At 41.4% G+C, this 57,671-nt stretch carries 52 protein-coding genes and 1 pseudogene (1 of these 53 only partly in view); 28 read left to right on the top strand and 25 right to left on the bottom strand.

What is annotated here, in order from left to right:
* Nucleotides 1-569: the 5' portion of a TAXI family TRAP transporter solute-binding subunit gene (locus ACMUMJ_RS05670; RefSeq protein WP_414677820.1), read on the bottom strand. It extends 415 nt beyond the left edge of the window; the window shows 569 of its 984 coding nt (coding positions 1-569); it begins with the start codon at nt 567-569; the stop codon falls past the left edge of the window.
* A 68-nt stretch (nt 570-637) separates the two neighbouring features.
* Nucleotides 638-1,333, bottom strand: coding sequence for a GntR family transcriptional regulator (locus ACMUMJ_RS05665; protein ID WP_414677819.1), 696 nt, complete (start codon nt 1,331-1,333; stop codon nt 638-640).
* 201 nt (nt 1,334-1,534) lie between these two features.
* On the opposite strand from ACMUMJ_RS05665, the gene ACMUMJ_RS05660 reads away from it, so the two are divergent.
* The 5 genes and pseudogenes from ACMUMJ_RS05660 to ACMUMJ_RS05640 form a co-directional block, all read left to right on the top strand.
* Nucleotides 1,535-2,392 (top strand): VOC family protein, encoded by an 858-nt coding sequence (locus ACMUMJ_RS05660; protein ID WP_414677818.1) that lies wholly within the window; start codon nt 1,535-1,537, stop codon nt 2,390-2,392.
* 21 nt (nt 2,393-2,413) lie between these two features.
* On the top strand, nt 2,414-3,721 hold the full coding sequence (locus ACMUMJ_RS05655; protein ID WP_414677817.1) for an NAD(P)/FAD-dependent oxidoreductase: 1,308 nt from the start codon (nt 2,414-2,416) through the stop codon (nt 3,719-3,721).
* 199 nt (nt 3,722-3,920) lie between these two features.
* Nucleotides 3,921-4,172: a substrate-binding domain-containing protein gene (locus tag ACMUMJ_RS05650; RefSeq protein WP_414677895.1), complete on the top strand. Its 252-nt coding sequence runs from the start codon at nt 3,921-3,923 to the stop codon at nt 4,170-4,172.
* Between the two features lie 459 nt (nt 4,173-4,631).
* A complete protein-coding gene (locus ACMUMJ_RS05645) occupies nt 4,632-6,284 on the top strand; it encodes a methyl-accepting chemotaxis protein (RefSeq protein ID WP_414677816.1) in 1,653 nt (550 codons plus the stop codon).
* Between the two features lie 231 nt (nt 6,285-6,515).
* Nucleotides 6,516-6,659: pseudogene (locus ACMUMJ_RS05640) on the top strand (DUF2164 family protein); the annotation flags it as partial.
* 34 nt (nt 6,660-6,693) lie between these two features.
* Here the strand turns inward: ACMUMJ_RS05640 and ACMUMJ_RS05635 are convergent.
* The 12 genes from ACMUMJ_RS05635 to ACMUMJ_RS05580 all read right to left on the bottom strand — a co-directional run bounded on the left by ACMUMJ_RS05635 (nt 6,694) and on the right by ACMUMJ_RS05580 (nt 17,467).
* Nucleotides 6,694-7,695 carry a substrate-binding domain-containing protein gene (locus tag ACMUMJ_RS05635; RefSeq protein ID WP_414677815.1) on the bottom strand — a complete coding sequence of 334 codons (1,002 nt, stop codon included), beginning with the start codon at nt 7,693-7,695 and terminating at the stop codon, nt 6,694-6,696.
* A gap of 171 nt (nt 7,696-7,866) precedes the next feature.
* Nucleotides 7,867-8,013 carry a hypothetical protein gene (locus ACMUMJ_RS05630; RefSeq protein ID WP_414677814.1) on the bottom strand — a complete coding sequence of 49 codons (147 nt, stop codon included), beginning with the start codon at nt 8,011-8,013 and terminating at the stop codon, nt 7,867-7,869.
* A gap of 208 nt (nt 8,014-8,221) precedes the next feature.
* On the bottom strand, nt 8,222-8,713 hold the full coding sequence (locus ACMUMJ_RS05625; protein WP_414677813.1) for a gluconokinase: 492 nt from the start codon (nt 8,711-8,713) through the stop codon (nt 8,222-8,224).
* A 73-nt stretch (nt 8,714-8,786) separates the two neighbouring features.
* Nucleotides 8,787-10,103: a TRAP transporter large permease gene (locus tag ACMUMJ_RS05620; protein ID WP_414677812.1), complete on the bottom strand. Its 1,317-nt coding sequence runs from the start codon at nt 10,101-10,103 to the stop codon at nt 8,787-8,789.
* Nucleotides 10,096-10,644, bottom strand: coding sequence for a TRAP transporter small permease subunit (locus ACMUMJ_RS05615; protein WP_414677811.1), 549 nt, complete (start codon nt 10,642-10,644; stop codon nt 10,096-10,098). Before ACMUMJ_RS05615 ends, ACMUMJ_RS05620 begins: the two co-directional genes overlap by 8 nt.
* Before the next feature lie 148 nt (nt 10,645-10,792).
* Nucleotides 10,793-11,806: a TRAP transporter substrate-binding protein gene (locus tag ACMUMJ_RS05610; RefSeq protein WP_414677810.1), complete on the bottom strand. Its 1,014-nt coding sequence runs from the start codon at nt 11,804-11,806 to the stop codon at nt 10,793-10,795.
* A 691-nt stretch (nt 11,807-12,497) separates the two neighbouring features.
* Complete coding sequence (locus ACMUMJ_RS05605) at nt 12,498-12,833, bottom strand: cupin domain-containing protein (RefSeq protein WP_414677809.1); 336 nt, start codon at nt 12,831-12,833, stop codon at nt 12,498-12,500.
* A gap of 171 nt (nt 12,834-13,004) precedes the next feature.
* Nucleotides 13,005-13,727 (bottom strand): siderophore-interacting protein, encoded by a 723-nt coding sequence (locus ACMUMJ_RS05600; protein WP_414677808.1) that lies wholly within the window; start codon nt 13,725-13,727, stop codon nt 13,005-13,007.
* Nucleotides 13,728-13,874: 147 nt separating this feature from the next.
* Nucleotides 13,875-14,636 (bottom strand): hydroxypyruvate isomerase family protein, encoded by a 762-nt coding sequence (locus ACMUMJ_RS05595; RefSeq protein ID WP_414677807.1) that lies wholly within the window; start codon nt 14,634-14,636, stop codon nt 13,875-13,877.
* Nucleotides 14,636-15,286 (bottom strand): 3-oxo-tetronate 4-phosphate decarboxylase, encoded by a 651-nt coding sequence (gene otnC, locus ACMUMJ_RS05590; protein ID WP_414677806.1) that lies wholly within the window; start codon nt 15,284-15,286, stop codon nt 14,636-14,638. The genes ACMUMJ_RS05595 and otnC overlap by 1 nt, the downstream gene beginning before the upstream one ends.
* 155 nt (nt 15,287-15,441) lie before the next feature.
* On the bottom strand, nt 15,442-16,476 hold the full coding sequence (gntR, locus tag ACMUMJ_RS05585; RefSeq protein WP_414677805.1) for an HTH-type transcriptional regulator GntR: 1,035 nt from the start codon (nt 16,474-16,476) through the stop codon (nt 15,442-15,444).
* A 58-nt stretch (nt 16,477-16,534) separates the two neighbouring features.
* Nucleotides 16,535-17,467, bottom strand: coding sequence for an SMP-30/gluconolactonase/LRE family protein (locus ACMUMJ_RS05580; RefSeq protein WP_414677804.1), 933 nt, complete (start codon nt 17,465-17,467; stop codon nt 16,535-16,537).
* Between the two features lie 213 nt (nt 17,468-17,680).
* Here ACMUMJ_RS05580 and ACMUMJ_RS05575 point away from each other — a divergent pair, with 213 nt between their 5' ends.
* Entirely contained in the window at nt 17,681-18,883 is a 1,203-nt protein-coding gene (locus tag ACMUMJ_RS05575) for a bifunctional alpha/beta hydrolase/OsmC family protein (RefSeq protein WP_414677803.1), read from the top strand.
* 347 nt (nt 18,884-19,230) lie between these two features.
* On the opposite strand, the gene ACMUMJ_RS05570 is transcribed toward ACMUMJ_RS05575, so the two are convergent.
* Complete coding sequence (locus tag ACMUMJ_RS05570; RefSeq protein ID WP_414677802.1) at nt 19,231-20,964, bottom strand: methyl-accepting chemotaxis protein; 1,734 nt, start codon at nt 20,962-20,964, stop codon at nt 19,231-19,233.
* A gap of 288 nt (nt 20,965-21,252) precedes the next feature.
* Here ACMUMJ_RS05570 and sbmA point away from each other — a divergent pair, with 288 nt between their 5' ends.
* The 5 genes from sbmA to ridA all read left to right on the top strand — a co-directional run bounded on the left by sbmA (nt 21,253) and on the right by ridA (nt 26,432).
* Entirely contained in the window at nt 21,253-22,539 is a 1,287-nt protein-coding gene (gene sbmA / locus ACMUMJ_RS05565; protein WP_414677801.1) for a peptide antibiotic transporter SbmA, read from the top strand.
* A 237-nt stretch (nt 22,540-22,776) separates the two neighbouring features.
* A complete protein-coding gene (gene gmk, locus ACMUMJ_RS05560; protein ID WP_414677800.1) occupies nt 22,777-23,400 on the top strand; it encodes a guanylate kinase in 624 nt (207 codons plus the stop codon).
* Nucleotides 23,401-23,456: 56 nt separating this feature from the next.
* Nucleotides 23,457-23,681, top strand: coding sequence for a DNA-directed RNA polymerase subunit omega (rpoZ, locus tag ACMUMJ_RS05555; protein WP_414677799.1), 225 nt, complete (start codon nt 23,457-23,459; stop codon nt 23,679-23,681).
* 59 nt (nt 23,682-23,740) lie between these two features.
* Nucleotides 23,741-25,855 carry a RelA/SpoT family protein gene (locus tag ACMUMJ_RS05550; protein ID WP_414677798.1) on the top strand — a complete coding sequence of 705 codons (2,115 nt, stop codon included), beginning with the start codon at nt 23,741-23,743 and terminating at the stop codon, nt 25,853-25,855.
* 190 nt (nt 25,856-26,045) lie between these two features.
* Entirely contained in the window at nt 26,046-26,432 is a 387-nt protein-coding gene (gene ridA / locus ACMUMJ_RS05545; RefSeq protein WP_414677797.1) for a deaminase RidA, read from the top strand.
* A 62-nt stretch (nt 26,433-26,494) separates the two neighbouring features.
* Here the strand turns inward: ridA and ACMUMJ_RS05540 are convergent, their stop codons facing one another.
* Nucleotides 26,495-27,352: an NAD-dependent epimerase/dehydratase family protein gene (locus tag ACMUMJ_RS05540; RefSeq protein WP_414677796.1), complete on the bottom strand. Its 858-nt coding sequence runs from the start codon at nt 27,350-27,352 to the stop codon at nt 26,495-26,497.
* Between the two features lie 98 nt (nt 27,353-27,450).
* Here ACMUMJ_RS05540 and ACMUMJ_RS05535 point away from each other — a divergent pair, with 98 nt between their 5' ends.
* Entirely contained in the window at nt 27,451-28,356 is a 906-nt protein-coding gene (locus tag ACMUMJ_RS05535) for a hydrogen peroxide-inducible genes activator (protein WP_414677795.1), read from the top strand.
* Between the two features lie 40 nt (nt 28,357-28,396).
* Nucleotides 28,397-30,475, top strand: a complete 2,079-nt coding sequence (gene recG / locus ACMUMJ_RS05530; protein ID WP_414677794.1) for an ATP-dependent DNA helicase RecG — start codon at nt 28,397-28,399, stop codon at nt 30,473-30,475.
* A 10-nt stretch (nt 30,476-30,485) separates the two neighbouring features.
* Here the strand turns inward: recG and ACMUMJ_RS05525 are convergent, their stop codons facing one another.
* The gene (locus ACMUMJ_RS05525; RefSeq protein WP_414677793.1) at nt 30,486-30,962 is read right to left on the bottom strand and encodes an Lrp/AsnC ligand binding domain-containing protein; all 477 of its coding nucleotides are present in this window, start codon (nt 30,960-30,962) and stop codon (nt 30,486-30,488) included.
* 563 nt (nt 30,963-31,525) lie between these two features.
* Between ACMUMJ_RS05525 and ACMUMJ_RS05520 the strand changes: the two genes are divergently transcribed.
* From ACMUMJ_RS05520 to phoR, 9 genes are all read left to right on the top strand, one after another.
* Nucleotides 31,526-32,548, top strand: coding sequence for an amino acid ABC transporter substrate-binding protein (locus ACMUMJ_RS05520; RefSeq protein ID WP_414677792.1), 1,023 nt, complete (start codon nt 31,526-31,528; stop codon nt 32,546-32,548).
* Between the two features lie 100 nt (nt 32,549-32,648).
* Complete coding sequence (locus tag ACMUMJ_RS05515; protein WP_414677791.1) at nt 32,649-33,824, top strand: amino acid ABC transporter permease; 1,176 nt, start codon at nt 32,649-32,651, stop codon at nt 33,822-33,824.
* 9 nt (nt 33,825-33,833) lie between these two features.
* A complete protein-coding gene (locus ACMUMJ_RS05510) occupies nt 33,834-34,937 on the top strand; it encodes an amino acid ABC transporter permease (protein ID WP_414677790.1) in 1,104 nt (367 codons plus the stop codon).
* 22 nt (nt 34,938-34,959) lie between these two features.
* Nucleotides 34,960-35,739 (top strand): amino acid ABC transporter ATP-binding protein, encoded by a 780-nt coding sequence (locus ACMUMJ_RS05505; RefSeq protein ID WP_414677789.1) that lies wholly within the window; start codon nt 34,960-34,962, stop codon nt 35,737-35,739.
* Between the two features lie 108 nt (nt 35,740-35,847).
* Entirely contained in the window at nt 35,848-37,113 is a 1,266-nt protein-coding gene (locus ACMUMJ_RS05500; RefSeq protein ID WP_414677788.1) for an HDOD domain-containing protein, read from the top strand.
* Between the two features lie 54 nt (nt 37,114-37,167).
* Nucleotides 37,168-37,722, top strand: coding sequence for a chorismate--pyruvate lyase family protein (locus tag ACMUMJ_RS05495; RefSeq protein ID WP_414677787.1), 555 nt, complete (start codon nt 37,168-37,170; stop codon nt 37,720-37,722).
* Complete coding sequence (gene ubiA, locus ACMUMJ_RS05490; RefSeq protein WP_414677786.1) at nt 37,719-38,573, top strand: 4-hydroxybenzoate octaprenyltransferase; 855 nt, start codon at nt 37,719-37,721, stop codon at nt 38,571-38,573. Before ACMUMJ_RS05495 ends, ubiA begins: the two co-directional genes overlap by 4 nt.
* 84 nt (nt 38,574-38,657) lie before the next feature.
* Nucleotides 38,658-39,356, top strand: coding sequence for a phosphate regulon transcriptional regulator PhoB (gene phoB / locus ACMUMJ_RS05485; protein WP_414677785.1), 699 nt, complete (start codon nt 38,658-38,660; stop codon nt 39,354-39,356).
* 3 nt (nt 39,357-39,359) lie between these two features.
* A complete protein-coding gene (gene phoR / locus ACMUMJ_RS05480; RefSeq protein WP_414677784.1) occupies nt 39,360-40,664 on the top strand; it encodes a phosphate regulon sensor histidine kinase PhoR in 1,305 nt (434 codons plus the stop codon).
* Nucleotides 40,665-40,690: 26 nt separating this feature from the next.
* Here phoR and ACMUMJ_RS05475 read toward each other — a convergent pair whose 3' ends face one another.
* Nucleotides 40,691-41,608, bottom strand: a complete 918-nt coding sequence (locus tag ACMUMJ_RS05475; RefSeq protein ID WP_414677783.1) for a response regulator — start codon at nt 41,606-41,608, stop codon at nt 40,691-40,693.
* Nucleotide 41,609: 1 nt separating this feature from the next.
* Complete coding sequence (cysZ, locus tag ACMUMJ_RS05470) at nt 41,610-42,383, bottom strand: sulfate transporter CysZ (RefSeq protein WP_414677782.1); 774 nt, start codon at nt 42,381-42,383, stop codon at nt 41,610-41,612.
* Nucleotides 42,384-42,706: 323 nt separating this feature from the next.
* Here cysZ and ACMUMJ_RS05465 point away from each other — a divergent pair, with 323 nt between their 5' ends.
* The 6 genes from ACMUMJ_RS05465 to ACMUMJ_RS05440 all read left to right on the top strand — a co-directional run bounded on the left by ACMUMJ_RS05465 (nt 42,707) and on the right by ACMUMJ_RS05440 (nt 50,319).
* Nucleotides 42,707-44,317 carry an ABC transporter substrate-binding protein gene (locus ACMUMJ_RS05465; RefSeq protein ID WP_414677781.1) on the top strand — a complete coding sequence of 537 codons (1,611 nt, stop codon included), beginning with the start codon at nt 42,707-42,709 and terminating at the stop codon, nt 44,315-44,317.
* 130 nt (nt 44,318-44,447) lie between these two features.
* Complete coding sequence (oppB, locus tag ACMUMJ_RS05460; protein WP_414677780.1) at nt 44,448-45,368, top strand: oligopeptide ABC transporter permease OppB; 921 nt, start codon at nt 44,448-44,450, stop codon at nt 45,366-45,368.
* Nucleotides 45,369-45,379: 11 nt separating this feature from the next.
* The gene (gene oppC, locus ACMUMJ_RS05455; RefSeq protein WP_414677779.1) at nt 45,380-46,303 is read left to right on the top strand and encodes an oligopeptide ABC transporter permease OppC; all 924 of its coding nucleotides are present in this window, start codon (nt 45,380-45,382) and stop codon (nt 46,301-46,303) included.
* A gap of 9 nt (nt 46,304-46,312) precedes the next feature.
* Nucleotides 46,313-47,302 carry an ABC transporter ATP-binding protein gene (locus tag ACMUMJ_RS05450; RefSeq protein WP_414677778.1) on the top strand — a complete coding sequence of 330 codons (990 nt, stop codon included), beginning with the start codon at nt 46,313-46,315 and terminating at the stop codon, nt 47,300-47,302.
* Complete coding sequence (oppF, locus tag ACMUMJ_RS05445) at nt 47,302-48,300, top strand: murein tripeptide/oligopeptide ABC transporter ATP binding protein OppF (RefSeq protein ID WP_414677777.1); 999 nt, start codon at nt 47,302-47,304, stop codon at nt 48,298-48,300. Before ACMUMJ_RS05450 ends, oppF begins: the two co-directional genes overlap by 1 nt.
* A 219-nt stretch (nt 48,301-48,519) precedes the next feature.
* Nucleotides 48,520-50,319 (top strand): sensor histidine kinase, encoded by a 1,800-nt coding sequence (locus tag ACMUMJ_RS05440; RefSeq protein WP_414677776.1) that lies wholly within the window; start codon nt 48,520-48,522, stop codon nt 50,317-50,319.
* Nucleotides 50,320-50,343: 24 nt separating this feature from the next.
* Here the strand turns inward: ACMUMJ_RS05440 and msrC are convergent, their stop codons facing one another.
* The 6 genes from msrC to ACMUMJ_RS05410 all read right to left on the bottom strand — a co-directional run bounded on the left by msrC (nt 50,344) and on the right by ACMUMJ_RS05410 (nt 57,646).
* Nucleotides 50,344-50,853 carry a free L-methionine (R)-S-oxide reductase MsrC gene (msrC, locus tag ACMUMJ_RS05435; protein ID WP_414677775.1) on the bottom strand — a complete coding sequence of 170 codons (510 nt, stop codon included), beginning with the start codon at nt 50,851-50,853 and terminating at the stop codon, nt 50,344-50,346.
* A gap of 158 nt (nt 50,854-51,011) precedes the next feature.
* Complete coding sequence (gene phoU, locus ACMUMJ_RS05430) at nt 51,012-51,719, bottom strand: phosphate signaling complex protein PhoU (protein WP_414677774.1); 708 nt, start codon at nt 51,717-51,719, stop codon at nt 51,012-51,014.
* A gap of 23 nt (nt 51,720-51,742) precedes the next feature.
* Nucleotides 51,743-52,573: a phosphate ABC transporter ATP-binding protein PstB gene (gene pstB / locus ACMUMJ_RS05425; RefSeq protein ID WP_414677773.1), complete on the bottom strand. Its 831-nt coding sequence runs from the start codon at nt 52,571-52,573 to the stop codon at nt 51,743-51,745.
* Nucleotides 52,574-52,593: 20 nt separating this feature from the next.
* Nucleotides 52,594-54,309 (bottom strand): phosphate ABC transporter permease PstA, encoded by a 1,716-nt coding sequence (gene pstA / locus ACMUMJ_RS05420; protein ID WP_414677772.1) that lies wholly within the window; start codon nt 54,307-54,309, stop codon nt 52,594-52,596.
* Entirely contained in the window at nt 54,309-56,567 is a 2,259-nt protein-coding gene (locus ACMUMJ_RS05415) for an ABC transporter permease subunit (protein WP_414677771.1), read from the bottom strand. The genes pstA and ACMUMJ_RS05415 overlap by 1 nt, the downstream gene beginning before the upstream one ends.
* A gap of 110 nt (nt 56,568-56,677) precedes the next feature.
* Nucleotides 56,678-57,646 (bottom strand): PstS family phosphate ABC transporter substrate-binding protein, encoded by a 969-nt coding sequence (locus ACMUMJ_RS05410; RefSeq protein ID WP_414677894.1) that lies wholly within the window; start codon nt 57,644-57,646, stop codon nt 56,678-56,680.
* Nucleotides 57,647-57,671: the final 25 nt, after the last annotated feature.

The raw sequence follows: 57,671 nt of genomic DNA, 5'->3' as shown, positions 1-57,671 counted from the left end.
CACAACGCGGCGGCTTGTTCTCTTGAATTTAACTTCGTGGTTTGAGCAAAAAACGTATCTTTATCAAGATCGTATTCATCAAAAGCAAGATTGAAGCTTGCCTCTTGCCCCGACCCAACGTTCCCAACATTCACGATGTGACCTTCCAAGTCTTTAAAAGATTTAGCACCAATCTCTTTACGCGCAACCATTTGAGCAACGTCTAAATGCAGTGAGAAGAGAAAACGTAGATCCTTATTCACTCCTTCTTTTTCAAATTTATTCGTTCCATTGTATGAGTGAAATTGCCAATCCGCTTGAGAAATGGCAACGTCTAGATCACCACTCATAATTGAACGCAGATTGGCAACAGAACCTCCCGTACTCTCAACACTACAGCGAATATTATGATTATTTACTTTGCGGCTTTTATTCAATACATTACAAATAAAGCCACCTGTCGGGTAATACCCACCACCAATACCAGCGGTTCCAATATTAATAAATTGCTTTTCAGCTGCATTAGCAACACCCATTGATGCTGCGCATATAGCCGTTGTTATAAATAGGGAGGATAAGGTCTTTTTCATTTTTATTACCTTTTGCGATTTTAGTGAACGCTCTATCAAATAGAGCAAATTAATCCCCCCTCGTAACACTAACTACTAGAGAGGATGGATAATGACTGCCGTCTAAAATGAGCCGCGACTTCTTTTTTCGTTCGTTCAATATGCTTTCGTAGTAAATCAACCCCTTTATCTACGTCCCCTGCTTCACATGCTTTTAAAATATCTACATGCTCTGAGTGCGGTCTATCAAACCCTGAAGCCATCGTCACTTTTAGCCTCATGAAAGAGCCAGTTCTATCTACTACTGAATGGATCATTGAAATTAGATTCATCAAGCCACAAGGTGCATAAATGCAATCATGGAAGCGACGATTTAAATCACTCCACACCTCAATGCCTTCCACTTCTTCGTATTCTTTTAAAATTTCACGTGCTAGCTCGATGTCTAAATCCGTCATCTGAGGAATAGACAGCTCAAGCGCTCTGGACTCAAGCGCTATGCGAATCTCTAACATTTCTAGAATTTCAGCTTCGGTATGCTCTGTAACAAACACCCCTCGCCTAGGTCGAAATTCTACTAATCCATCTGATTCCAATTTTCGAAATACTTCTCGAACCGGAATTTTGCTTACACCAAATTGTTCAGCAATGTCGTCTTGTCTTAAAGGCGCTCCACCAGCCAATGCGCCATCTAAGATCAATTTACGGAGCGTGTGATAAATATCGTTATTTACTTCTTTTTTTATTGGCTTCTTTATTTTTTGAGCATCATTTTCATTTGCCATCGTTACTCTCCATTGGTTGATCAAAATGAAAATAATATCCTAACTGACACATAACCAATAACACCTTAAATGATGAAAACATAAAAAACAATAATCGTATACTATTTAATATATTAGTATACAAATATTATTGACCGTATCTTTTATGTTCTATAATATTTTTATAAACTCCCCCCTCAACTCAAAAATGGTTTACACGCTATGTACAACGGAATACTTTCTATCGATCACACTTTCGTCGCTGTTGCAGATATGGACGAGTCTCGAAAAACCTATGAAAAATTGGGATTTACTGTTCCTCCTCGTGGTAGTCACATTGAATGGGGAACAGGAAATTGGTGCATAATGTTTGAAAATGATTACTTAGAACTACGCGGTATCATTGACCCAGAACGCTTTACCGTAAGCTTGGATGAAGCGTTAGAAGAGTACGGAGAAGGCCTTGCTGGTGTGGCGTTTGGTACAAATAGCGCACAAGGTAATTATGATGAAATGATCAGTAATGGCATTACACCAAAGCCATTACGCAGCCTAACCAGAAATTTTGAACTTGCAGAAGGCTGGGTACAGCCGAAGTTTTCCCTTTGTTTCCCTCAAGAAAAAGATATTACGGGCCTAATGCATGTCGTATGTTGCCAGCACTTAACGCCTGAATTAACACGTAAGCCAGAATTCTTGGTACATGATAACGCCACCATCAGCGTTATTTCTATGACAGGCCGAATCGGTGATGCCGATGCCGTTGAAGCGGCTCAAAGAAAGCTCCTAGGAAATGACGCGGTTAACCGCATTGGTAATTCCATTAGACTGACGTTACCAAGTGGGCAATATCTTGATTTATTGTCTACTGTTGAATATGACGCAATTTATGGCGAAGACAGTAAGGTCCTTGCAGACAAAGACACCTATTTAGGTGTTACTAGAGTAAAAGTATCAGACCTGCAACAAACCTGTTCCACTCTTGAAAAAAATCAAGTCCCATTTAAAAAAATCAATGACACTCTTATCCGTGTTCATGCCGACTTTGCATGCGGAGTTATCATGGAATTCACTGAATAACAATAAGCAGAGGTAGAAAACATGGAACTCCCGTTCGATCAGTCAAACCGATCTGCTGCATTGCCCCAATCATTGTGGGCAGCAACGGCGGAACCCGCGCCAGAAACACAACCACTCCTAGAAGATCAACAGGTTGATGTTGCGATTATAGGCGCAGGTTTTACTGGTTTGTCAGCGGCACTGCACCTTGCAGAACATGGCACATCTGTCGCTTGCCTTGATGCAACGGAGATCGGATGGGGGGCTTCAGGCAGAAATAACGGGCAGGTCATTCCAGGATTAAAACATGACCCAGATAAAGTCATGAGTATGCTCGGCCAAAAAGCCGCAGACCCTCTTATAAAATTCAGTGGGGACGCGCCATCATTAGTCTTTTCTCTAATAAAAAAGCATCAAATACAATGCGATGCCGTTCAAAAAGGCTGGATCCAACCAGCACCTTCTCCTTCTTCCGTGAAAGAGATTGAATCCAGAGTCAAACAATGGAAAAAGTACAATGCTCCAGTCGATATGATTGACTCCAACCAGTTAGAAAAAAGATTGGGAACGTCTTGGTATCAATCTGCATGGATTGATCATAGAGGAGGCTCTTTAAACCCTTTGTCTTATGCTCGGGGTCTAGCAAATGCAGCAATAAAGGCAGGAGCATCTGTTTATACGAAGTCTCCTGTTTTACGTACTCAAAAAGTTGGCTCTAAATGGCATATTATTACATCATCGGGGGCAGTTCAGGCGTCTAAATTGCTTATATGTACGAATGCGTATACGGGAAATTTAGATGCAAAAGTAAGCCATTCCATCATTCCCGTACGAACAGCACAACTTGCCAGCGCACCGTTATCATCAGATCAATGGAAAGCCATTCTTCCAAACGGGGAAGCCGCTTCAGACGCATCAAAGCTCTTAACATCATTTCGAATAACGTCTGATAAAAGATTAATCATGGGCGGCGCCTATGCAACTGGGGGAGACGAAAATACAGAAATGTTTGCTCGGCTCAAATCATCCGCTCAGAACCGCTTTCCACATTTAAGCCGTATTAATTGGGATTTTAATTGGAGTGGCTATCTCGCAATTACGCCTCCACATTTACCGCAAATTTTTGATTTAGGGGGTGGATGCTATAGCCCTATCGGTTGTAATGGACGTGGAATAGCGATGACAACAGCCACAGGAAAAGCATTGGCTGAACACCTTCTAGATGAATCAAAGAAAGAATGCATTATTCCCATTGTCACACCCAAACCGTTTTTCTTTCACGCCTTTAGGCACATTGGAATTGCCACCAATGTGGCTATATGCTCTTTACAAGATAAATTAAAGCGATAATTAATATAGGTTACCTCTACTTAAAAAATAAACTTCCCAAACACATATTATGCAGGCTCAAAAATGAAAGTTCTTGTTATCAACCCATTTGCTACCGACGCTTATGACCAAACTGTGTTTAATATATGTAAAACCTCAAGATGGTAAATCTGATGCATTTGCCAAAATGCGTCAGCTCAATATGAGATAACCGTATTCTATAATAAGCATTGTTTCATTTCTAAGTAGCCATCTTGACCTTTCATCCAACGACATCATTGTCTACAACAAAGAGTTTACCCATTCCACCGTAGCCGCTTACATCGCCTCCAATATGGCGGACGCGAGTTTTGGTGTTAAACAAGTCGCCCATCAATTTGGCTTACGTTTTATCTCTATTTGTACCGAAGACTACGTCTTTGTTTACCATCAGACAAACCTCAATAAAGCCTCGATTGCCGAGTTAATCTGAATCAGACACGCCCCCACCTTCAGGCTCATAGAAGAAGATTCATGTTGAAAACATCGTCGCTGAAACATTCAAATCAATAACGTAATGGAGCCACACCAATCCATTTAACCTATTGATATGTAAATCAATTATATGATGGCTTATATGCTTTCGTGTCAACTTCTTTTCCTGCTGTCACCTTTCAATAAGCGTGTGATTATAACCGCGATTGAGTTCAATTTTTATTAGGGCCTATAGTCGAAGAGTAAACTTATATTGGCCTCAAGATGAAATATGATGCATAAAAGAAAGTATGAAATGTAAGTTTTTGTAATTTTTTTTATCTGAGAGGGTTTACGGTGAGATACATTTAACAGCATAATTAGGGCCATGTTGCATTGATGATTAAATCCGCTGGCATAAATGCCAAACAATCAAATATAACAAGCAACCATATATACGTAACCTACAGGATGGCACATGCCTAAATTAAACTTAAAGTATAAATTAACTTCATTGTCAGCCATGTCTGTATTGGCTATTACTTTATTAGCTATTTTCATCGTTATTAAATTATCTAATTTAATAACGCAATTTGAATCTTTTCAATCCACCTCTGTTAATGCTGAAAAATATACAATTATGATCAACAGGGATTTAAACTACACATCTCGTTTAACTCGCAGCATTATGTTGGGTGATGATTTCGATAGTAATTTTAAAAAATTAGAAAGTCGTATCATCGACATAAAACAAACCTTTAATGATCTAGAAAGCACAATTAGTCAATTACCTGATGAAAGCGAGCCATTAAAGAAAGCTGTCAAAATAAGCTATCAGGATACCGTCTCTTTTATAGAAGATGGGCGCAAACGTATGCTGAACTTACAACCCAACCACGGAAGTGCTCAAGTTAGAGCAGAAGCTTGGCAAGCATATAAAACAGAGGCTTCTCCCGTTGCGAATGCCGCCAGAAAAAGCTTCCAAGAACTTCAAAAGTTATTAAGTGAGCAAATCAAAAAAAACAACCTTGGATTACAACAAGCAATTAAAGATACGAACCAATTGGAAATTATCATTTCACTAGTTGTTCTGGGCTGCATTTCTTTAGGGATATATAATACTTTTTTAATCAAGAGTTCAATGTCTCGACTAGGGAAGCTACGATCGGCGATGAGGAGAATTGGCCAAAGCGCTGACTTAACTAGTCGAGTAAAAGTAGAAAACACAGATGAAATCGGCCAAACGGCTGAAATATTCAACGAAATGTTAGAGCAGTTTCAAGACAGTATTGAACACGTAGCCACCTCCATATCAAAATTAAGCCAATCATCAGAAGAGTTATCGGTTGTCGCACAAGAAGGAATCCAATCACAATCATTACAAGGGAAAGAAATAACCGACGTGGTTTCGTCTATGCATAAAATGATAGAGAGTGTCGACAATGTATGTAACAGCGCAAAAGAAGCGTCACACTCGGCTGTAGGCGCACATGATGTATCACAAGATGGTATAAAACTTACAAGAAATGCCGTACAACTTATGGAAAAATTAGCCAATCAAACCCAACACACAAGCTCAGTAGTTAAACAATTAAATGAATCTTGTAACAATATTTCTCAGGTACTGAGTGTAATTGAATCTATTTCTGAACAGACCAATTTACTTGCTTTAAATGCCGCAATTGAAGCAGCCAGAGCGGGGGAACAAGGTAGAGGTTTTGCCGTCGTAGCAGATGAAGTACGTACTTTGGCTACCCGCAGTCAAGAGTCAACTAACAAAATACAAACTATTATAGAAACTTTGCAGAAACACTCTCTCGACGCTGTAGATGCGATGGATAATAACTACATGCTATCGCAAGAATCCGTATCTACTACCGAGAATATTAGGCATTCTATGCAGAAAGTCGTTGGTGTCATTGATGAAATTCAAGCATTAAACAAAGGCATAGAAACTAGTACTGTTTATCAAAGCACTATGTCAGACGAAATAAATAATAAAATAACCTGCATACGCGATTTGAGCAGAAGTAGCCAACTAGGAGCTGAAAATGTCCAAACCTCTAGCTTGGCACTGGATACATTAGCTCGCAACCTAAATGAGTTAGCAACTCGCTTTCGTTACAATTGAGGTAGGTATTCTGACTACAAAGTGCACTACAAGCTATCCATAAAGTTAATCTAATAATTTCAAAAAGTTAGTGTTTTCTTTGTCAGAACCACCCCTCGTTAACAAGGTTTGATTTGATAAAGAGTGAAAACGAATATGCCTAAATTTACCTTTACCCAGCTAGAAAAAACTAAATTAATACCTAAGTTAAAGCAGCATATGTCAGCCGCGTTTGAATGAGACCTTGGCGGCTTTGATGCTCAATTTCTATTAGACTTTATCGCTAAAGAGTTTGGCTTTAGTTTCTATAATAAAGGCCTCCAAGACGCCCAAGCAGGTGTGTCTGAGCGAATGGAAGTGATTAACGAAGAGATCTATGCTTTAGAAAAGCATTAATTGAGAAAGCTTAAGCTTTCAAAGAGAGTGATCACTATAAGCTTTCACCTACTTCAAGCTTGAAAGGAAGTTGAATGATTTTTTCTTTAATTTCAATTCCTTGCAGTCTATTTAAGAGCTCTTCAGCAGCGATACGTCCCATATCTTCACGAGGTGTTACAACCGTTGCTAATCTAGGAACGATTGCTTTGGAAATATCATGGCCATGAAAGCCAACAATGCTAATTTGTTCTGGCACTTTTAATTTGTGCTTTTGACTTTCAAAGAGTGCACCAATTGCTAAATCATCATTTGTACAAAAAATACCATCCGTGTCAGGCTGCTGCTTTAAGGCTTCTTTTAAAAATTTAGCGCCTAAAGTAAAGGAAGATGCTTCATCTGTTTGTAAGCATAAAGGCTCTAAATTATGCTTTTTCATCGCATCTTTATAGCCTTGTATTTTAAGTTGAGTTCGTTTGTCCATACGTGCGGCAATATATACAATTTTATGTCGACCTTTTTCAATCATAAACTCAGTCATTGAAAACGCCGCAGCATGGTTATCGATGCCAACAGCTTGTGCAATGGGAGAGGAAACTGAATCCATTATTTCTATTACGGGTATTCCTGCCGTATCTAACATTTTTCGTACTCTTTGAGTATGAAAACTTTCTGATAAAATTAAGGCGTCGACATTATAAGAAAGTAGAGTTGATATACGTGCTTCTTCTGCTTTTTGACTATAGCCATAGTGAGCTAGCATTGTCTGGTAACCAGCTGGTTCTAGAACATTCTCGATCCCTCTTATCACTTCCGCAAAGACCTGGTTGGTTAATGAAGGGACGAGAACGCCAATGGCATGGCTTGTTGATTTGGATAAAATATCCGGCGCTTTGTTTGGAATATAACCTAGTTCATCTAATGCCTCGGAGATACTTGTTTGTAAAGGTTTTGAAACACTTTCAGCATCACGTAAAAACCTGCTTACCGTCATTTTAGTGACGCCAACAAGTGTTGCCACATCTTGTAATGTTGGGCGTTTTTTCTTGATAGCCATATTATAACCGTATCAATATTGTTACCTGTAACATTACCATGAAACCAAAATATTATTAAATGAAATAATTATCCTTCTATTGATTTCCCACATAACAAAGTATTGAATATAAAGATCTATTTGGTATGTGAGCGCTCACTTATACTCTTCAATTTCTAATCGTTCATTGGTTTACCATTGGGTGTGGAATTTTTTGTCCGTGGTTGAATTCGTGCGTAAGTATGAATGAGCGCCAAAGTAATCTCTTTGTGCTTGGATTAAGTTCGCTGATGATTGGCTTGTTCGATAACCATCGAAATATGCTAATGAAGCATACAACGCAGGTGATCTTCTTCAAGTGTTAGGAGTTGTAAGACTTTCGCCTGATTAAGGTCGTAGCCAGCTACTTGATGGTGGTTGTCGATAAAATCAAGCGCTAAATTTTACCCGTCCAATGATCGCTAGATTACACTTTAAAAGGATATTGTTAATAGTCATTTTTATACTTTTATAAATTAGTTAGAAAGATGAGTAATCATATAAACGCTTATCGCAGATCAATTTTGGCTAAAATACATGCTAAGACCTGCTTTTCACTTTGTTGAATATCTATTGATATTGCTTCATCTTCCAAGGGTTCAACCAATGTAGAGAACTGACTTTTAAGCATGTCTTCTCCTTTAAAATAATGGCCATCTCGTTTTTGATGTCTTTCCCATATTGTTTTATAGCTCCCTTTTAAATACACGAAAACTATCTCAGGGTTTCCTTGTTTTAATTTTTTTCTATATTCAGGTTTTAATGCTGAGCAAGCGACAATGGAGTGAGAGTTCGATTGTATTACCTGATTCAATGTTGTTAGCCACTCTTGTCTATCTTGGTCACTTAACGGTATACCTTGACGCATTTTTGTTACGTTGTGCTCAGAATGAAAATTATCTCCATCAAAAAATGGATAGTGTAAATAATCGGCTAACATCTGCCCTATGGTGGACTTACCTGATCCAGACACACCTAAAACTACAATTTTGTTTACCATTAGACACAGCCTCCCCGTAAAACCAAATATGGAATGTTTTAATTAAATGAAATCACTTTTGAGTTGCTAAAACTTACTGCCACCATAATGAAAGACTTGGGAAGAAAATAACTAATGTCAGAACAACAATTTGGATGCAAATAAAGGGAAATAATGACTGAAAAATTTCTCCTAAGCTGATGTCTTTTGGAGCAACAGATTTAAGGTAAAATGCAGCAGGTCCAAAGGGCGGTGATAAAAAAGAAACTTGCATATTGAGGCAAAAAACAACACCAAACCAAATAGGATTAAGGCCTAGATTAATAATGATAGGAACAAAAATTGGCATGGTTAATAACGCCACACCTACCCAATCAAGGAACATACCCAAAACAAAAAGGATTAGCATCATGATAAATACCGTACCCATTACACTGCCGCCACTTAAATTCAAAATCAAATCTTCTACGAAATCGATTCCTCCCATTAAGTTGTAAACACCAACGAGAGCGGTTGCACCTATTCCTATCCATATGATCATGCCACACGTGCTCATTGTCGCCTGAGCACTTTCCTTAAGCATGGTGAAATTCAATTCTCCTCGAATATAAGCACTAATTATGATGCCAACAACACCGAGTGCTGATGCTTCTGTTACCGAAGCGACACCGGTATAAATACTGCCTAACACGGTTGCAACAGATAAAAAGGGGAAGAGAAGTGCTTTTTTGAAGTTTACGTGCCTATCTTTTGCTAATTCTTCGTCTGTTGGTAAAGGGGCGTATTCTGGGTAAATGCGACAAAGAACTAAAATGTAAATCATATAACATAGAGCTAATATGAGAGCGGGAACAAAAGCAGCTTTGAAAAGATCTCCAATCGAAACACTTGCTGTTAACCCATAAATTATGAGCACAATACTGGGAGGGAGCATGGTTCCCAGTGCTCCACCTGCGCAAGTTGTACCTATTGCTAATTTACGGTTATAACCGAGGCGTAACATTTGAGGGAGGGCTAAAATTCCTAATAAAACCGTTTCTCCACCTATTACACCAGACATTGAAGCAAGTATCACAGCAACAACTAATGTTTGAACCGCAACACCACCCCGTAATTTTCTGCCCATTATTTTCATGGCATCAAATAAGTCCTTTGCAATGCCTGATCTATCTAAAAGCGCGGCCATTAGTACGAACATAGGAACGGCTAAAAAAACATAACTGCCTACAAAGCTATAAAGACGACTACTAATCAGAGGCAGCGCATCGACGCCGAACCAGCCTAAAGCAAATACTAAAGCAACCATTCCTGTCACGAAGGCAAGTTGCATGCCTGTTAATAGCAGAAGAATCATACTGACAAGCATGGCCAAACTGCCATAGCCAATGCCCATATTAGAGAGATCAAACATTATTTCTGCTCCTTAGGCATTTCATTTCAATAATAAGGTGTAAGCAAAACTGGATAAACATAACGACACTCGTTATGAAGATAATCGCTTTTAAATACGCTGGAAATGCTGGGTTCCAAGCGGAACCTGATGTTTCTGCATGTATGCTGCCCCATGGTGTAAACCAAGCACTGTGAGCCATTTGAAAAGAGGCAAATATCAACATCCCCGAAAATAGAAGCCCCATGAGATGATGGAAAATGTTCAAATATTGTCTTATTCTTGGTGAAACGAGGTCATATATAAGTACCACACGGACATGCTTGTTTATTGAAAGGGCGTATATACCACCAAAAACAAATAAAAAACCGCCAATAAAAGATGCTGTCTCATGAACCCATATTGTTGGAGAATTCAAAACATAGCGCATCACAACCTCATAGAAAGAGATCGCGACAGCTAATATAAATAAGATGCTTAATGTGTTTCCGAGATTAAATATCCACTTATCTAATCTGTTACTAGGTTGGTGGCCTTGATCACGCTGATCTAATTTACTCATCACATATATCCAATAAACAAAGTGATATTTATTAATTACGCAGTTTAAATAATCATCAAACTTAATAATAAAACGGCATGGCTATCTAATATTTATATGGAACTATTTAATAGAGATAACCATGCAAATACTTTTGAATGCTCAGATATTAAAGAAGACCATTCTCTTCTAAGTATTGAGTAACGGACTGATATACTTTTTTAGCATTAGGCGATTTTTTAGAGAATGATTCCCATTGCGTTCGGGCAATTGCTCTAAACTTTTTTCGCTCGTCTGAAGACCAGTCGTGAATGGTAATATTAGGATTTGCTTTGGCTGCTTTTACCGCCGCCTGATCTGCAATTTTCAGTTGGGTAGTAATGTCTTGCGCAAAATCACGTACTGAAACAATGAGAATTTCTTTTAGATCAGCCGGTAGCTTATCCCATTTTTTTTGATTCATTGAAATATCGATGAGAGGTAAAGAGTGAAAACCTGGTTGCACCGGATGCGTCGCTATATCATTCATTCCTGCTTTTTGATTGGTTGAAAATACAGTGTAATCTGCTGCGTCAATCACGCCTTTACTTAAACCTGTAAATACTTCCGATCCTGGTAAGTTAACGGGTGAAGCACCTGCTGCTGCAAAAACTTGTTGAACTAAGCCTTCAGGCGCTCTTAATTTTAGATTTTTAAGATCTTCTACGCCGTTCAACGGCACTTTCGACACAAAAGATTCAACACCGGTTGTTGAACCACCGATAAATTTGATGCCATAAGGAGCATAAAGCTCAGTCATCAACTCAAAGCCACCACCATAGTTAATATACTGTAATAACTGAGAGGTATCTGACCAAGCGCCAACTGTATTACCAATTAGCCCGAATGCTGGGTCTTTACCAGAGAAATAACCCGTTGCAGTTATATGCCCGTCTAAGATTCCCATTTTAATCGCATCAAGCGTTTCAGTGTGCTTAAAAACACTGTTTACGGGCAGTAAATCAATATTAATACGTCCGCTAGAGAGTGTCGCAACACGTTCAACCCACTCTTTTTGCACCTGAAAGTTTTTGTCTCCAGACGGATCTGATGACTGAAACTTAAAATTGAAATCTGCAGCCATAGCAGAAGAAGATAAGACAGTTGCAAGAGCCACTGTACCAATTGTGGTTAGCTTGTTCATTGTTTTGATCCTATTTAATTGTTTTAATTTTTAATATCGATAAAACATAACGCCCATATTAGCAGTAGTTAATTATAGTGTTTTACATAAAATGTTACCGGTAACATATACAGATGCTACTGGTAACAAAATTATTTATCAAGTATTAATTTTAGTAAACGTATTTGACTGATAAGCAAAATATCAAATTAGTCAGTTTTAAAATGCTAAGTGCTTATTAAGAATGGAGATTTAATTTTGCGTATTTAAGTATCAAACTTAGTCGACTAGATTCTAAATAGTGCCATCTATATTAAACGTTCCCGAATTCAAGTTTGAAGTTTAGATAAACAGTCGACCGCACTACTGCATCACAAGCTACCCATACAGTTAATCTAATAATTTCAAAAAGTTAGTGTTTTTTTGTCAGAACACCCCATCAGAAGTATGAAGCCTTTGTAAATAACCCTCTGTGTTACACACAACCCCACAATGTCGGAAGACGATTGCGGCTTTTCCAACGGGACAAGGCAAAAAAATGTAAACAGATCTGTTTCTAATTAGATTTTATTTATGATCTATAGAATACGAAACGGGCAAGAGTCCGAGGCTAAAAATAAAAAACTTGGCGTTATTGACCTTTTTTATACGAACGAAAACACTGAGAGCTTACTAAGGACGATAGTCTCTTAACGCCGTGCGTTATTACCATTTAAGAAGCGGAATCGGACGCTTCCCCACCTTTGGGGCCATAAAAGAAGACCCATGTTGAAAAGTCGTCGCTGAAGTCTTCAAATCGGTGTTCAATGCCTGCGGCGACAAACAAGACTTCACCCGGTTCAAAAGGCTGACGTGTTGCGCCATTCACAAAAAAACCCGAACCCGATGCGATCACATACACTTCATCACGGCTATGAGGTTGTTGTAAATCCACGCCTACTGGCTTGTATATTTCTACCTCTAGAGAGCCGTGCTCAAAAAGTTTTTTAAAGGGAGCGTCTTCATTTTGAAGACTGCTTAGCGCATTATTTACGGTTATTCTAGTCACTACATCTCACCTACTGTGTGTTTTGATTAACCATAACTATAGCGATACGGCATCTCAACTACAGCAAATATTATTGAGAATAATCCAAAACGCACAAAAAAAGCCAAATCACAATGAAGTGATTTGACTTTGTAACATAATGACCATCATCGAAGCAGAAAAATGAACCCCTTAGCCAGCGTCTTTTTGCTTAATGACTTTGTGCTCGTCTTCGTTATTGCCTAACTTCCAATAACTGGAAATGTACAACATGGATTTATCGATGGCTTTTTCATCTTTGAAAAAACGTCTTAGCATTTTCATACTGCTAAATTCACAGGCGGCCCATACCGACATTTTACCGTCGAACCATGGCAAGGTTTTTACCTTGTTTAATAAGGCCTGTTCATCTTTTCCAGAGTTTGCATTAATCACCCAATGAATCTCAATGCCTTCAGGGTGGGTTAACGATTGCACATCGTCTTTTGAAACGACTTCAATCACCGCGAACCCTTTGGCGTCTTTCGGTAAGGTTTCTAAGTTAACACTGATGGCTGGCAAGGCTGTCATATCACCAACCAATAATTGGTATTCAGTGCTTGAGTTGATCATTTTTCTAGAGCCAGGACCACCAACTATAATAGTGTCTCCCGTTTCAGCAAGCTGCGCCCATGTTGACGCAGGGCCACCGTCTTCGTGCAGCATAAAATCAATGTCGATTTCATCTGTCCGTTGATGGCGAATGGTATAGGTACGCATTAATCGACCCGATTCTGACGGAAAGATCAGCTTCACATACGCACTTTCTTGATCTTGAGGGAGCGTTAAAACACCTTCTCCGCCGAGAGTGACTCTTAACATATGAGGTGTGACAAAATGCTTTCGAATAACAACAAATTCTCTAGGTTTATTCATGATGGTCTCTATTAAAAATCATTAATGGGAATGATTATCACTTTAATATAAACCATTGTGTAATACTACTTATTACAGGCTCTCCCCATCTCATTCCTTGATTAGTGCGCATTCTTTGCCCACTTTAGGATGATAGAGCGCCATGTTTCAAATCAATGCCTTCATCCAATCACACTCAATCGTGTCAGATGACGGTTTGTATTCGGCCCCAATCGGTTGGGTGTATCCCATTTTCTTTAATCGGTCCAAAATATAACGATAATTTAGCTCTCCACTATCTGGCTCTGCCCTATCTGGGACGGAGGCAATTTGTACATGGCCAATAATAGGAAGCAGTGATTCAAAGTGACGACACACATCGCCTTCCATAATCTGCAAGTGGTAAAAGTCAAACATCAGCTTGATATTGGGCCTGTCTACTTTGGCGATGATGTCGGCCGCTTGTGCCGAGGTTTGCAAAAAATACCCCGGTGCATCATGGTGATTCAAAGGCTCGATTAGGATCGTTATTAAATGCAAACTTGCTTGATCACAGGCGTACCTCAAGTTTTCCAGAAACGTTGCTTCGGCCTGTTCACCGTTTGCGAATCCAGCCATGACATGAATGTTTGGCACACTCCAATGAACAGCGTAATCAATGGCTTTATCAATGGTCGCTTTCGCATCATGCTCTCTGCCTACTAATGCAGACAAACCATTTTCACCCGCTGCGACATTGCCTCTAGAGGTATTCAACCCCAGCATGGGTAAGCCCGTTTCCATCAGCGCTTGCGTCACTTCGTCAATGTCCTCGTCGTAGGGCCAGTGGCATTCAACCGCCACAAAACCCGCTTCTTTAGCCGCCCTTATTCCATCGGGCAATGAAAGAGACTGCCACAAAAAACCAAGGTTAGCTGAGTATTGAGTCATTAATCCCATTCCACATTAAATTTCGTCACGATGCGGGTAATTTCCGATTCAGAGAGCATTTTGGGTGATGTGCCACGCAGCATCATCGCCAGTTTTGCTGTTTCTTCTAATTCTTCTATGGCGTAAACCGCCGCTTCCAAATCTTTTCCTGCCACAACAGGGCCGTGATTCGCTAGCATTACCGCACTTCTTTTCCCAACCAACCCTCTTATGGCATCCCCTGTTTTAGGATCACCTGGCATAAAGTAAGGCAACAGTTTCACCTTGCCCAATTTCATAATGGAGTAAGGCGTCAAAGGCGGTAAAAAGTTATCCTCATCGACACCTTCCATCATAGACATCGCCACAGAACAGGTGCCATGCAAATGCACAATCGCATTGGCACTGGATCGCGTATCGTAAAACGCACTGTGCAGTGGCATTTCTTTCGTGGGTGGCAACCCAGCGATTAGTAAACCCTTTTCATCAAAGCGGCTTAGCGTTGCTGGATCAAGGCGCCCAAAACAACTTCCTGTTGGAGTGACTAACAATCCACCATCTTCGGTTCTTGCTGAAATATTACCAGACGATCCGCAGGTTAAACCCCGATCAAATAAAGACTTTGCCATAATGCAAATGTCTTCTCTTAACTTGTTTTCGCTGTGGCTCATTGCATCATCCTCAGAGTTTTTTAAAGACGGTTTTGTCATCAAAATAAGCCGTCATGCTTAAACTAGATAGCGCTATCATTTAAGCTTATCATAAATAATTGAGTAATTGTGCAAGCCGTTCCTCAATCTATGAATATAAAATATAAGAGTCCACACTACGTACTTTGGCGAGAGACAATAGAGTAACCAACATTCACTTGATCACAATGAGGCTGCGTTTTATTGACGATTTTATACAAAAGGCATTCCGCGGCTTGTTGGCCCATTTCATAACGAGGCACAGAAACGGACGTCAATGGTGGTATTAATTCTTCAGAGAAATGCAGATCATTAAAGCCTGCTATCGCAATGTCTTCAGGGATGCGCATTCCTCTTCTTGTGGCTTCAAGCAGCGCACCAGCCGCCAAATCATCGTTACTAAAGACTATCGCATCGACATCACTGTGCTGAGAGATCAATGCAATAAATAACTCTGCCCCATGCTTAAACGACGTGCTTTCTGCACTGGTTATCACATACTGAGAGGCATCGCCATTTTGCTCCAGTACCGCTTTTCGATAGCCTTCCATTCTTCTATGAGAACGCAGATCCATTTGAGCACCAATAAAACCAATATTTTTATACCCTAGGGAATACAGATAATTCGTCAAGTCATAGCAGGCATCAAAGTGCGACAAACCAACATTCATATCAATGGGGTTTTGATCCAGTTCCATAATTTGCACGACAGGGGTATTGGATAGTTTTAACAAATCCCTCGTATTTTGGGTTTGGTCGATTCCCGTGACAATAATGCCGTCTGGATTTTGCTCCAGCATGGTTTTAACAAGCGCTTCTTCTTGCTCACTGGAATAATGTGAATTTGCCAGAAGAATGCGATAGCCTGCCCTGACTAAGGTTTCATGAATGCCCTCTAATACATCTGGAAACACCGCATTAGAGAGGGAAGGAAAAATGACCGTAATGACCTTTGATTCCGACGACGCTAATGAACGTGCGGCATGGTTCGGAATATACCCCAGTGCTTTCACAGAAATAGCAATTTTTTCTTTAAGTTTTTCCGATACCTGAAGAGGGTGCTTTAACGCTCTAGAAACCGTAATTGGGCTTACGCCTGCATGCTTTGCCACATCGGACAAGGTGATACGCCCTGTACTTCGACTGGATAGTACTGATTTATCTTTTTTCATTCAGACTCTCTTGAAAACAACAACGTGTCTGTTCATTTTCTTTCTACTTACTCTCTGTCTATGCACTTTCTACATTCGCACCTTGAGTATTTAACGTGATTTTATAGACAGATGTTGACGCCGTAATAAATAATACATTGCCCAAATCGCCTCCAAACGTACAGTTAGATACCTGCTCAGGTACTAGGATTTTTGCCATTAAAGCACCATCAGGGTGGTAAATTTGGATGCTGTCTTGAGAAGATGTATAAATCCAACCGTTTTTATCTAAACGAAAGCCATCCGAAACACCGGGGTGGATATTGGCAAATACACACCCGTTTGTCAGTGTGTATTCCCCCATTGAATTCACTTGCACGTCGTAACGCATAATATGATGATGACCCACTTTTTTCTCTGGTAAGGTAATCGAGGTATCCGACACATAGAGCTGAGTTTCATCCAATGAAAACGCCAACCCGTTAGGCCCTTCCATTTGATCACAGACCAAAGTGAGTGCTTGTGTCTCTGGAGAATAGCAATAAACAAAATTCCCCGCTTGTTCTGAATCGGCTTTATAACCTTCAAAATCAGATAAGATGCCGTACGGTGGATCGGTAAACCAAATACTGCCATCGGACTTCACCACCAAATCATTAGGGGAATTTAACGGTTTATCATTATATCGATCCACCAGCGTGGTGATGTCGCCCGTTGTTAAATCGGTCTTTAAGATACATCGACCGCTATGACTGCAATGCAGTAAATTGCCATCACGATCGAGATAATGCCCATTGGTGAAGTTTGCTGGAGAACGCCAAACACTCTCCCCCCGATTCGCATTCCAACTGACGATGCGATCATTGGGAATGTCACTCCACAGTAAAGTTTGTGTATTAGGAAGCCAAACAGGGCCTTCATTCCAAATACCACTACGACTGATTCTTTCTAACGATTCGTTTGTTAAAAATACGTCTTTCACACGCAAATCGTATTGCTCAATTATTGACATGGCGCACCTCTAATCAACGATAAACAGTCAAATTTCTGTCCTATTTATCTTCCCATTAGTTACTTATTCATTGCTTGTTTCCGCCTAGGTAAAAACGCACCTCTTGGTCTAGAATCATAGAACTAAAATCATAAAACATTTATTTTAACAGTGATCCTTGCTCAATGTGTTTCAAATATTGATGCCTTGGACTCTCATCCAATAGGAAACATTATGCGCCAGAAAATCTCTTTTAAAAGCGGATCGTTAGAACTCGCTGGGCAACTTGAGCTACCGGACAGTGACATTAAATTTTTTGCTTTATTTGCTCACTGTTTCACTTGCGGAAAAGACATCGCTGCTGCCACTCGTATTAGTCGAGCACTAACACAACAAGGCATCGCCGTATTACGATTCGATTTTACAGGGCTTGGCAACAGCGACGGTGATTTTGCCAACAGTAATTTTTCCTCTAACATTCAAGACTTAATTGCCGCGGCGGATCATTTACGTACACACTTTAGCGCACCGCAATTATTAATCGGCCACAGTCTGGGCGGTGCTGCGGTTCTCGCAGCGGCGGAACACATTCCTGAAATCTCAGCCGTCACAACAATTGGCGCACCTTCCGATGCACAACATGTTGCGCACAATTTCTCAGCTCAGTTGGATGAAATAAATGCCGCAGGCGAGGCCAAAGTCAGCTTAGCAGGCCGTCAATTTACCATTAAAAAACAATTTATTGATGACATTGCCAAATACGATCGTAGCCACATTAGTAAACTAAAAAGAGCTGTTCTAATTATGCATTCGCCCATTGATAGTGTGGTAAATATCAGTGAAGCAGAGAAAATTTATGCTGCCGCCAAGCACCCTAAAAGCTTTATTAGCTTAGACAATGCCGATCATTTATTAAGCAACAAAGACGATGCTGACTACGCCGCTCAAGTGATTGCCTCTTGGGCCACACGCTATGTAGAGTACGATACGCACGCTTACCAAGCCAAGCTCACTAGCGGCACGGTATTGGTTGAAGAAAAAGACCATGCATTCACGCAACATGTCAGTACAAAAGATCATACGTGGTTAGCCGATGAACCACTCAAAGTCGGAGGCAGTAACCTAGGCCCTGATCCCTATCAGCATTTGTTAGCCAGCGTCGGTGCCTGCACGTCCATGACATTGCGTATGTATGCCGCACGTAAAAGAGTGCCCTTAGAGCACGTTAAAGTAGAATTGTCGCATACCCGAGACTATTACAAAGATTCTCAAGACTGCGAGACAAACGAAAAAATCGAAGCCATTACCCGTAAAATCACCTTGATCGGCGACTTGACGGTCGAGCAACGTCAGCGTTTACTAGAAATCGCCGATTTATGCCCAGTACACAAAACACTGCATAACGCGCCAAGCGTTATAAGTGAATTGACACCATAAGCCATGCGGTAAGAAGATCTTGCTGAGGTTCAGCTCGTCGTACATTTTCAATTCAAGATAACAACAAAAAAGCAGCGACCCAATAAAATGGACGCTGCTTTTTATAACACGCTTATTTAAGGAAGGTGCGAATAAGTCCTCTTGTCTCAGCATGTGGATAAAAGCCGGCTATTCGAGGCGAGTATCGAATGTGAATAGCTGGCCTATTTTCGAGATACTCAACAAAGAATACTGGCTTTTAGACCATGCCCTGCGAGTCTTAGTAGACTTATTCGCACCTTCCTTAACAATCTCCAGTGCATTTTAAAATTGACTCAGCCAAACGCTCCAAATGCTTGCATCGTGTCCTAGGTGCTAAAATGCGACACGGTATCCTGTAGGCTCTGTGCCAATTCTTTTAGTTTTACACTGGCATCTGATGTTTGCTCTGCGCCTTTCGCCGATTCATTCGCGGCTTCATTAATACGAGCAAGACTGCGATCAATTTCATTTGCCGCTGAGCTTTGTTGACTTGACGCACTGGCAATGACAGCGCTTCGATCGTTAATTTCAGCCACCGATTGAGAGATGTTTTTAAAGTTTTCTCCAGCATGTTCAACACCGTCTAATGTATCATGAGCTTTTTCTAGCCCAAGAGACATAACAGACGTGGCTCTCTGAGCACCCTGTTGTAAACTGCTAATAATTTCTTGAATTTCTGATGTGGAATGTTGAGTTCGACTTGCTAACGTTCTCACTTCGTCGGCAACCACTGCAAAGCCACGCCCTTGCTCTCCTGCCCTAGCCGCTTCTATCGCAGCATTCAATGCCAATAAGTTTGTTTGTTCGGCAATCTCTCCGATCACATTTAAAACCGTAGCAATTTTATCTGTTTCTACAGTAAGCTCTTGGATCACATCAGAAATGGAGTTCACCTCTTCAGAAAGCGCTTTAGCAGACCCTGTCACGTTTTCAATGACCCTATTGCCTTCTTGGACATGTCCGTCTGCCGTCATAACAGAATTCAGAGCGTCTTCGGCATTTTGTGCAACGTCTGAAACAGTAGCAGACATCTCATTCATCGCGGTGGCCACCTGCTCCATATCAACAAATTGTTGCTTAGCGCCTTTATTTGTTTGAGAGCTGATAACAGACAGTTCTGTCGCCGATACAGAAACTTGGTTGGCCGTTTCTTTGACATTTTCAATGGTGCTTCTTAAGCTCTCTGACATTGACACCAAACCTGCTGCAATGCCTTCCGTTGCCATCACATCGATGCAACTCAACTGCCCATTGGAGATTTTTTCCATGGCTGCGAGGACCTCTTTCGGTTCACCGCCAATTTGTTTCATAATTCCTTTATAGATAAAAAATAAAGAAGCAATCACTGTTAATAGTGTCATAAGAAGACAGGTAATTAATACTCTTCCAAAAAATACCACTTCCTGCTTTTTTTGAAGAACTGTTTGCGAAGTACGTTCATCCAATAAAATTAAAAACTCATTAATTGGCTTGACGATTTTTGCTTTATCTTGATGATATTGGTTGTCGTGCATGATACGACGGGCCATGGCTAAATCGGGCTTGTCTTTACGGGTAAAATTACCATTGCCATCATCATACAGCCCTTTTACCGCATTCATCGCAACGGTTTCGGTATACACCAAGTCGTTTGAATTTTTTTGTGCTTCTGTTAATTTGGCAAACTCAGCATCTGTAAAGCCTGCGTCTTTCATCAGATCTGTTAACGAGTTTTTGACGCCATCTGGACTCGGCTTTTCACCATATTGGAGCACCAAATCCCAATAAATGCGTTCCATGTGTTGGGGACGGGCTTTATCGCCATTACGTATTGCCAAAATATCCCAATACATTTTTTCGTATTTATCATCACCAGATAACACATACGTACGCGCCAAACGAGTTAAATCATCCGAGCTTTGTCTAAGTTCATCGGCGAGTAAAAACGACTGATAACGAGCAGATTGGCTCGCCGACAAAGAAGCGCTCTTACCATGACTTAAATACAGCACGATCAACGTGACTAAAATACTCGCTGAGCATAGCACGGCCCCTACAAGTAACAATTTTCTAATGCTCATCTCTTTGCCTCCTACGAACTTTAATTTCGTTCTAATATCCTTACACTAAAAGATAGTAGTTGAAATATTATGATGAAAGAACACTAGGTTACATTTCATTACGCTTATAAAAAATTAGTGCTCTTATTTCTTCCTTTTTGCGTCCGCTTGTTTAAACATTCTGTCAAGATCAGATTCCTGAATTGTCCTTACTCTACTGCTAGTGTAAGCTGCTAAACACTTGTCTTGATAAGCAATATTTGTTTATCTGGATTACGGTTCTTCTTTTATTTGACATGAGTATATACGGTGTTTTTTTCTTTCTTCCCTAAACCAAAGCTCTTCTTTCTCAGTTTCGCAGTATGGTCCTTACTGTGCGTCGTCTCTTGGTATTTAGTCATTCAAGACTGGGGGCCAACGCTCAGTTTAGGCGGCCTATTTAATGCTGAGTTCCCCAACGCGTTAGCAGAAGGCTCAGATGAAGCGGCTCAAGCGCTTTATGACGCCGCGTTTTCTCAGGCGGTCGATATTTGGCTGTATCAATATATGTTCCTTTGTTACGCCATTTTTGTTGGCTGTTGGATGCTTTATGGTGGTCAGCAATGGGGACGTTGGTCCATTATGGGATCAGCCGTCATTGTCTTTATAACCTGGTTCCAAGTACAAGTTAGTGTCATGCTAAATGAATGGTATGGTAATTTTTACGATCTCATTCAACGAGCATTGTCCGAACCTCAAAGCATTACCGCAGAAGAATACTACGGCCAATTGGCTTCGGTTGCGGTGCTGCTACTGATTGCAATTACTGTCGCTGTACTTAATAGCTTCTTTGTCAGTCATTACGTCTTCCGCTGGCGTACTGCTATGAACGATTACTACACAAGTAAGTGGGATCAAGTACGCCATATAGAAGGTGCATCACAACGTATCCAAGAAGACACCATGCGTTTTGCCTCCATCGTTGAAAGTTTAGGCGTGCGCTTTCTAGATTCTATTATGACGCTTATTGCATTTTTGCCGATTCTTTGGGGGCTGTCTTCCTATGTCACCACGTTGCCATTAATCGGTGAAGTGCCTCAGGCGTTGGTGTTTGTTGCAATTACTTGGTCTATATTTGGTACTTTCCTCTTAGCTTTGGCGGGCATTCGACTACCGGGTTTAGAATTTAAAAATCAACGAGTAGAAGCCGCTTTCCGTAAAGAACTCGTTTATGGAGAAGATTACGCAGATCGTGCACAACCACCAGAATTGTCTGAACTGTTTAATAACGTTCGTAAAAATTACTTTAACCTGTATAAAAACTATTTGTACTTTAACATCGTTCGTTATGGTTACTTGCAGGTGGGTAACTTTATGCCATTGATCGTACTTGCGCCTTCCATCATTGCAGGTGCATTCACCCTTGGTGTGATGCAACGTATTATCAACGCATTTAATCAAGTTGAAGGCTCTTTTCAGTTTCTTGTTAATTCATGGACGACCATTGTAGAGTTGTTGTCGATTTACAAACGTCTTACAGCATTCGAAGCCGCAATTAATGATCAACCACTACCTGCCATTGATCAAGACTATAACGAGGGTGACAACCTCAAATAGCCCTGTCCTGTCGGTGAATAGGAGTCTCAATTAATCGAGTTCCTATTCATAAGACACCTTTCTTAAAAAAGAGGCGAGATTCACCTCAGATGTCTACCTTAAAAACCCCGTAATTAGACTCTTTATTGAGTTTAAACACCTTAATCAATAAGCTTTTTTTCCTCTGTATTTATTGTGCTATTATCCTACCTTCGTGGTATCAAATTCACTTATTGTATTAAGAGAACTCATATTCAAATGGATCAATCGAAAGGCAATCTATTCATACTGTCTGCCCCTTCTGGAGCAGGAAAATCTTCCCTTTATAAAGCCCTTATTGCTCAAGATTCACACGTTAGGATCTCAATTTCTCATACAACGAGAGACCCAAGAACAGGAGAAGAACACGGAAGGGAGTATTATTTTGTTGGTGTCGATGATTTTCTTGATATGATCGCTGACGATGCCTTTTTCGAACACGCGCAAGTGTTTGATAATTACTATGGAACCTCGAAACAAGCCATCTTTGACCTTCTTGATCAAGGCCTAGATGTGATCCTAGAAATTGACTGGCAAGGTGCAAAACAAGTACGTCTTCAGTACCCGGACGCCATTGGTATTTTTATATTACCACCATCAACTCAGACATTAGAACATCGCCTTCGAGACCGCGGAACGGACTCTGACGAAGTGATAACACGCCGCATGGCAAAAGCCGTTAGTGAGATGTCACACTATGATGAGTACGACTACATCATCGTAAATGACGATTTCGAGACGGCTTTGTCAGAAATGAGTGCCATTTTCAAAGCAATGCGAGTAAAAAAACGCATTATTGAGCAAAAACATACCAAACTTATCAATGATCTCTTGTCATTATAAGAAGCGGTTAAGTAGAATTAAACATTATTAGATCATTCAAAAAGGTAGAGATAGCAATGGCCCGAGTTACAGTAGAAGATTGTTTAGAAAATGTAGAAAACCGTTTCCAGTTAGTGATGATTGCTTCAAAGCGCGCACGCCAATTAGCAACAGGTGGTGAAGAAGCAAAAGTCGCGATAGAAGACGATAAGGTGACGGTTGTTGCTTTACGTGAGATTGCAGAAAATCTAGTTAATGTAGTCAACGTTGACATTAAAAAGCAGCCAATTCACGAGTTTTAAGCACCTATGTCTATCGCTCATTTCAAAACCCTGTTTGTATCAATTAATTGGAGTGAGTGATGTACCGCATTGAAGACTTAGCGACTACGCTTAGCCAATATTTGCCTTACGAACAAGTCGCTGTCATTAAGCGCGCATATTATTACGCTGAACAAGCTCATGATGGCCAGCGCAGAAAAAGTGGCGAGCCTTATGTTATTCACCCTTTGGCTGTAGCTCAAATACTGGCGGACATACGCATGGATTGCGATGGATTAGCCGCTGCGTTATTGCATGACGTTATTGAAGATACGGGCATTAGCCGAGAGGCTCTCACGGAACAATTTGGTGAAAGTGTTGCTAGCCTAGTAGATGGTGTCAGCAAATTGACCCATCTGGAATTCAATAACCAGCTCGAAAAACAAGCTCATAATTTCCAAAAAATGGCCATGGCCATGGCCGATGATATACGAGTCATTCTCGTTAAGTTGGCGGATAGACTGCACAACATGCGTACTCTAGACTCCATGCCCGCCCACAAAAAACGTCGTATCGCTAAAGAAACTCTCGAAATTTATGCACCGATTGCCAATCGATTGGGCATGTATAATTTCCGTATCGATTTAGAGAGCCTAGCATTTAATGCCTATTACCCAATGCGCTCAAAAATGCTGCAAAAAGCGATTCACAAACGTTATGGTCAACGATCACAAGACAAAGAAACACTCGAACAATACATTCACGGAGAGTTAGCCGCTGAATACATCGACGCGTCTATCAGTGTTAGAGAAAAGCACATCTATAGCATTTATCAGAAGATGCAGAAAAAGCGTCGATCACTGACCGATATCATGGACGTTCTGGGAGTTAGAATCGTTACTGATAAACCCGATAATTGTTATCGTATTCTTGGTATTATTCACTCTCTTTTCAAGCCAGTTGAAAGCCGTTTCAAAGATTATATCGCGGTACCCAAATCCAACGGATATCAATCACTTCATACTACGGTTGTTGCCAATGGCTTGCCTATGGAAGTGCAAATTCGCACAAACGAAATGGAAATGGTCGCCAGTAATGGCATCGCCGCTCATTGGGCTTACAAATCTAAAAACCCTCAAGCAAACATCTCTCACAGCCATGACCGTGCGACAAAATGGGTACAAGAGATGCTTGAAATTCAACAAAAATCGGGTAACGCCGTTGATTTTGTTGATAACGTTAAAAATGATCTATTCCCTGGTGAAGTGTACGTTTTCACACCTAAAGGCAATATCATTGAGTTGCCAACGGGTGCAACTCCAGTTGATTTTGCGTACGGTGTGCATACTCAAATCGGCAATACTTGTATTTCTTGTCGAATTAACCGACGACTCGCACCACTCAGTACACAATTAGAAAGCGGTCAGACTGTTGAAATCATTACCGCAAAAAGCGCCCAGCCCAACGTCGCATGGCTAAGTTTTGCCATTACAGGAAAAGCCCGAACCAACATACGCCATTTCCTAAAAAGCAAACAAACTGAAAATGCCATTGCCGTTGGCTACCGACTCCTCACCCGCTCACTGAATGCTTTCAAAACCAATATTGAAGATCTTGAAGAAGAGCAAATTCAACTGGTGCTTGACTACTATCAACTTGCGTCAATGAACGACTTACTAGAATCTATTGGTAAAGGAAGGCACGTCGGTTATTTAGTCACTCGACAACTGTTTCCTAATTACAATGAAGATGAGCTTATTACACCAACTTCATTCAAATTAAACGGTTCAGAAGGAATGCTAGTTTCCTATGCAAAATGCTGTTCTCCTATCCCAGGTGATCCTATCGCCGGTTATGTGCAAGTAGACAAAGGCATTGTCATTCATCATCTAAATTGCACCAATATCCAAGATCATTTGGAAAACCCAGAACAATACATCCGTATGTCGTGGGGCAAGGAGATTGAAGAAGATCTAGCCATTAGCTTGATTGTCAGCTTTGTTAACGAGAGAGGAGCGGTGTCTAAAATAGCCAGCTCCATTGGGGATACCGATTACCAAGTTTCGAACTTAGATATTATTGAACGAGGCCGAGTAAGTCGTTTACGTTTGAATATTACCGTATCTAGTCGGGTTGGCTTAGCAGACGTAATGCGTCGAATAAAGTCTGTTCGATGTGTTGAAAAAGTGACCAGAGAAACTGTCACAACAAGATAAAGCACTACGTGATACCTAGAGACCTTTTCACGACGCGACGATAAGACGAGGCAAAAACAGACGAAAAAGCGGCGTTTATGAGTTATAAATGCGCATTTTGAGTCTGTTTTTAACAAAGTATTAACAAGCGCAGTCGTCGTGCAAAGGCCTCACCTAGATACTATCAACCATTAAATTAGGAAGTTTTACTATGTCTAAAGAAGTCATTTTTACTGAAAACGCCCCTCAAGCAATTGGACCTTATTCTCAAGCCGTTCGTGCAGGCAATACAGTATACCTTTCTGGTCAAATCCCTTTGGTACCTGCAACAATGGAAGTGGTTAGTGACGATGTAAAAGAACAAACAGCTCAGGTTTTTCAAAACCTACAGGCTGTGTGTGAAGCCGCTGGCGGTTCTTTAAAAGACATTGTTAAACTGAACATTTACATGACGGATTTAGGTAACTTCACCGCGGTAAATGAAATAATGGTTGAGTTTTTTGAAATGCCTTACCCTGCCCGTGCCGCTCTTGGTGTACGCGCCCTTCCGAAAAATGTCGAAGTAGAAATTGAAGGTGTAATGGTTTTAGAAGATTAATTGCAGCCGATCACTCGATAGTCAAATACGCGATGAGGTCTCAGTGCATTCACTGAACCTTATCACGCAGAGCATCTTTCTCTATATTCTTCCAGTAGCGCTTCATACCCTAGAATATAACTTGGGTATAAAAATTGATATCCAGCTTCGATAACAGACGCATTTGACAACCTCTTCCCTGACACAGGTAAAAACCCCTTTACTCCAAGTTCTTCTGGCAAATTAGGCTCGGTATTTAACTGTTTCGCTAACCATAACTTCACCTCCCATTGGCTAACAGGGCTGCAATCTGTTCCAATATAAACACGCTCTAACGCTTTTCCCTTTGTGTGTAGACCCGCCAAAAATGTCAGCAGCCCAACACAATCATCTCGATGAATCCGATTTGTCCATTGGTTTACCGCCCACAACTCTCGCTTTGCGATGGATTCAATTAAACGCAATCGTCCCGGCCCATAGATGCCAGAAAAACGTACGCTGGTTGCCGATAAATGCTCTGCTAATAACGTCTCTGCTTGCATCAATACCTTGGCCGTCGCACTTTTGGGCAGTGCGATCTCTTTTTCGTTTAACACTTCACCTGAATTTTGTCCATAAACGCTGGTGCTTGAAACAAATAAGACCTTCGGACATGTAATGTCCTGCTGATAGCGGTCTACTAATTTTTGGGCGGTTAATAAATACGCCTCTTTATAGAGCTCAGCGGTTCGACCCTGCGGCGTCATAATTAAAAATACGATGTCTGCATCAGGCAAATTATTTAACGCCATAGTCAATAGATCACCCGTTATACCATGGACGCCTTTTGGAAAGACCGTTCCTTGGCGTCGAATGGCTGTCACAGAGTGACCTATCTCTACCAAATTGGTTGCCAAACGAGAACCAATATCGCCACAGCCTGCTATCAAGACTTTCGCCATGTCAAAGCTCCTCTTTGCTTTCATTTTTTAGAGTATACTTTATTAAAATATGTATTATCATAGTTATTAGCAATGAACTAATTGAAGGTAAAAACGCAATGACATTAACCGAATTGAAATACATCGTAATGCTTGCAGATGAGCAACATTTTGGCCGTGCGGCAGAAAGGTGCAATGTTTCTCAACCGACATTAAGTGTCGCTGTTAAAAAATTAGAGGACGAATTGGGGACAGCAATTTTTGAACGAAGCAAAAATTCAGTATACATCACCCCACTTGGTGACCAGATTATTCGCCAAGCAAAAAAAGTACTGGAACAAGCTAATGTTATTAAAGAGCTGGCCGCATCAGGCAAAAACCAATTAAAAGGCCCTCTAAAAGCCGGCGCAATTTACACCATTGCACCCTATTTATTTCCTCATATTATCCCGTCTTTACATGCATTAACGGACGGTATGCCACTAATGATTGAAGAGAATCTCACCGAGAACCTCAGGCCAAAATTACGTAATGGTGAGCTTGATGCCATTATCGTCGCGCTGCCATTCAAAGAGCCTGACGTTGTTACTCAATCGATTTATGAGGAAGAGTTTGTTGTACTTATGCCCAAAAGCCACCCTTGGACAAAGTTGCACCATATTCATACAGATCAATTGAGCACAGATAATTTATTGGTCTTAGGTAAAGGCCACTGTTTTAGTGATCAGGTAATGGAAGCGTGTCCCATTTTAAACGAAGATGAATACGGCTCTGCACGCACAATCGTCAATGGCAGTTCATTGGAAACGATTCGCTATATGGTGGCTTCCGGTTTGGGTGTGACTGTATTACCTAAATCAGCCGTCACTCATATTGACAACAGTTTGCTCGAAATCCGCCCTTTTGCCTCTCCCGTTCCCAAACGAACGGTTGCACTGGCATGGCGTGTCAGTTTCCCTAGACCAAAAGCCATTGAAGCATTAAGTCAATCCATTAAAGATGCGTGTCAAAAACTGTCTTTATAATATCGATCTCTAGAACAACGACTGTCAGTAGGATGCATTTATGTCAAGTTTAGAAACCATTCCCGTCACCGAATTAAAAGGCGTAGGAAGTGCCGTGGCGGAAAAGTTATCTAAGCTACATATCCACAGCCTACAAGATTTGATTTTCCATTTACCAATACGCTATCAAGACAGAACGAAGCTGGTTCCAATTGGGCGCCTTCATCTTGGAGACGAAGTCGTGATCGAAGGTGAGGTCACACAATGCGATGTTGCCATGGGTAAGCGGCGAAGCCTTTTATGTCGTGTTAAAGATCAGACTGGCAGCATCATGCTGCGCTTCTTCCATTTTACCGCAGCACAAAAAAAACAGTTTGAGTCAGGAAAGTCCATTCGTTGCTTCGGCGAAGTAAAGCGGGGAAGCACAGGATTCGAAATGTTCCACCCTGAATACACATTAAGCAATGAATTCGAGCCACACACCGATAAAACGCAATTGACGCCGATTTATCCTTTAACAGAAGGGTTAACTCAACTCAAAATTCGTGCTTTCTGTGAGCAGGCTCTTGAGCGCTTAACGCCTTATAATTTAACCGAATGGCTACCTGAAGCAATACGCGTTCAGTTTCAGCTCCCACCGCTCATTGATTCTGTCCGTTATCTACACCAACCACCGACCGATGCAGATACCGCATTACTAGCATCAGGTAAGCATCCAGCTCAGCTCAGACTGTCTTTTGAAGAATTACTTGCTCATCAACTCAGCTTGGTGAATAAAAAACAGCAGGCAAAATTAGAGCGATCGTCTGTAATTTCAGAAAGAGGTGATGTCTTTGATCGGCTCATTGCCAGTCTTCCGTTCGATCCAACCAATGCTCAACAACGTGTATTTCAAGAAATTATGCACGATTTAGCATCCGGCCATCCTATGTTGAGATTGGTTCAAGGGGACGTTGGATCAGGAAAAACGCTCGTTGCAGCAATGGCCGCCTCCACCTTTATTCAAAAAGGGTTACAGATTGCCATCATGGCACCCACAGAGATACTCGCAGAGCAGCACTTTATCAATTTTAAGCAATGGTTCGAACCTTTGGGCATTTCAGTCGCCTGGTTAGTCGGCAAGCTCAAAGGTAAAGCAAGAGCAACTCAATTAGAAAGCATTGCAAACGGTGACGCATTAGTCGTGGTTGGCACTCACGCATTGTTCCAAGAAAGCGTTCACTTTCACAACCTATCTCTCGCTATTATTGATGAACAACATCGATTTGGGGTACACCAGCGGATGGCTTTACGAGAAAAAGGCATGGATGGATTGCTACAACCTCATCAATTGATTATGACTGCCACCCCCATCCCTAGAACCTTAGCCATGTCTGCTTATGCGGATTTAGACTGTTCAATCATTGATGAATTACCTCCAGGTAGAACACCGGTAACGACGATTGTTGTGTCTGATCAAAGACGTAATGAAGTGATTGACAGAGTGAAAGCCTCTTGTAAGGAAGGAAAACAAGCGTATTGGGTATGCACACTGGTGGAAGAATCAGAGGCCCTACAATGTCAGGCAGCAGAAGACACCGCAATCATGCTGTCAGAGCAGTTAGAAGACGTATCAATCGGTTTGGTTCATGGTCGCTTAAAGCCACAAGAAAAAGCCGATATTATGACCAAATTCAAACAAGGGAACATTCAATTATTGGTTGCCACAACCGTCATTGAAGTCGGTGTTGATGTGCCGAATGCCAGCCTAATGGTCATTGAAAACCCTGAAAGGTTGGGACTAGCGCAATTGCATCAACTAAGAGGCCGAGTAGGCCGAGGCCAAGCAGCGAGCCATTGTGTACTGCTTTATAAAACACCTTTAAGCCAGCATGGAAAAGAACGTTTGTCCATTATGAGAGAAACATCCGATGGGTTTAAAATTGCAGAAAAAGATTTAGAAATACGTGGGCCAGGAGAACTGTTAGGATCACGCCAAACAGGACTGATGGAGTTCAAAGTAGCAGATTTACAACGAGACAAGGCAATATTAGAGCAAGTACAAAGTGCTGCTTTGTTAATGCATCAATCGCATCATGATCATATTGTCCATTTATTGTCTCGTTGGTTACCTGTTCAACAAGATTACTTACGTGTATAAGCAAAACACATTAACGAATATTAACGACCGTTGTGTTTTTTACTTCTTCCATTGCAACGTACGTTCTTGATTCCCTGACATGGGGTAAGGTCAACAGTGTTTCACCTAATAATAGTCGATACGCATCAACATCAGGAACACGTGCTTTCAGCAAATATTCAAAATCACCTGCGATCAAGTGGCACTCTAATACCTCAGGGATTTTGGTCACTGCATCTTTAAACTCATGAAACCCTTCTGGTGATGTTGTTTTTAAGCGAATTTCGACAAATACAAGCAATCCAGCGTCTACTTTGCGCGGGTTTACTAAGGCACAATATCCCGTAATGTAATCATTTCGTTCTAATCTACGAACACGTTCTAGACAAGGCGTTGCACTCAAACCAACACGACTGGCTAATTCCACATTAGACAATCTGCCATTGATTTGTAATTCTCGAAGAATTTTTTTATCGAGCCGATCAAGAGGCTTTGACGAGTTATCCATCGTTAATGGATCTCCTTACAACAAATAAGGTTAAACTGACTCTAAGTATAGGGAGAGAATGTGCAATGGAAAAGCCTCCACTATTCAATACTCACTATTTAGAATTAATATCGTTCATTTAGTTGGTGTCTATGCACCAAAATAGAACTACTCTTATGAGGAATGTACTAAAGAAGTTGCACTTAAATACACTTGTGATCTATCAAAACACAATTTTTTCATTATATCTCAGCACACTGTACACCATTTCAAAATAAATGAAGGCATAGTTTTTTTTAAAGAATACTTTTTAAGTGATTGTATTTATAAATCAATTGGTCACATTTTGCTCTATTTTTATTTTTAATCACAGAAATGCTTACCTAAAATCATATTTTTCCTTGACTACCACGGCTGACCAGCCATTCTATATAGTATATCAGTGGACTTCACAGAATACTCCGCTGAGAAAACACAACAAAAAGAATAACAAAATGCTGGCACAAACTTTGCCTTATAGATTTTGAAAAAATATAAAATAATGTAAATGTTAGCAATTATAAATGGCTTGGGAGTCTCAAATAATGAAATCGAATGTAAGTAAGTTACTTTCTACAGCTGCAATTGCAGTTACTGTTAGTGCTGGTGCAACCGCTGGTACGCTAGATGATGTTAAAGCAAAAGGCTTTATTCAATGTGGCGTAAGTCAGGGCGTTCCAGGTTTCTCTAATGCAGATGACAAAGGTAACTGGACAGGTATCGACGTTGATTCATGCCGTGCAGCCGCTGCAGCCGTTTTTGGTGATGCAACAAAAGTAAAATTCACTCCACTTTCCGCAAAAGAACGTTTCACAGCCCTACAATCTGGTGAAATTGACATCCTTTCTCGTAACACAACTTGGACTTATACTCGAGACTCTTCTTTGGGTCTAGATTTCACTACTGTGAACTTCTACGACGGTCAAGGCTTTATGGCTCGTAAAGATCTAGGTGTTGAATCCGCAACAGACCTAGACGGTGCAACAGTTTGTACTGAGCAAGGTACAACAACTGAATTAAACATGGCTGATTTCTTCCGTAAGAATGGCTTGTCATACGTTCCTGTAATCGTACAGAAAGCAGACGAAGCACTCGCTGCTTATGCATCTGGCCGTTGTGATGTGTTCACAACAGACAAATCAGGTCTTGCTGCACATCGTTCAAAACTCACAGATCCAGATGCACACATAATCCTTCCAGAAACAATTTCTAAAGAGCCTCTTGGCCCTGTTGTTCGCCACGGTGACAACCAGTGGAAAGACGTTGTTACTTGGTCTATTTTCGTTCAAATTAACGCAGAAGAAATGGGCATCTCATCTAAAAATGTTGCTCAAATCAAGTCAAACACCAAAGATCCAGGCATCCGTCGTCTTTTAGGTGCTGAAGGTAATATGGGTGAGCAACTAGGTCTAAGCGCAAGCTGGGCTTACGATGTTATTGCTCAAGTTGGTAACTACGGTGAAAGCTTCGAAAACAACGTAGGTCCTAACACGCCTGTTGGACTACCACGTGGTATTAACAGCCTATGGACTGAAGGCGGTGTATTGTACGCGCCACCAGTTCGTTAATATCTCATATGTTAACCATGGTATCGCACAGCTGCACCTTTGCAGCTGTGCATCTCCCTCCTTTCCACATCTGACGAGCAATTCTTTTGCCTGAACCGAGATGAGCGATAAAACTTCGACTAGTAATGAAAGCTTCTTGAATGATGCTGGCAATCGCGCCCTAATCTTTCAAATAGCACTTTTAGTTTTGGTTGTTTTTATAGGTTATTACCTATTCAGCAATCTTCAAGCTAACTTGGCGAACCGAGGAATATCTACAGGTTTTACTTTCTTAAATGAACCTGCAGGCTTCCCAGTTCTTATTCACTTAATTGAATACACAGAAGCAGACACTTATGGCCGCGCTTTTGTTGTAGCACTACTTAATACCTTTGTAATTTCGTTTATCGGTATTGTTTTAGCGACACTAATTGGTATTGTCATGGGTCTAGCAAGATTATCCAATAACTGGTTAGTCGCTAGATTAGCAACTGTATATATTGAAACCCTGCGAAACATTCCTCTATTACTGCAAATGTTCTTTTGGTATTTCGCTGTATTATCCACTTTGCCGTCACCGAGAAATAGTCTTCTGTTTGGCGACTTTATGCTTAACAAACGTGGCATATATTCTCCAAATCCCATTTTTCAAGATGGTTTTGGGATGGTGATCTTTGGCTTTATAGCTGCAATCGTTGCATCAATTTTCTTGATTGTATGGGCTAAAAAACGCCAAATAAGAACAGGACTATGGTTTCCTGCTTATTGGGCTTCTTTCGGTATTATTGTTGTAGGAACTTTGATTTTCTACTTTATCGCTGGATCTCCACTGGAATTCGACCTACCGCAAAAAAGCCGCTTCAATGTGACAGGTGGTATGGTTCTTCCTCCAGAATTTGTCGCTGTATTAATTGCCTTAGCAACATACACAGGCTCTTTCATTGCAGAGATCGTTCGTGCGGGCATTTTGTCTGTCAATTGGGGACAAACTGAAGCAGCACGCTCATTAGGCTTAGCAGATAGCCTGACACAACGTATGATTGTATTACCACAAGCATTGCGAGTGATCATTCCTCCATTAACTAGCCAATACCTGAACTTAGCGAAAAACTCTTCTTTAGGCGCTGCAATCGCATACCCTGAATTAGTTGCTGTAGTAATGGGAACAACTCTAAACCAAACAGGTCAAGCAATTGAAACCATTGGTTTATGTATGTTGGTATACGGTTCTTTGAGTTTATCCATTTCTCTCTTTATGAACTGGTATAACAAGAAAATGTCATTAACTGAACGATAAGAGGCGAATATGGCGATTATATTTAAACCTTCTCCAAGCTTGCCACCTCCAGTTAATTCAGTAGGTGCTGTGGCTTGGGTAAAACAGAATTTATTATCTTCTCCACTAAACGTTTTCTTGACCTTGTTTAGTGCATATATTCTGTATTTGTTATTACCACCAGTAATTCAATGGGGCCTCATCGATGCAACATGGACCGGCGAGACTAGCCAGGCTTGTAAAGCGGCTGGTGGTGCATGTTGGGCCTTCATAGGTGTTTATTTTGAACAATTTATGTATGGCCTATACCCACCTGAAGAAGTTTGGCGCATTAATGTAGCCGTACTCCTTTTGATTGTTATGGTGGCGGCTTTTGCCGTTAAATCAGTCAACAAGTTATTCCTTTCAATTGCTATTATTGCTGTTTACCCAGTCATTGCTTACATTTTGTTTGCTGGCGGTTCTTTTGGTCTAACTATTGTTGAAACATCTAATTGGGGGGGATTATTTTTAACCACCCTACTCGGTGTTGTTGGTATTGTGGCATCTTTTCCTTTGGGTGTGTTATTAGCCCTAGGCCGACGCTCAAACATGCCAATTGCTAAATCTGTGTGCGTTGTTTTTATTGAAACAATCCGTGCCGTTCCACTCATAACAATCATGTTTATGGCGTCAGTAATGATTCCATTGTTCTTACCTGAAGGCTTGAACTTTGATAAGTTAATGCGTGTAATCATCGGTATCACATTATTCTCAGCAGCTTACATGGCTGAGGTTATTCGTGGTGGCTTACAAGCCATTCCTAAAGGGCAATATGAAGCAGCTGATGCCATGGGTTTAACCTATTGGCAGTCTATGATCTTAGTTATTTTGCCTCAAGCACTTAAATTAGTGATTCCAGGTATCGTAAACACCTTTATCGGTTTGTTTAAAGACACAACTCTAGTTTATATCGTAGGTATGTTTGATTTGTTAGGGAGGATCCAAGCCGCTACTCACGATTCAAATTGGTTAGGAACAAGTGTAGAAGGCTATGCCTTTGCCGGTTTCGTTTATTGGGCTTTCTGTTTTGGCATGTCCCGATATTCTATGGCGATAGAGCGCAAATTAGAAACTGGACACAAGCGGAATTAGATTTTTTTTGAGGCCTATGAAAATGACAGAACATAATATGGCACTGGCTCAATTAGAGCAGGGCGAAAAAACAATCATCGAGTTTAATGATGTAAATAAATGGTACGGCGATTTTCACGTATTAAAAAACATTAACTTCAGCGTAAAATCAGGCGAACGTATTGTTGTTTGTGGTCCTTCTGGTTCAGGTAAGTCAACGATGACTCGTTGCATTAACCGTCTAGAAGAGCATCAGAAGGGCGATATTATTGTTGATGGTATAACCATGAACGATAACCTAAAAAACATTGAAGCCATTCGTAAAGATGTGGGCATGGTGTTCCAGCACTTTAACCTTTTCCCACATCTTACAATTTTGGAAAATCTCACTTTGGCTCCAATTTGGGTTCGAAAAACACCAAAGAAAGAAGCCGAAGAAATCGCGATGCATTATCTTGAACGCGTAAAAATAGCGAACCAAGCCGCTAAATTCCCAGGTCAGCTATCTGGTGGTCAGCAACAACGTGTTGCGATTGCTCGTGGTCTTTGCATGAAGCCACGCATTATGCTGTTCGATGAGCCAACATCTGCACTTGATCCTGAAATGATTAAGGAAGTATTGGATGTTATGGTTCAGCTTGCTGATGAAGGCATGACCATGATTTGTGTCACTCACGAAATGGGGTTCGCTAAAACAGTTGCTGATAGGGTCGTATTTATGGATGCAGGTGAAATCGTTGAAGCAAATAAACCAGAAGAATTCTTCAATAATCCTCAGCACGATCGTACTCAAAACTTCTTAAGTCAGATTTTAAATCACTAAATCTTGAGCTAATCCTCAGTTTTGAAAAAAAGCCCCTTTATTTGGGGCTTTTTTTGTGTTTTTTTGTTAAATTAAAACCATTCACACTCCATTTTAAAATGACTTATTATGCAAACACCCGTCTCCAGCAGTATCACAGCTCGAATTGTGCATTTGTGGGACAATGCAAGGACGTTACAGGTTATCTTCTCAGATACTAACATTCTTGATTTTTCTGCCCTGACTCGTATTACTAAACGTCGATTAGAACCCATTACCCATTTTAATAAACTGGGCGACACTCTGACTCGAACCTCCACAATGCTTACGTTTATTGATAAAGGTCTACTGCAAAAAGAAAATATCTCTTTGCGTTATAGCCCGCAGGCTGATTTGTCCGAAATGCCGACCAAAGAATTTGTAAAGCTGTTCTCAAATTTCCCACACTCTTTTGATGATTTTACGATCTTGCCGCATCAGATTCCTCAAATAAGCACAGACTACTTATTAGACGAGTCACGCCTCCAAGAAGCCTTAGGCCGCTTTCAATCTATTCGTTTAAAACAACGCTTAGAAGAAACCTTAGAACTCCCCCCGCTGCCCATCACATCCCAAAAAATCATTCAATTATGTAGCAAGAGAAATGTGGACACCGATGAATTATGTGACGTGATTAGTATAGATCCTAGCCTTACCGCACAAGTTATCAGTTGGGCATCATCACCTTATTATGGTGCACCTGGAAACATTGCATCCGTCGAAGATGCCATTATCAGAGTATTGGGGTTTGATATGGTCATGAACTTAGCTCTAGGACTGTCCATGAAGAGTGTCTTAACCCCCCCTAAAAATGGGCCTCGCCATTATCAAAATTTTTGGTTTAATTCTGCGTTTCGTGCCAGCCTTATGGAAACATTGGTTAAACGCATGCCAGCAGAAAAACGGCCTAGAATAGGTTATGCCTACCTCTCTGGGCTATTGCACAATTTTGGTCATTTGGCCATTGGGCACATTCTGCCTACTCACTTTTCAATTCTTTCACGTCACCTCGAAGGCAATGCACACGTGCCTACTGAATTAATTGAAATGCACTTATTACGTTTTACCAAAGAACAACTCGGCTCATGGCTTTTAAGGCATTGGGGGTTACCCGACGATATTTGCAATGCCATACGTTATGCAAAAGCACCCGACTTAGAAACAACAGAAACAACAGAAACAGTAATGCTGGCATATCTTTTACAATGCAGCCATCACCTTTGCCACCATCAAACCATCACTGCACATCTATCCAAGACCATTGGACTGTCAGAAGAAGAGTGCCTTTGTGCCTATCAAGAAGTACAATCGTCCTCTAACGAATTGCAGGAAATGGTTAGCCTACTACACAATTAAGAATGAGCTGACTGTTTTAACAAGTATCATATTGAACAATAAAGAGAATTCTTGGTGCTAAATTTCAATGCTACCCAACAATTTGATTACCATTGGCAACCATTATCTCAGGCACGTACGGACACAATACCAAGGTATTTAAAACGTTGGTTAAGCGAGCCTGGGTCATTAACCGCACTGTTAGAAAGCGTAGGGAAGCTCTCTGTAGAAGTCATACAGGACACATGGGGGAAACCCACTCAAAGAGAGCGCTGGACACTCGAATTACGCCCAAGAGAAGCCGTCAGAGTGAGAGAAGTCATCTTAAAAGTCGATGGCCTTGCCGTTATTTATGCACGAACCATCATTCCGGCAAAAGCACTTGTTGGACATTGGCGCTATTTAAGCAAGCTCAAGAAACAATCCCTCGGTGGGTATCTTTTTAAAAATAAGGCTCTCATACGAAGCCCTATTGAAATAGCCCTTCTCCCAAAAACGTTTTTTCATCATATCGACGACGATGTTTGGGCCAGACGATCCGTTTTTAAACAATACAATAGAAGGGTTCTGGTTAGTGAAGCCTTCTTACCATCCATCGCTCAATTACCGATAAAAAAGCAAACATCATGACTAAATTAGACGCCTATCTTCAGCTTACACGCTTTAATCGACCTATCGGCTCATTACTGCTTCTGTGGCCAACATTGTGGGGAATTTGGCTTGCAAGTAATGGCAGCCCAGAGTGGAAGGTTGTTATTATTTTTATACTAGGTGTTTTCTTTATGCGTTCCGCAGGGTGTGTCATTAACGACTACGCTGACAGACATATAGACGGATCCGTTGAACGCACTAAAAACCGTCCCATTCCTTCTGGATTGGTTACTGAAAAAGAAGCGCTATTGCTGTTTGCTGTTCTCTGTTTAGCCAGCTTTTTATTGGTTTTAATGACGGACACTCAAACCGTTTTACTGTCTTTTATTGGCCTTGGATTAGCCGCCCTCTACCCCTTTATGAAGCGTTACACATACCTCCCTCAACTGTTTCTTGGATTGGCATTTTCTTGGGCTATTCCAATGGCTTACAGTGCTCAAGGAGGGTCGTTAGGTGATCCAACTTTATGGATGGTTTTTGTAGCAAACGCTTTTTGGACCATTGCTTATGACACCTATTATGCAATGGTTGATCGAGATGATGATTTAAAAATAGGCATCAAATCAACCGCCATTCTATTTGCACAGAATGATTTATTTATTATTTCGTTGCTACAAGGGTTAGCGCTTTCTCTATTGATATGGGTTGGGGTGTTAGAGTCTCTAAATTGGCCGTACTTTGTTAGCCTTGCTGTCGCAGCCCTACTCTTTTCTCTGCAACTAAAGCAAACATGGACACGAGAAAGAAACGCCTGCTTCAAAGCTTTTCTAGATAATAATCGCATTGGGTACTGTGTGTTTATCGGTATTGTCTTAAACTATATTGTATGAACTAAGATACAAATTATGACAGTTTCATCTAATTGTCATATTTGAGCGTTCTAATAGAGCGATTATCATTTGGGAGTAGATTCCGTGGCTGGCAAAACCGTACTAATTATTGATGATGAATCATCGATTCGTGAAATGATTGCTATTGCATTAGAAATGGCTGGATATGATTATTTTGAAGCGGAAAATAGTCAACAAGCTTATGAAATCATTATTGATCATAGACCAGATCTCATTTTATGTGACTGGATGATGCCTGGCGGCAGTGGCATTGAATTAACTCGTAGGCTCAAACGAGACTCTCTAACTTCTGAAATCCCAGTTATTATGCTCACAGCAAAAAGCGAAGAAGACAATAAAATACAAGGATTAGAGATAGGTGCTGACGATTATATAACCAAACCTTTCTCACCACGTGAACTGGTGGCACGTTTAAAAGCCGTATTACGACGGGCCAACCCTCAAGGCATCGATGAACCCATTGAAGTCGATGGTTTGCTCTTAGATCCAATAAGTCAACGTGTTACCATTGGTTCGACTCCTCTAGAAATGGGTCCAACGGAATACCGTTTACTTAAATTTATGATCACTCACCAAGAAAGAGCGTACTCCAGAGCTCAGCTTTTGGATCAAGTTTGGGGAGGCAATGTGTACGTTGAAGAGCGTACTGTTGATGTACATATTCGACGCCTGCGTAAAGCCATTGGTGAAAGCCACGACTACTTAATTCAAACAGTACGCGGTACAGGGTATCGATTTTCAAGTAAACGAACAGTTCAATAAATTATGAAGAAAGTTTGGCAGCACGCTTTTATACGTTGGTCTTTAGGGCTTCTTGTCAGTTTAACTATCGGCTTTTTAACAGGCAGAGTGTTCTTATGTCTGTTTCTATTTGTTCTAATTGTCCTTTGCTCCAACCTGCACCAACTTTATCAGTTTCACAGTTGGATTCGTCGCTCTGGCAAGTCCTTACCGCCAGAAGCTTCTGGTATTTGGGGTGATGTATTTGATGCTGTTCATCGTTTGCAAAAAAAGCAACGGAAATCAAAGAAGCGTATGCGGCGCGCCCTATCTCGTATAGAAAACTCCACTTCGGCTCTCAAAGAAGGCGTCATCATGGCGGATAATTTGGGAAATTTAGAATGGTGGAATGAATCTGCAGGTCAATTTTTAGGCCTAATGAAGCCTGTAGATAGGGGGCAGCCAATTACCAATATTGTGCGTAGCCCTGAATTTTTTCGCTATTTTACTCAAAAACGCTTCTCAGACCCTTTGATTATTAAATCACCAAAATCAAAAGGCATGTACTTAGAAATTCAAACCACATTGTACGATAAAAACGATCACCTTATTTTTATTCGAGACATTACTAACCTACACTTATTAGAAGAAATGCGTAAAGACTTTGTCGCTAATGCGTCTCATGAGCTTAAAACGCCATTAACCGTGATTAAAGGATATTTAGAGACCCTAGACATGTTTAAAGACACCCTTCCTAAAAGCATGCAGAAAGGCGTCGTCAATATGACAGAACAATCGGATCGCATGGAGCAGCTCATTGAAGATCTTCTGCTGTTATCCAGATTGGAAAGTAATGACAAAAGAGAAACCGACCAATGGCATGATGTGCATGAGCTTATCAGAGCCATCGTTAATTCGGTTCAAGTAATAGGAAAAGATCACACTCTACAGATCGACATGCAATCTGATTCGAAATTATACGGCTCTTACAAGGAACTCTACAGTGCGTTTTCAAACCTAGTCGTAAACGCTATCAAATATTCTCCGAATGGCGGCAACATCATCATTACATGGAAGGCGAATTCAAAAGAAGGCGTGTTCTCTGTGCAAGACGAAGGACTAGGTATTGAAGCTAGGCACATATCTCGTTTAACGGAACGTTTTTTCCGAGTGGATAAAGGGAGAGGATCTAATACCGGAGGAACCGGCTTAGGATTAGCGATAGTAAAACACGTACTTTTACATCATGATGCAAAACTGGATATTACCAGTCAAGTGGGTAACGGAAGTACTTTTTCTTGTCACTTTGCTACTGCTCGTATACAACAGCCGCTGATACATTCTACTTAACGAAGCGGCTGTGGTTATACGCAGCACTATAAACTCTTAAACAATGCCTCTATGAATTTTTCTTTGACTTCATCTTGGTCAATCAATCCAAGCGTTACCGTTAAAAACGGTGAGTCATGTTTTTTCTCAGTTGTCGCAACACCTTGTACGTAATAATTCAACCTATTCACCGTGCCAGAAAACTCCAAATCCAATACCGCTTGCCCTAAAACGGCCGGTATAATGTCGTCACTTTTTATGAGGATGGTTGCTTCCGTTTTTGAGAATTGAATCACCATACAGCGAAATTGCTTCCCTTCAAAACGTGACACCGTCGGAATTTTCACGTCTTTCACTGTTGCACTTTTTGCTTTTACCGCTGGTTTAGCAACCGCAGGCTTTGAGGCCGCAACATGATTGGCTTTTGCTCCCGCACCTAACAGAACATCTAAGGAACCAGAAGTATGGCTTGTCATTCCTCCACCGCCTTTTTTAGAGGTGGCCGCACCGCCTGTCATCGCCGATAACGCGTCTGTTGCCGCTGGGTTTCGACTCGCTTGAGAGGTTAAGCCTGCAACTAAATTATGCTTTTTCGCAGCCGCCATCACTTTGTTTATTAGTTGCTCACTGGAAAACGGTTTTCCTAAATAATCGGTAACACCCGATTTTACCGCCTCAACAATGTGGTCTTTATCCCCTCGACTGGTGATCATTATAAAAGGGACGTCCGTTTTTTTATAATTATCCTGCTCTCTACACCACTGTAGCAATTCCACACCGGTCATTTCGGGCATTTCCCAATCACACAGCACCATATCAAAGGTTGCTTTTGACAGCATTTGCTGTGCTTTACGGCCATTCACCGCTTCTTCAAGTTGCGCAGAAGGAAACTGTTTACGCAATGTTCGACGGATCAGGTCTCTCGTAAATGTTGCATCATCTACGACTAATATTTTAATGGCCATTTTATTCTCTTACTCCAAAATTCGAATTGCCTTTAACGGCACTCTCCAATTTAAACGTTCCAACCCAAAGACGGCTTGCCGCCACAACGGCTAATGGCATAACAAATAGATTGACCAACGGGATCATCAATAACGCCATTACGATAAAACCAAATGACCAACATAAAATGGGTTTCTGCCGCAAACTTAAACGCATATTTCGAAAGTTTATTTTATTGTTATCAAACGAGTAGTCTAAATACTGAACAGAAAACATCCATGCAGAAAAGAGCAGCCATAAGACAGGAGCTGCAATATTAACGATAGGGATAAACGACACGATAAAGAGTAAAATAACTCGAGGTAAAAAGTAGGTTAATTTTTGTAATTCTCTCAACACACTGTGGCCGACAAGAGACAAAATCACAGCAAGAGAAACCGTTTCTTGTACCACTTCCCCCGTTAATTTCTCTTCTACTCTTTCCGCTAAAACTCCCATAAAAGGAGCCGCTAATATATTGACACCGATAGAAAAGCTGTAAAAAATCAAGAAAAAACTCATTAGCCCAAATAACACATAAAACAGCCAATCTAAAAAACCCAACCATGCAGGAAGCCAAGACATCATACTGTCTGTCATGTCTGTAAAAAAGCTTAAAGCAAACGTATACAAAACCGCCATAAGCGCAAAATTTGCCAAAAGTGGCGCTAAGACAAACAAGCGTAAGCTAGGGGAAAATAGCAATGGAAGCGCTTGAAAGAAAGCGCTGACCGCTTTAAAAGGATGTAAAATCACATTAAATACCGTTAAAAATTGACCGCGTTAACAATACCACGACTGCCTTATAACAACCAGTTTTCAGCTTTAGACTTACTGAATCAAATCAATAGCTTTGCCTATTCATTACGCACCTTTTTGGAGACCAATGATTAACTAAAAAATACCCTCCTCTCACAGGGTTCTTCCATAAACTCTATCAAGTCATACAGAATTTCGATTGTGTCTCTGTTTTATTTAATTGAATATCGAAAATACGGGATTGAGAGCCACACATTATTCGGCTTCCTGAAGCATTATAAAAATAGTCCATATTCATTACAAAAGGGATCAATAGCATCATGAAAAAAACACTTCTAGCCACCGCATTAATCACAGCGTCATTAGGTGCAATGCAAGTTCAAGCCGCAGACGTTCCTGCTGGCGTAACACTGGCTGACAAGCAAGAGCTTGTTCGTGGTGGCGGTGCCGAGCCTGCAACCCTAGACCCACAAAAAATCGAAGGAACTCCAGGCTCTCATAGGGCCCGAGAGTTATTTGAAGGATTGTATAGCTTAAATGGCGATGGTGATTTAATTCCTGGCGTTGCAAAAAGCTATACGGTCAATGCCGATAACACGGTTTATACTTTCAACCTTCGTCATGATGCGAAATGGTCCAACGGTGATCCAGTAACAGCGCACGATTTTGTTTACGGCTTCACTCGCGCCGTTGACCCAGCAACAGCATCGCCTTATGCATGGTTTATTGAAATCCCTTCCATTGCTAACGCATCCGACATTATCAATGGCAAAACGGCACCCTCAGAACTCGGTGTAAAAGCCATTGATGACTTCACATTTGAAGTGACTTTAGAACGCCCAGTACCGTATTTCGTAAAAATGACCGCTCACCAAACCATGTTCCCAGCACCAAAAGCCGTCATTGAAAAATTCGGTTCAGATTGGATCAAACCGGGCAATATGATTTCTAACGGCGCTTACAAAATGGACGAGTGGGTCGTCAACGAAAAAATGGTGTTCACTCGTAACGAAAACTACTGGAACAACGATAAAACCGTTATCAATCAAGTGACGTTTTTACCGATTGAATCGCCACCGGTTGAGTTGACTCGCTTTCAAGCAGGCGAAATGGACGTCAGTTACGAATTACCAAACGACCACTTTAAACAATTGAAACGTGACATTCCTGATGAAGTGATCATCACGCCTAAATTAGGTACGTATTACTATCAATTCAATACAACTAAAGCACCGTATAATGATCCCCGTGTACGTAAAGCACTGTCTTATGCGATTGACCGTAACATCATCACTAAATTTGTAACGGGGACAGGTGAGTTACCTGCGTACTCCTTCACACCAGAAATTGTAAATGGGTTTGATCCAGCAACACCTGAATACTCGACATGGACACAAAAAGATCGTAACGAAAAAGCCAAAGCCTTATTAGCTGAAGCAGGTTATGACAGCAGTAATCCTCTTGAATTTAACCTTCTATACAATACCAATGAAGATCATAAAAAGATTGCCATCGCCGTGTCTTCAATGTGGAAAAAAACCCTAGGTGTGAAGGTTACGCTAGAAAACCAAGAGTGGAAAACCTACCTAGAAACCAAAAAAGCCCAAAACTTTGATGTCGCTCGTGCCGGTTGGATTGGTGATTACAACGAAGCCTCCACCATGCTGGATTTGCTCACCACCACTCACGGTAATAACGACGGTAAATACAGCAACGCAACCTACGACAAGTTGCTCTCCGAAGCAAAAACCATGAAGGATCCATCTGTTAACTATAACAAGGCCGAAGGTGTTGCCATTGATCAAGACATGGCCGTTGCACCTATCTATCAATACACAATCAAGCGTTTGGTTAAATCATACGTTGGTGGCTACCAACCAAACCCTGAAGACAGCATTTACACACGCGATATGTACATCATTGCTCACTAATGTGTACGTTTTTGTGAAGCCCAGTACGGAGTGCTGGGCTTGTTTTTGTCGTATTTGATCTTGTTGTAATGACACACTACTAGGAACCCCTTGAGTCTTGCTCATGGCTGCCTAGTCAGGTAATAATTTTATGTTAACTTTCATTCTAAAACGCGTTTTGGAAGCCATTCCAACCTTACTTGTTTTAATCACCGTTTCTTTCTTTTTAATGCACTCAGCTCCGGGAAGCCCTTTCTCTAGCGAGCGAAGTTTGCCTCCAGAAGTATTAGCTAACATCAATGCGAAGTACCACTTGGATGAACCCGTTTTAACCCAATACTTTTATTATCTTGGTGGGTTACTACAAGGCGATTTAGGCCCTTCTTTTCGATATAAAGATTTTTCGATCAACGAATTGGTCGCTCAAAGTTTGCCTGTTTCCGCTGAAATTGGTATTTGGTCATTTGCAGTCGCTATTTTTATTGGCGTCAGTTGCGGCGTTTTTGCCGCTCTAAGACAAAATTCATGGCTAGATTACGCCGTTATGTCGTTCGCTAACTTAGGGATTGTGTTGCCAAACTTTGTTCTCGCGCCTTTGTGTATCTTATTTTTCTCAATTTATCTTCAATGGCTACCAGCAGGAGGCTGGAACGGCGGGGCATGGCCTTATCTTGTGATGCCCGTCATTGCGATGTCCACCAGCTACATCGCGCAAATTGCCAGAATCACCCGAGGCAGCATGATTGAAACCATGCATTCAAACTTTATACGTACCGCTCGCGCCAAAGGGTTACCAAAACACAGAATCATTTTACAGCATGCGATGAGGCCCGCCATGTTGCCCGTTGTATCGTACTTAGGCCCAGCCTTTGTCGGCATCATTACCGGCTCAGTCATCGTCGATGTCTATTTTGGAACGGGGGGCATTGGGCAGCATTTTATCAATGGCGCTTTAAACCGCGATTATTCAATGGTAATGGGCGTGACCATTTTAATTGGTACATTAACCATTACGTTTAACGCCGTTGTGGACATTTTGTACGCGATCATTGATCCCAAAATTCGTTATTAAAGGTTTTTACAATGCTAACTACTGATAAAAATAAAGCGGTTGAAACGTTTGCCGAACGCATCGTGGAAATCGAAGGTCGCAGCTTGTGGCAAGACGCTCGTCAACGTTTCTTATCCAACAGAGCAGCCGTTATCAGCTTAATTATATTGGGCTGCATCGCTGCATTTTCTCTTTTAGGTCCATTGTTTAGTCAATGGCATTATGAAGACATTGATTGGGAAGCCCTTTCCGACATCTCTGTTTTAGGACGCCCAGCCATTGAGTCGGGGCACTACTTTGGGACAGACACACTAGGGCGCGATATTTTCGTACGGACAATGCAAGGGGGTCAAATCTCATTATTAGTTGGCATCCTTGGCAGTGCGGTCGCCATCGTAATCGGTACGCTCTATGGGGCGACCTCGGGGTATCTTGGCGGTCGTGTTGACAGTGTCATGATGCGCTTTTTAGAAATACTCAATTCTTTCCCATTTATGTTTTTCGTGATTATTTTGATGACAATTTTTGGTCGACACATCTTTTTAATCTTTGTTGCCATAGGAGCCATTTCTTGGTTAGACATGGCCCGTATTGTTCGCGGACAAACACTAAGTCTAAAAAATAAAGAATACATTGAAGCGGCCCATGCCTGTGGCGTTTCCACTTTCCATATTATTTTACGCCACATTATCCCGAATTTATTAGGCATTGTGGTGGTGTACGCAACACTGTTAGTGCCTAACATGATATTGCTTGAATCCTTTATCAGCTTCCTAGGATTAGGGGTACAAGAACCCATGACCAGCTGGGGCGTGTTGATTTCAGAAGGCGCAAGCACGATGGAATTGGCAGTATGGCAGCTTGCATGGCCACTGACGTTCCTAGTATTAACTCTCTTTTGTTTTAACTTTCTTGGCGACGGTTTACGCGACGCTCTTGACCCTAAAGATCGCTAGGAGATGTTTATGTCCACGATAAATCAAACCCCTTTATTAGATGTAAAAGACCTACGCGTGAACTTTCGTACTCCTGATGGTTTTGTTACGGCAGTAAACGACCTCAACTTCACTTTATCTCAAGGAGAAACGTTAGGTATTGTCGGGGAATCAGGGTCAGGAAAAAGCCAAACCGCCTTCGCCTTAATGGGCTTGCTGGCAAAGAACGGGGTTATTGAAGGCAGTGCAAGCTTCGAAGGCCAGAATATTCTCACCTACACAGAAGATGAACTGAACCGCGTTCGATCTGAAAAAATCTCCATGATTTTTCAAGATCCGATGACGTCGTTGAACCCATACATGAAAGTCGGCAAGCAATTAATGGAAGTGCTCACACTTCATAAGGGCATGTCAAAGCACGATGCCTTTGAAGCATCGGTCAAAATGCTGGATGCAGTCAAAATGCCCGAAGCACGCAAGCGCATGAATATGTACCCTCATGAGTTTTCGGGAGGCATGCGCCAACGTGTCATGATTGCTATGTCATTACTTTGTCAGCCTAAACTCTTGATAGCAGACGAACCAACCACCGCACTGGATGTTACGGTACAAGCGCAAATATTAACCTTATTAAACGAATTAAAAAGCGACTTTAATACCTCCATTATCATGATTACTCACGACCTTGGGGTTGTTGCCGGATTGTGCGATAAAGTCTTGGTGATGTATGCAGGCCGCACCATGGAATACGGCTCTACTGACGACGTATTCTACCGTCCAACTCATCCTTATACTCAAGGATTGTTAAGTGCCATTCCTCGCTTAGATGGCATGGAGGGTGAATTGACAACCATTCCTGGTAACCCACCCAATTTATTGCACTTACCGACAGGTTGTCCTTTCCAAGAGCGTTGCGCACATGCATCAGATCGCTGCTTTGTCGACGCGCCCACATTGACTACACACGATAACAACAGTCAACGCGCATGCCACAAACCAGTGAAGGAGTTAGTAGCCTAATGAATAACGTAATTATGGAAGTGAATGACTTGAAGGTTCATTTCAATATTAAAAATGAAAATGCATGGCCATGGGAAAAAGGGCGACCACTCAAAGCCGTTGATGGCATCAGCTTAAAAATTTATGAAGGTGAAACCCTTGGTGTGGTCGGGGAATCAGGTTGTGGCAAGTCCACTTTTGCTAGAGCCTTACTTAGATTGCTGCCTATCACAGAAGGTAATGTAGTGTGGCTAGGGCAAGATCTTGTCTCGCTAGATAAACAACAAATGCGCGATAAACGACAAGAACTGCAAATGATCTTTCAAGATCCCCTTGCGTCTTTAAATCCGAGAATGACGGTCGGTAATATCATTGCGGAGCCATTACGTACTTTTAAGCCTGAGCTTTGCGAGGGTCAAGTAAAAGAAAAAGTTCGACGTATTATGGATCGCGTCGGTTTGCTACCCAATGTAATTAACCGCTACCCTCATGAGTTTTCAGGTGGTCAATGTCAACGTATTGGCATCGCTCGAGCACTTATTTTAGAACCTAAGTTGGTCGTTTGTGATGAACCCGTTTCGGCATTGGATGTGTCTATTCAAGCTCAGGTTGTTAATTTATTGAAAGAGCTGCAACAAGAAATGGGATTGGCATTGGTGTTTATCGCCCACGATTTAAGTGTGGTAAAGCACATATCTGATCGCGTACTTGTTATGTATTTGGGAAATGCTGTCGAATTAGCAGACAAGCATTCTCTTTATGATTCGCCTCAACACCCTTACACCAAGGCCTTATTGTCTGCCGTTCCTGTGCCCGACCCTGAAATTGAAAGAAACAAAACCATTCAACTGTTAGCGGGAGACCTTCCATCTCCAATCAGCCCGCCATCAGGATGTGTTTTTAGAACTCGCTGTCCACACGCAAATGAACGCTGTGTCGTGACCCGTCCTCAGTTACAGCCTATCACTTCGTCGCATCAGGCTTCCTGCTTACGTTTGGGGGAACTCATCGACGGATAAACCGAATACACAACTGACTCTTAGCGTTGTAAAGAGAACCCTCCCTTTAACGCCACCGATTGCTGTGGCGTTTTTTTACTGCATATAGGCAAGCTTGTTTGTAACCACACGTTGTTATTGTTAGTCTTCAATATCGATTATTTATCTAACATCGTCTTCAGTTCAAGCATTTATTCTTTGAACGTTATGTTTACTGCATAAAAGGAATTTATAAATCTCATGGCCCACTTCAATACAAAAGCCAAGACCCAAAACTGGTTACTGAGCATTTTTTCCATTTTTGGTGTTTTTATTCTGTTGGTCGTTGTTCTTACGATTAACACCAGCAGTGCTATCCAGAAAAGCCGCTACAAAGATACTTTTGATCAAACGTTGTGGAAAACACTGCAATTACAAATCCAATATCACCGTTTCATAAATTTTGTCTCTCAGATAACTCCTGAAGACCTTCCTCTCAACGGTGCATTACAAACAGAATACGCTTATTTAGTGAATCATGTTGATATTTTAAGGTACAGCGACATACACAAGATTATTAATTTTTTTGATGAAAGTAACCCAGTAAAATTGATCTACTTTATTCATGGAGAAGTAAATCTTCTCTCTACTGATGTTGATTCTATTGAACAAAATAATTCACTGAACACTCAAATATTGCTGCGCAATCTGCACAATGTTGAATTAAAAATAAAAGAATTAGTCAGAGTTACCAACAAAAGCCTAAATTACTACGTGTCCATTCAACAACAAGAATTAGACAGAGACGTAGATAAAATCACTTGGCTTGTTTGGTTTCTTTTTGCATGCTTGTGCTTTTTTATCGTACTAACATCTATATTTCTCTATAAAAATAGTAACAATGTAAAAAATATAACAAAGCTCTCTTCAGAATTAGAGTCCATCACAATGAACAGAATGCGGTTTCTTTCTGTGCTAAATCATGAATTAAGAACCCCCATAAACGGTATTTTAAGCATTGCCAGTATTTTGAATAAATCAAAAGTAAATGCTGAACAAGCAGACATGCTGCGATCCGTACATGATTCGGGCAATACCGCTTTAAATAACTTAAATGCGTTTTCAGATCTATCTCGATTAGAAGCAAACAAATTAGCCCTTAATTTCTCTTATGGGAATTTACATAAACAGTTAGAAGAAACCTGCCAAAGAGTAAGTAATAGCGGTCGCTACCCTCAGAACCATCTTTTCAGTTTTATCGATTTAAACCTTCCAAGCCACACCTACAGTGATTTTGGGCGCTTGAATCAAATTTTTTCCTCTTTATTAGAAAATGCTTTTCTTCATGCATCAACACACAACGTCAGTATTGTTATTAGAGAGTCCCCCTTAAAGACAGACCAATGGAGACCCGATTTTACGAAAAGCTTAGATGCATTAATGATTCAAGTGTCCGTACGAGCCGCAGGCATTACCTTAACCGAAGAACAACGCGACGCCATCACATCCAGCTTTTACTACTTAGAATCAGATGATTCCCGAAAATACATGTCAGGGCTTAATCTGTCCATTTGTTATCAACTCGCCAAAGTATTGGGTGGCCAATTGCAGTTTTCCACTCAACATGGGATGGGTGATGAGTTTTGGATGGACATTCCTATCTATTTTGATAAACGCATCAATAAAATTAAAGAAGAAGTGGCCATGACAAAAGCATTCACTCTACTGGAGGGTAAAAAAGTACTTATTATCGAAGAAGAACAACCCGCTCGAATTATTAGTATGCAAGTTAGTTCTCTAGGCATGATCCCTATTTTAGAAACCGATAGGCTAACTGGCCCACTTACCATGCAAGTGGACATCGTTATTATCAGTGATGACGCCTATTTAGATGAATTGTCTTTCCAACAAATTTTAGCATTGGCGAGTAATCAATGCCTGATACTCTCCTCGGAAAGGTGTAGCCAGAGTCAAACTAAAGACTTATCTAATGGATCGTTTTGCTTTCCTCTCACACAGTTGGAGTTAAGAAAGACGCTCGTGCATCATTTCCAAAAATAATATAATGAAGAATGACAAGCTGAATTAGAAAGCACCGATAGACCAATTAAAGTCGGTTGATTTAACAAAAATTTCAACAAACTGTCCAACGCCTAACTGATCTTCTTCATCAAAACGATCTTTTACAGGGCTGTCTAAGTCCAGTACGCCAATTAGGGCGCCCCCATCAAAAATAGGAAAAACAAGTTCTGAACGAGTATCACCATCGCAAGCGATGTGACCAGGAAATTGATGCACATCCGCGACTCGCTGAACCGTTTTTGTCGTTGCTGCGGCGCCACATACTCCTTTTGTCAGAGGAATACGGGGACACGCCACTTTGCCAACGTAAGGCCCTAACACCAGCTCTTGACCTCTAGAAAAGTAAAAACCCGCCCAATTTAAGTCTGGTACACTTTGCATAATAAAAGCGGACAGTTGCGCTGCGTTACAAATCAAATCACGCTCTCCATAAAGCAAACTTTCTAATTGAGCACTTAACTCTTTATAAAATACCGCTTTAGGAAGCGACTCATCAATATTGATATCGAACATCTACACACCATCCCGATTGAATTCAAATGATAAAAAGAAACCATAATAGTAAATAATAAAAAGTGAAATCAACATAAAAGAAACACATTAAAAAAGCCGTACCTTCATTAGAAGATACGGCTTAATCATACTAAGCTCGGTGTTAAAAATGTCCGTGCTTATTTTATCTCTTCATCCAAATCCGAGATAGGAGTATGGCGAACATCAACACCTTTAATCATATAAATTAAATGCTGACAGGTATGTCGTGAATAATCTCCGATGCGCTCTAAAGAGCGTAAAATCCAAATCACATTCAACACACGACTAATACTACGAGGGTCTTCCATCATATAAGTCACCAATGAACGCAGCGCCGTTTTATATTCCATATCAACGGTACGGTCTCTTTTCGCCACTTTTATCGCCGCCTCTAGATCCAATCGTGCGTAAGCATCCAGTGCATCATGAATCATAGAGGATACAATTTGACCAATACGATTGATTTCCACATAACCGCGCGGAGACTCACCTTCTTCAATCAAGGCAATCGTTAGAGATGCAATCTTTTTGGCTTCATCACCCATACGTTCTAATTCACCAACCGCTTTGTTGATAGACATAATTAAGCGAAGATCGGATGCGGCAGGCTGACGACGAGCAAGAATACGAGTACATTCTTGATCAATCAAACCATCCAGTTGATTCACCGTAGCATCTCTGTCCTTCACTTCTTCCGCCAAGCTGCTATCGCTTTCTAATAATGCTTGAATCGCATCACCTACTTGATTTTCTACAACACCGCCCATGGTTAGAAAGTGCTGACGCAACGCTTCTAGTTCAAGGTTAAACTGCTGAGAAATATGATCTGTTGTTAATTCTTTCATGTGCTTCGTCCTCTGCCCTAATCCTAACCGTAACGACCAGTAATATAGTCTTCTGTTTGTTTTTTCGCTGGGTTAGTGAACAAACTATTGGTATCACCAAATTCGATCAAATCCCCCATGTACATGAATGCAGTATAGTCTGACACGCGCGCTGCTTGCTGCATGTTGTGCGTTACGATAGCAATGGTGAAATCACTTTTCAGCTCATGGATCAGTTCTTCAATTTTTAATGTTGAAATCGGATCCAATGCGGACGCAGGCTCATCCAGCAATAACACTTCTGGTTTCACTGCAACAGTACGAGCAATAACCAAACGTTGCTGCTGACCCCCAGACATACCTAATGCACTCTCGTGAAGGCGATCTTTTACTTCATCCCACAATGCCGCTGAACGCAATGCCCACTCAACAGTTTCGTCGATAACACGTTTCTTATTGATACCCTGAATACGCAAGCCATAAGCCACATTTTCATAAATACTTTTCGGGAATGGGTTTGGCTTCTGGAATACCATACCAATACGACGACGCAGTTCAGCTACATCTGTACCTTTTTGATAAATGTTATTATCATGAAGGTTAATTTCGCCTGTGATACGGCAGCTATCAACCAAGTCATTCATACGATTAAAGCACCGAAGAAGCGTCGACTTACCACAACCCGATGGTCCGATAAATGCCGTTACTTTCTTCTCAGGGATAATCATATCTACCCCTTTCAATGCTTCTTTTTCGCCGTAATAAAGGTGCAAGTCCTTTACTGAAAGGCAAACGGTTTCGTCTTCGATGTTCAACGCTTGTTGACTGCGCTGCATCGCTGAAATATCAATTGAGTGTGTTTGTTCTTCGCTCATAATAATCTCTTCTTCTCCGCTTACATTTCTAGCGATTTGTATTTTTCACGTAGGTGGTTACGAATAGTCACTGCTGAGAAATTCAACAAGGCAATAACCATCACAAGTAATAACGCTGTTGCATACACTAATGGACGAGCCGCTTCTACGTTAGGGCTTTGGAAGCCAACGTCGTAAATGTGAAAACCTAAGTGCATGAATTTTTGGTCTAGGTGAATGAATGGGTAGTTACCATCAAGCGGTAACGTTGGCGCTAATTTCACGACACCGACCAACATAAGTGGTGCAACTTCACCCGCAGCACGCGCAACAGCAAGAATGACACCTGTCATAATCGCAGGGCTGGCCATTGGTAATACTACACGCCATAAAGTTTCGGCTTTAGTCGCACCCAATGCAAGGCTGCCTTCACGAACATTACGAGGGATACGAGATAGCCCCTCTTCTGTCGCCACAATAACCACAGGTACAGTCAAAAGTGCTAAGGTAATCGACGCCCACATTAAACCACCCGTACCAAAGGTAGGGGACGGCAAAGCTTCTGGGAAAAACGCTTGGTCAATACCAGAACCTAAGAAGTAGATAAAGAATCCTAGACCAAACACACCGTATACAATGGAAGGCACACCCGCTAAGTTATTTACCGCAATACGGATAACTCGAGTAAAGAAACCCTGTTTTGCGTATTCACGCAGGTACACAGCGGCTACAACACCAAATGGCGTTACCAAGACAGTCATTAACAAAACCATCATCACTGTACCGAAGATCGCAGGGAACACCCCCCCCTCCGTGTTCGCCTCACGAGGATCGCCGGTTAAGAAGTCCCACACTTTACCAAAGTAGAACCCCATTTTTTCCACAAAGCCCATCGCATTAGGACGGAAAGCGTGAACAATTTTAGACACCTGCATTTCATGAACCGTACCGTCCATCACTTGTACCGTGAAAGTATCACGGTTGATCTGCTGGTAAAGGTCAGCCAATTGTTGCTGAAGCCCTTTGTATTGCTCGTCGTAAATAGCACGCTCAGCGGCAAGATCGGCTTCGATCGCTGCGGTTAACGTATCATTCAATTCATAACGACGTTGCTCTAAACGAATACGCTCAAGAGCATGGTTGATTTTACCGATGTCGGTTTTCTCAATATCCTTGATCTCGTCATGAATTTTAGCAGCACGCTTTATGCTGTTTTCAAACGCTTCCCAAGTCGCTAAAGCAGATACAGTAGGTGTGATATCCTGAGTTTCAGATACAACCTGCCCCCCTTCTTTAACCGACCTAATGTAACCGTATAGGTTACCCCACTCATGTCGCTCTGCAGTAAACAGCATTTCAGGTGTTTGAGAATCGCTAATGTATTGGTCAATGACCCAACCAAAATCCGCACCGTAAACATCACGGTTACCCATTTTAAGTAGAGTCCGTTGTAGTAGCTTGTCACCTTCATCAGGAAGGTTAATACCCGCTTCGCGTAACTGAGAAGAGGTAACATCGACGCTTTCTACTCGCTCAGCGGTTATTGTATAGGCCTTCTCACCCGGTAATGCATAAGTCGATTGAACCACATCGGCTGGCCAAAAATGACCCAAACCGCGAATCGCAATCAAAAGAAGTAAACCGATTACCATGATGACTGAGATTGATACTGCTCCAGCGTTCAACCAAACCCATGGATCACCTGATTTAACCCATTCAGATACGGATTTTTTTTCCATTTTCATTTCAGTGCTCATTATAACGACCCGTATTTTTTGCGTAGGTGCTGACGCACAGTTTCAGCGATGGTGTTCACTATGAAAGTAAAAATAAACAACACAAACGCCGCCAAGAAAAGAATTCGATAGTGTGAGCTACCCACTTCAGACTCAGGCACTTCCACCGCCAAGTTAGCGGCCAAGGTACGCATACCTTCGAAGATGTTGAAGTCCATAATCGGTGTGTTACCTGTCGCCATTAAAACGATCATGGTTTCACCTACCGCGCGGCCCATACCAATCATCACCGCAGAGAAAATACCTGGGCTGGCCGTTGGCAATACAACACGAACCATGGTTTGCCAGTAAGTAGCACCCAAAGCTAACGAACCTTGCGTTAAGGTTTTTGGCACACTAAAGATGGCATCTTCGGTAATCGAGAAGATCGTCGGGATAACTGCAAAGCCCATGGCAAAACCAACCACCAAGGCATTACGCTGATCGAATGTGATACCTAGATCATTCGTAATCCAACCACGCACATTACCGTCAAACATATACAATTCGATTAGCGGGCTCATACTTAAGCAGAACAAAGCGAGCAATACAATCACAGGAACCAAAAGCAATGGCTGCCAGCCATCTGGAACCATCCAACGGATATTTTGAGGTAGACGTGACCAAAGGTAAGCAAATGCCACAATACCAACAGGTAAAATCAGCAAGATGCTAAATGTAGCCGCTAAGTTTTCTTCAAGGAAAGGCGCGAAGAATAGACCTGCTAGGAAACCCAGAATTACGGTCGGCAACGCTTCCATCAATTCGATAACTGGCTTCACTTTACGGCGCAATGCAGGCGCCATAAAATAAGCTGTGTAGATAGCACCACAAATAGCCAAAGGCACTGCCATTAACATCGCGTAGAACGCAGCCTTCAATGTACCAAATACCAATGGCATTAAGCTGTATTTCGGCTCGAAATCGTTATCCGATGCAGATGACTGCCAAGTGTATGTCGGTTCTTGATAGTCTTCGTACCACACTTGCTCCCATATGGAAGACCAAGAGACCTCAGGGTGCTCATTGTCTACGTAGAAGAAGCGTAATCCCTGACTGTCTTCAAGCAACAAACCGTTGGCACGCGGCGCAAAACTAATCAATCGAGCACTGTCATCACTCAGTTGTTCATCGATCACCTGAGTCTCAGACGTCGCATTGTAGATAGACACAAAACCACGCTCATCCAGTGTCGCAAAACCTTTACGTCGTTGCTCCATGGCAACATTCACTAAGCCAGAAACCTGATTGATATCACGGATGAAGTGCAGTTTCTCTTCGTTGGTTTCATTATCACGAACATTAAACCATTGACTAACACGACCTGAAGAGTCCGCTAGCATCACCGACGTATTACCCAATAGGTAACTCATAGACACCAACTGAGCGTCGCCCTCTAGCGTATCAAGAGTATTTTTCAGGGTCACATTGTTAAGGTCACGAATATCAAACTCGTTTAATTGACCAGAATCGGTAGCAACGTATAGATAACGCTGATTACCACTAACCAATAAACTGTGTGTATTTTCAATAAAAGGCAAAGACGCTTTTACTTCCGTCAGTTCCACTTCTTCTGTTATGAAGTTAACGTCCTTAGAGACTTTCAGAATAGTGCTTTGAGACTCACCTGATGCCGCCATGGTGAAACCGTCTTCACCTTCACGGAACGACAAGCTAGAAATAGCAAAATCCGCGACTTGAATCGCGTCTTTACCATAAGGATATTCAACAAGTGGTGTAATTTGACGTTCACCATCTGGGTAAGAGATTCGGTAACTGTGTTTCGTCACCAGAACTTTACCGTCGCTGTAACCAAACGCCAGCAAACCACTTGTATTCGACTCCACTGCAAAACCAGTGATAGCCTCATTACGAGGATTGCTGACTGTTTCAACAACAGAACCGTCAGCAGTAGAAAAGAACACAATGCTGCCATTACTTGCAACACGCATCCCTATTTCAGCTTGCTCTTCTGTAGTTAAATAAAGACTTTCCCCTTCTTGCTCTGCTGGTAAAGCATAAGTGGCTTTAGGCTCAATAGAGGCGCCAGCAAACAGAGGTGCAACTTCATAAAGAAGGTAAAAACAAATCAGCAATACAGCCAGTATTACACTGCTACCGCCGATGGCAATACCCATTCCTGCCATACGGTCTTTCAGGGCTCGCATTTTACGGTGACGCTTCAAAGCTGGTGTATCAAAATCCAACTCGGGCATCTGATGGTCAGTTGTGTTAGTCATCCGATTTCATCTTTTTTTGTGGCATTTTTATGACAAAGGCTAGATCGCAAAAAGCAAGGTGGTGAAAAACACCACCCTGCTTTAGGTATTCAATCCAACTTATATTAAACTTACTTGATACCTAGTTTGTCTAAGTAACGATCAGCAACTTTCGCTGGTAGAGGTACGTAACCGTCTTTTACTACAACTTCTTGACCAGTCTTGGAAAGAACCATTTTCACAAACTCACGCTGTAATGGCGCTAATGGCTTGTTAGGCTCTTTGTTTACGTATACCCATAAGAAACGAGACAGTGGGTAAGTACCTTTCGCTGCATTTTCTAAAGTAGCACCGACAAAAGCGTCACCTTCTTTCTTAGCAATTGGTAAAGCACGTACTGAAGACGTTTTGTAACCGATACCAGAGTAACCAATACCGTTCAGAGACGTAGAAACAGACTGTACAACAGAAGCAGAACCAGGCTGTTCATTTACACTGTTTTTGAAGTCACCTTTGAAAAGAGCATTAGACTTGAAGTAACCGTAAGTACCAGATACAGAGTTACGACCGAACAATTGAACGTCACGGCCAGCCCAAGCACCAGTCAAACCTGCTTTACCCCAATTAGTGATATCTTCACTGTGTCCACCTTTACGAGTAGAAGAGAAGATTGCATCAACTTGTGGAAGAGACAAGCCTTTAATTGGATTGTCTTTATGAACAAAAACCGCTAAAGCATCGATAGCAACGGGAATAGCTGTTGGCGCATAACCGAATTTCTTCTCAAAAGCAGCGATTTCTTTGTCTTTCATTTTACGAGACATAGGGCCAAAGTTAGAGGTACCTTCAGTCAATGCTGGTGGCGCAGTAGAAGAACCCGCCGCTTGAATTTGAATGTTAACATTTGGATAAAGACGCTTAAAATCTTCAGCCCATAATGTCATCAAGTTTGCCAACGTGTCAGAACCGACACTGGATACATTACCTGAAACACCACTTGCTTTAGTATAAGAAGGAAGCATTGGATCAACATCAGCCATTGCGTTAGCAGAAACACCAACAGCCGCAGCCATTGTTAAACCTACAACTAGATTTTTCATCATTATCAACCTCAGTGGTTACGTC

Origin of the sequence: Marinomonas phycocola (assembly GCF_047525455.1) — a bacterium.
Classification (GTDB): domain Bacteria; phylum Pseudomonadota; class Gammaproteobacteria; order Pseudomonadales; family Marinomonadaceae; genus Marinomonas.
Note: the sequence above shows the minus strand (reverse complement) of the source record. Positions and strands in the feature narration are given on the sequence as shown.

Coding starts and splice junctions, on each gene's coding strand:
- ACMUMJ_RS05665 (WP_414677819.1), bottom strand. CDS start 1,333: ATGGCAAATGAAAATGATGCTCAAAAAATAAAGAAGCCAATAAAAAAA.
- ACMUMJ_RS05660 (WP_414677818.1), top strand. CDS start 1,535: ATGTACAACGGAATACTTTCTATCGATCACACTTTCGTCGCTGTTGCA.
- ACMUMJ_RS05655 (WP_414677817.1), top strand. CDS start 2,414: ATGGAACTCCCGTTCGATCAGTCAAACCGATCTGCTGCATTGCCCCAA.
- ACMUMJ_RS05645 (WP_414677816.1), top strand. CDS start 4,632: ATGCCTAAATTAAACTTAAAGTATAAATTAACTTCATTGTCAGCCATG.
- ACMUMJ_RS05635 (WP_414677815.1), bottom strand. CDS start 7,695: ATGGCTATCAAGAAAAAACGCCCAACATTACAAGATGTGGCAACACTT.
- ACMUMJ_RS05625 (WP_414677813.1), bottom strand. CDS start 8,713: ATGGTAAACAAAATTGTAGTTTTAGGTGTGTCTGGATCAGGTAAGTCC.
- ACMUMJ_RS05620 (WP_414677812.1), bottom strand. CDS start 10,103: ATGTTTGATCTCTCTAATATGGGCATTGGCTATGGCAGTTTGGCCATG.
- ACMUMJ_RS05615 (WP_414677811.1), bottom strand. CDS start 10,644: ATGAGTAAATTAGATCAGCGTGATCAAGGCCACCAACCTAGTAACAGA.
- ACMUMJ_RS05610 (WP_414677810.1), bottom strand. CDS start 11,806: ATGAACAAGCTAACCACAATTGGTACAGTGGCTCTTGCAACTGTCTTA.
- ACMUMJ_RS05600 (WP_414677808.1), bottom strand. CDS start 13,727: ATGAATAAACCTAGAGAATTTGTTGTTATTCGAAAGCATTTTGTCACA.
- ACMUMJ_RS05595 (WP_414677807.1), bottom strand. CDS start 14,636: ATGACTCAATACTCAGCTAACCTTGGTTTTTTGTGGCAGTCTCTTTCA.
- otnC (WP_414677806.1), bottom strand. CDS start 15,286: ATGAGCCACAGCGAAAACAAGTTAAGAGAAGACATTTGCATTATGGCA.
- gntR (WP_414677805.1), bottom strand. CDS start 16,476: ATGAAAAAAGATAAATCAGTACTATCCAGTCGAAGTACAGGGCGTATC.
- ACMUMJ_RS05580 (WP_414677804.1), bottom strand. CDS start 17,467: ATGTCAATAATTGAGCAATACGATTTGCGTGTGAAAGACGTATTTTTA.
- ACMUMJ_RS05575 (WP_414677803.1), top strand. CDS start 17,681: ATGCGCCAGAAAATCTCTTTTAAAAGCGGATCGTTAGAACTCGCTGGG.
- ACMUMJ_RS05570 (WP_414677802.1), bottom strand. CDS start 20,964: ATGAGCATTAGAAAATTGTTACTTGTAGGGGCCGTGCTATGCTCAGCG.
- gmk (WP_414677800.1), top strand. CDS start 22,777: ATGGATCAATCGAAAGGCAATCTATTCATACTGTCTGCCCCTTCTGGA.
- rpoZ (WP_414677799.1), top strand. CDS start 23,457: ATGGCCCGAGTTACAGTAGAAGATTGTTTAGAAAATGTAGAAAACCGT.
- ACMUMJ_RS05550 (WP_414677798.1), top strand. CDS start 23,741: ATGTACCGCATTGAAGACTTAGCGACTACGCTTAGCCAATATTTGCCT.
- ridA (WP_414677797.1), top strand. CDS start 26,046: ATGTCTAAAGAAGTCATTTTTACTGAAAACGCCCCTCAAGCAATTGGA.
- ACMUMJ_RS05540 (WP_414677796.1), bottom strand. CDS start 27,352: ATGGCGAAAGTCTTGATAGCAGGCTGTGGCGATATTGGTTCTCGTTTG.
- ACMUMJ_RS05535 (WP_414677795.1), top strand. CDS start 27,451: ATGACATTAACCGAATTGAAATACATCGTAATGCTTGCAGATGAGCAA.
- recG (WP_414677794.1), top strand. CDS start 28,397: ATGTCAAGTTTAGAAACCATTCCCGTCACCGAATTAAAAGGCGTAGGA.
- ACMUMJ_RS05525 (WP_414677793.1), bottom strand. CDS start 30,962: ATGGATAACTCGTCAAAGCCTCTTGATCGGCTCGATAAAAAAATTCTT.
- ACMUMJ_RS05520 (WP_414677792.1), top strand. CDS start 31,526: ATGAAATCGAATGTAAGTAAGTTACTTTCTACAGCTGCAATTGCAGTT.
- ACMUMJ_RS05515 (WP_414677791.1), top strand. CDS start 32,649: ATGAGCGATAAAACTTCGACTAGTAATGAAAGCTTCTTGAATGATGCT.
- ACMUMJ_RS05510 (WP_414677790.1), top strand. CDS start 33,834: ATGGCGATTATATTTAAACCTTCTCCAAGCTTGCCACCTCCAGTTAAT.
- ACMUMJ_RS05505 (WP_414677789.1), top strand. CDS start 34,960: ATGACAGAACATAATATGGCACTGGCTCAATTAGAGCAGGGCGAAAAA.
- ACMUMJ_RS05500 (WP_414677788.1), top strand. CDS start 35,848: ATGCAAACACCCGTCTCCAGCAGTATCACAGCTCGAATTGTGCATTTG.
- ubiA (WP_414677786.1), top strand. CDS start 37,719: ATGACTAAATTAGACGCCTATCTTCAGCTTACACGCTTTAATCGACCT.
- phoR (WP_414677784.1), top strand. CDS start 39,360: ATGAAGAAAGTTTGGCAGCACGCTTTTATACGTTGGTCTTTAGGGCTT.
- ACMUMJ_RS05475 (WP_414677783.1), bottom strand. CDS start 41,608: ATGGCCATTAAAATATTAGTCGTAGATGATGCAACATTTACGAGAGAC.
- ACMUMJ_RS05465 (WP_414677781.1), top strand. CDS start 42,707: ATGAAAAAAACACTTCTAGCCACCGCATTAATCACAGCGTCATTAGGT.
- oppB (WP_414677780.1), top strand. CDS start 44,448: ATGTTAACTTTCATTCTAAAACGCGTTTTGGAAGCCATTCCAACCTTA.
- oppC (WP_414677779.1), top strand. CDS start 45,380: ATGCTAACTACTGATAAAAATAAAGCGGTTGAAACGTTTGCCGAACGC.
- ACMUMJ_RS05450 (WP_414677778.1), top strand. CDS start 46,313: ATGTCCACGATAAATCAAACCCCTTTATTAGATGTAAAAGACCTACGC.
- oppF (WP_414677777.1), top strand. CDS start 47,302: ATGAATAACGTAATTATGGAAGTGAATGACTTGAAGGTTCATTTCAAT.
- ACMUMJ_RS05440 (WP_414677776.1), top strand. CDS start 48,520: ATGGCCCACTTCAATACAAAAGCCAAGACCCAAAACTGGTTACTGAGC.
- msrC (WP_414677775.1), bottom strand. CDS start 50,853: ATGTTCGATATCAATATTGATGAGTCGCTTCCTAAAGCGGTATTTTAT.
- phoU (WP_414677774.1), bottom strand. CDS start 51,719: ATGAAAGAATTAACAACAGATCATATTTCTCAGCAGTTTAACCTTGAA.
- pstB (WP_414677773.1), bottom strand. CDS start 52,573: ATGAGCGAAGAACAAACACACTCAATTGATATTTCAGCGATGCAGCGC.
- pstA (WP_414677772.1), bottom strand. CDS start 54,309: ATGAGCACTGAAATGAAAATGGAAAAAAAATCCGTATCTGAATGGGTT.
- ACMUMJ_RS05415 (WP_414677771.1), bottom strand. CDS start 56,567: ATGACTAACACAACTGACCATCAGATGCCCGAGTTGGATTTTGATACA.
- ACMUMJ_RS05410 (WP_414677894.1), bottom strand. CDS start 57,646: ATGAAAAATCTAGTTGTAGGTTTAACAATGGCTGCGGCTGTTGGTGTT.